54 protein-coding genes, 2 pseudogenes and 1 riboswitch (2 of these 57 only partly in view) are annotated in these 55,803 nt (G+C 69.7%); of the genes and pseudogenes, 38 read left to right on the forward strand and 18 right to left on the reverse strand.

Features of this window, described 5'->3' with window-relative positions:
* Positions 1 to 679, forward strand: the 3' end of a protein-coding gene (locus ACWIDW_RS06055) for an acyl-CoA dehydrogenase (protein WP_454123767.1). Its footprint begins 1,037 nt before the window's first position; the window shows 679 of its 1,716 coding nt (coding positions 1,038-1,716); the start codon falls outside the window, past its left edge; its stop codon occupies positions 677 to 679.
* A gap of 348 nt (positions 680 to 1,027) precedes the next feature.
* Here ACWIDW_RS06055 and ACWIDW_RS06060 read toward each other — a convergent pair whose 3' ends face one another.
* Positions 1,028 to 2,368: an MATE family efflux transporter gene (locus tag ACWIDW_RS06060; RefSeq protein ID WP_454123769.1), complete on the reverse strand. Its 1,341-nt coding sequence runs from the start codon at positions 2,366 to 2,368 to the stop codon at positions 1,028 to 1,030.
* Positions 2,369 to 2,459: 91 nt separating this feature from the next.
* Here ACWIDW_RS06060 and ACWIDW_RS06065 point away from each other — a divergent pair, with 91 nt between their 5' ends.
* The 5 genes from ACWIDW_RS06065 (at position 2,460) to ACWIDW_RS06085 (ending at position 7,591) form a co-directional block, all read left to right on the forward strand.
* Positions 2,460 to 3,065: a hypothetical protein gene (locus ACWIDW_RS06065; RefSeq protein ID WP_454123770.1), complete on the forward strand. Its 606-nt coding sequence runs from the start codon at positions 2,460 to 2,462 to the stop codon at positions 3,063 to 3,065.
* Entirely contained in the window at positions 3,062 to 3,622 is a 561-nt protein-coding gene (locus ACWIDW_RS06070) for an OmpA family protein (protein ID WP_454123772.1), read from the forward strand. The genes ACWIDW_RS06065 and ACWIDW_RS06070 overlap by 4 nt, the downstream gene beginning before the upstream one ends.
* An 82-nt stretch (positions 3,623 to 3,704) precedes the next feature.
* A complete protein-coding gene (locus tag ACWIDW_RS06075; RefSeq protein WP_454123774.1) occupies positions 3,705 to 4,439 on the forward strand; it encodes an NYN domain-containing protein in 735 nt (244 codons plus the stop codon).
* Between the two features lie 147 nt (positions 4,440 to 4,586).
* The gene (locus ACWIDW_RS06080) at positions 4,587 to 6,551 is read left to right on the forward strand and encodes a M13 family metallopeptidase (protein ID WP_454123775.1); all 1,965 of its coding nucleotides are present in this window, start codon (positions 4,587 to 4,589) and stop codon (positions 6,549 to 6,551) included.
* A gap of 113 nt (positions 6,552 to 6,664) precedes the next feature.
* The gene (locus ACWIDW_RS06085) at positions 6,665 to 7,591 is read left to right on the forward strand and encodes a serine hydrolase (protein ID WP_454123777.1); all 927 of its coding nucleotides are present in this window, start codon (positions 6,665 to 6,667) and stop codon (positions 7,589 to 7,591) included.
* Between the two features lie 13 nt (positions 7,592 to 7,604).
* Here ACWIDW_RS06085 and ACWIDW_RS06090 read toward each other — a convergent pair whose 3' ends face one another.
* Together ACWIDW_RS06090 and ACWIDW_RS06095 are read right to left on the reverse strand one after the other, a co-directional pair.
* A complete protein-coding gene (locus ACWIDW_RS06090; RefSeq protein WP_454123778.1) occupies positions 7,605 to 9,047 on the reverse strand; it encodes an MFS transporter in 1,443 nt (480 codons plus the stop codon).
* A 68-nt stretch (positions 9,048 to 9,115) separates the two neighbouring features.
* Entirely contained in the window at positions 9,116 to 9,490 is a 375-nt protein-coding gene (locus tag ACWIDW_RS06095) for a winged helix-turn-helix transcriptional regulator (protein ID WP_454123779.1), read from the reverse strand.
* A gap of 71 nt (positions 9,491 to 9,561) precedes the next feature.
* Here ACWIDW_RS06095 and ACWIDW_RS06100 point away from each other — a divergent pair, with 71 nt between their 5' ends.
* Complete coding sequence (locus ACWIDW_RS06100; RefSeq protein WP_454123781.1) at positions 9,562 to 9,969, forward strand: RidA family protein; 408 nt, start codon at positions 9,562 to 9,564, stop codon at positions 9,967 to 9,969.
* 47 nt (positions 9,970 to 10,016) lie between these two features.
* Here ACWIDW_RS06100 and ACWIDW_RS06105 read toward each other — a convergent pair whose 3' ends face one another.
* Both ACWIDW_RS06105 and ACWIDW_RS06110 read right to left on the reverse strand, forming a co-directional pair.
* A complete protein-coding gene (locus ACWIDW_RS06105) occupies positions 10,017 to 11,483 on the reverse strand; it encodes a peptide MFS transporter (RefSeq protein WP_454123783.1) in 1,467 nt (488 codons plus the stop codon).
* Between the two features lie 40 nt (positions 11,484 to 11,523).
* Positions 11,524 to 12,312 (reverse strand): TspO/MBR family protein, encoded by a 789-nt coding sequence (locus tag ACWIDW_RS06110; RefSeq protein WP_454123784.1) that lies wholly within the window; start codon positions 12,310 to 12,312, stop codon positions 11,524 to 11,526.
* Positions 12,313 to 12,356: 44 nt separating this feature from the next.
* On the opposite strand from ACWIDW_RS06110, the gene ACWIDW_RS06115 reads away from it, so the two are divergent.
* Entirely contained in the window at positions 12,357 to 12,731 is a 375-nt protein-coding gene (locus ACWIDW_RS06115; protein ID WP_454123785.1) for a DUF4870 domain-containing protein, read from the forward strand.
* A gap of 59 nt (positions 12,732 to 12,790) precedes the next feature.
* Entirely contained in the window at positions 12,791 to 13,480 is a 690-nt protein-coding gene (locus ACWIDW_RS06120) for a GNAT family N-acetyltransferase (protein ID WP_454123786.1), read from the forward strand.
* Here ACWIDW_RS06120 and ACWIDW_RS06125 read toward each other — a convergent pair.
* On the reverse strand, positions 13,470 to 13,886 hold the full coding sequence (locus ACWIDW_RS06125; RefSeq protein WP_454123787.1) for a VOC family protein: 417 nt from the start codon (positions 13,884 to 13,886) through the stop codon (positions 13,470 to 13,472). The two genes, ACWIDW_RS06120 and ACWIDW_RS06125, sit on opposite strands and share 11 nt — an antisense overlap.
* Before the next feature lie 110 nt (positions 13,887 to 13,996).
* Here ACWIDW_RS06125 and ACWIDW_RS06130 point away from each other — a divergent pair, with 110 nt between their 5' ends.
* Both ACWIDW_RS06130 and ACWIDW_RS06135 read left to right on the forward strand, forming a co-directional pair.
* Positions 13,997 to 15,382 (forward strand): glycine--tRNA ligase, encoded by a 1,386-nt coding sequence (locus ACWIDW_RS06130; protein WP_454123789.1) that lies wholly within the window; start codon positions 13,997 to 13,999, stop codon positions 15,380 to 15,382.
* Between the two features lie 91 nt (positions 15,383 to 15,473).
* A complete protein-coding gene (locus tag ACWIDW_RS06135; RefSeq protein ID WP_454123791.1) occupies positions 15,474 to 16,145 on the forward strand; it encodes a hypothetical protein in 672 nt (223 codons plus the stop codon).
* 434 nt (positions 16,146 to 16,579) lie between these two features.
* Here the strand turns inward: ACWIDW_RS06135 and ACWIDW_RS06140 are convergent, their stop codons facing one another.
* Positions 16,580 to 19,666 carry an alpha-mannosidase gene (locus tag ACWIDW_RS06140; protein WP_454123793.1) on the reverse strand — a complete coding sequence of 1,029 codons (3,087 nt, stop codon included), beginning with the start codon at positions 19,664 to 19,666 and terminating at the stop codon, positions 16,580 to 16,582.
* Positions 19,667 to 19,700: 34 nt separating this feature from the next.
* On the reverse strand, positions 19,701 to 21,002 hold the full coding sequence (locus ACWIDW_RS06145; RefSeq protein WP_454123794.1) for a glycoside hydrolase 5 family protein: 1,302 nt from the start codon (positions 21,000 to 21,002) through the stop codon (positions 19,701 to 19,703).
* A gap of 167 nt (positions 21,003 to 21,169) precedes the next feature.
* Here ACWIDW_RS06145 and ACWIDW_RS06150 point away from each other — a divergent pair, with 167 nt between their 5' ends.
* Together ACWIDW_RS06150 and ACWIDW_RS06155 are read left to right on the forward strand one after the other, a co-directional pair.
* Positions 21,170 to 21,643, forward strand: coding sequence for an adenylyltransferase/cytidyltransferase family protein (locus ACWIDW_RS06150; RefSeq protein ID WP_313354457.1), 474 nt, complete (start codon positions 21,170 to 21,172; stop codon positions 21,641 to 21,643).
* Between the two features lie 34 nt (positions 21,644 to 21,677).
* Positions 21,678 to 22,328, forward strand: coding sequence for a hypothetical protein (locus ACWIDW_RS06155; protein ID WP_454123797.1), 651 nt, complete (start codon positions 21,678 to 21,680; stop codon positions 22,326 to 22,328).
* Positions 22,329 to 22,359: 31 nt separating this feature from the next.
* Here the strand turns inward: ACWIDW_RS06155 and ACWIDW_RS06160 are convergent, their stop codons facing one another.
* Both ACWIDW_RS06160 and ACWIDW_RS06165 read right to left on the reverse strand, forming a co-directional pair.
* Complete coding sequence (locus tag ACWIDW_RS06160) at positions 22,360 to 22,785, reverse strand: DUF1801 domain-containing protein (RefSeq protein WP_454123798.1); 426 nt, start codon at positions 22,783 to 22,785, stop codon at positions 22,360 to 22,362.
* Positions 22,782 to 23,354, reverse strand: a complete 573-nt coding sequence (locus ACWIDW_RS06165; RefSeq protein WP_454123799.1) for an HhH-GPD-type base excision DNA repair protein — start codon at positions 23,352 to 23,354, stop codon at positions 22,782 to 22,784. Before ACWIDW_RS06165 ends, ACWIDW_RS06160 begins: the two co-directional genes overlap by 4 nt.
* A 175-nt stretch (positions 23,355 to 23,529) precedes the next feature.
* On the opposite strand from ACWIDW_RS06165, the gene ACWIDW_RS06170 reads away from it, so the two are divergent.
* Together ACWIDW_RS06170 and ACWIDW_RS06175 are read left to right on the forward strand one after the other, a co-directional pair.
* Entirely contained in the window at positions 23,530 to 23,778 is a 249-nt protein-coding gene (locus ACWIDW_RS06170) for an ArsR/SmtB family transcription factor (protein ID WP_454123800.1), read from the forward strand.
* Complete coding sequence (locus tag ACWIDW_RS06175) at positions 23,779 to 23,991, forward strand: hypothetical protein (protein WP_454123802.1); 213 nt, start codon at positions 23,779 to 23,781, stop codon at positions 23,989 to 23,991.
* Between the two features lie 142 nt (positions 23,992 to 24,133).
* Here the strand turns inward: ACWIDW_RS06175 and ACWIDW_RS06180 are convergent.
* The 3 genes and pseudogenes from ACWIDW_RS06180 to ACWIDW_RS06190 form a co-directional block, all read right to left on the reverse strand.
* Positions 24,134 to 24,229: pseudogene (locus ACWIDW_RS06180) on the reverse strand (HhH-GPD-type base excision DNA repair protein); the annotation flags it as partial.
* Between the two features lie 51 nt (positions 24,230 to 24,280).
* A complete protein-coding gene (locus tag ACWIDW_RS06185) occupies positions 24,281 to 25,192 on the reverse strand; it encodes an oxygenase MpaB family protein (RefSeq protein ID WP_454123803.1) in 912 nt (303 codons plus the stop codon).
* Between the two features lie 39 nt (positions 25,193 to 25,231).
* The gene (locus tag ACWIDW_RS06190; protein WP_454123805.1) at positions 25,232 to 26,545 is read right to left on the reverse strand and encodes a glutamyl-tRNA reductase; all 1,314 of its coding nucleotides are present in this window, start codon (positions 26,543 to 26,545) and stop codon (positions 25,232 to 25,234) included.
* A 113-nt stretch (positions 26,546 to 26,658) separates the two neighbouring features.
* Here ACWIDW_RS06190 and hemE point away from each other — a divergent pair, with 113 nt between their 5' ends.
* The 12 genes and pseudogenes from hemE to ACWIDW_RS06250 all read left to right on the forward strand — a co-directional run bounded on the left by hemE (position 26,659) and on the right by ACWIDW_RS06250 (position 36,037).
* Positions 26,659 to 27,672, forward strand: a complete 1,014-nt coding sequence (gene hemE / locus ACWIDW_RS06195; RefSeq protein WP_454123806.1) for a uroporphyrinogen decarboxylase — start codon at positions 26,659 to 26,661, stop codon at positions 27,670 to 27,672.
* Positions 27,673 to 27,815: 143 nt separating this feature from the next.
* A pseudogene (locus ACWIDW_RS06200) lies at positions 27,816 to 27,923 on the forward strand (hypothetical protein); the annotation flags it as partial.
* A complete protein-coding gene (locus tag ACWIDW_RS06205; protein ID WP_454124501.1) occupies positions 27,912 to 29,291 on the forward strand; it encodes a protoporphyrinogen/coproporphyrinogen oxidase in 1,380 nt (459 codons plus the stop codon). The pseudogene ACWIDW_RS06200 and the gene ACWIDW_RS06205, both read left to right, overlap by 12 nt.
* Before the next feature lie 138 nt (positions 29,292 to 29,429).
* Positions 29,430 to 29,840: a hypothetical protein gene (locus tag ACWIDW_RS06210; protein ID WP_454123807.1), complete on the forward strand. Its 411-nt coding sequence runs from the start codon at positions 29,430 to 29,432 to the stop codon at positions 29,838 to 29,840.
* Between the two features lie 3 nt (positions 29,841 to 29,843).
* Complete coding sequence (locus tag ACWIDW_RS06215; protein ID WP_454123809.1) at positions 29,844 to 30,254, forward strand: phage holin family protein; 411 nt, start codon at positions 29,844 to 29,846, stop codon at positions 30,252 to 30,254.
* Positions 30,241 to 30,549, forward strand: coding sequence for a hypothetical protein (locus ACWIDW_RS06220; protein ID WP_454123810.1), 309 nt, complete (start codon positions 30,241 to 30,243; stop codon positions 30,547 to 30,549). Before ACWIDW_RS06215 ends, ACWIDW_RS06220 begins: the two co-directional genes overlap by 14 nt.
* Before the next feature lie 84 nt (positions 30,550 to 30,633).
* On the forward strand, positions 30,634 to 31,311 hold the full coding sequence (hemQ, locus tag ACWIDW_RS06225) for a hydrogen peroxide-dependent heme synthase (protein WP_454123812.1): 678 nt from the start codon (positions 30,634 to 30,636) through the stop codon (positions 31,309 to 31,311).
* Entirely contained in the window at positions 31,308 to 32,294 is a 987-nt protein-coding gene (gene hemC / locus ACWIDW_RS06230; protein WP_454123814.1) for a hydroxymethylbilane synthase, read from the forward strand. The genes hemQ and hemC overlap by 4 nt, the downstream gene beginning before the upstream one ends.
* Before the next feature lie 11 nt (positions 32,295 to 32,305).
* The gene (locus ACWIDW_RS06235) at positions 32,306 to 33,103 is read left to right on the forward strand and encodes a uroporphyrinogen-III synthase (protein WP_454123816.1); all 798 of its coding nucleotides are present in this window, start codon (positions 32,306 to 32,308) and stop codon (positions 33,101 to 33,103) included.
* On the forward strand, positions 33,100 to 34,077 hold the full coding sequence (gene hemB / locus ACWIDW_RS06240) for a porphobilinogen synthase (RefSeq protein ID WP_454123818.1): 978 nt from the start codon (positions 33,100 to 33,102) through the stop codon (positions 34,075 to 34,077). The genes ACWIDW_RS06235 and hemB overlap by 4 nt, the downstream gene beginning before the upstream one ends.
* Before the next feature lie 50 nt (positions 34,078 to 34,127).
* The gene (gene hemL / locus ACWIDW_RS06245; RefSeq protein WP_454123819.1) at positions 34,128 to 35,441 is read left to right on the forward strand and encodes a glutamate-1-semialdehyde 2,1-aminomutase; all 1,314 of its coding nucleotides are present in this window, start codon (positions 34,128 to 34,130) and stop codon (positions 35,439 to 35,441) included.
* 143 nt (positions 35,442 to 35,584) lie between these two features.
* Positions 35,585 to 36,037: a hypothetical protein gene (locus tag ACWIDW_RS06250; RefSeq protein WP_454123821.1), complete on the forward strand. Its 453-nt coding sequence runs from the start codon at positions 35,585 to 35,587 to the stop codon at positions 36,035 to 36,037.
* 44 nt (positions 36,038 to 36,081) lie between these two features.
* Here ACWIDW_RS06250 and ACWIDW_RS06255 read toward each other — a convergent pair whose 3' ends face one another.
* On the reverse strand, positions 36,082 to 38,166 hold the full coding sequence (locus ACWIDW_RS06255) for an ATP-binding cassette domain-containing protein (protein WP_454123823.1): 2,085 nt from the start codon (positions 38,164 to 38,166) through the stop codon (positions 36,082 to 36,084).
* Between the two features lie 163 nt (positions 38,167 to 38,329).
* Between ACWIDW_RS06255 and ACWIDW_RS06260 the strand changes: the two genes are divergently transcribed.
* Positions 38,330 to 39,388 (forward strand): enoyl-CoA hydratase/isomerase family protein, encoded by a 1,059-nt coding sequence (locus ACWIDW_RS06260; protein WP_454123825.1) that lies wholly within the window; start codon positions 38,330 to 38,332, stop codon positions 39,386 to 39,388.
* A gap of 162 nt (positions 39,389 to 39,550) precedes the next feature.
* Here the strand turns inward: ACWIDW_RS06260 and ACWIDW_RS06265 are convergent, their stop codons facing one another.
* Entirely contained in the window at positions 39,551 to 40,714 is a 1,164-nt protein-coding gene (locus ACWIDW_RS06265) for a glycosyltransferase family 4 protein (RefSeq protein WP_454123827.1), read from the reverse strand.
* Positions 40,715 to 40,784: 70 nt separating this feature from the next.
* On the opposite strand from ACWIDW_RS06265, the gene ACWIDW_RS06270 reads away from it, so the two are divergent.
* The 3 genes from ACWIDW_RS06270 (at position 40,785) to ACWIDW_RS06280 (ending at position 45,195) form a co-directional block, all read left to right on the forward strand.
* Entirely contained in the window at positions 40,785 to 41,066 is a 282-nt protein-coding gene (locus ACWIDW_RS06270; protein ID WP_363384507.1) for a hypothetical protein, read from the forward strand.
* Positions 41,067 to 41,206: 140 nt separating this feature from the next.
* Positions 41,207 to 42,934 carry an ABC transporter ATP-binding protein gene (locus ACWIDW_RS06275; protein ID WP_452323366.1) on the forward strand — a complete coding sequence of 576 codons (1,728 nt, stop codon included), beginning with the start codon at positions 41,207 to 41,209 and terminating at the stop codon, positions 42,932 to 42,934.
* Between the two features lie 35 nt (positions 42,935 to 42,969).
* The gene (locus tag ACWIDW_RS06280) at positions 42,970 to 45,195 is read left to right on the forward strand and encodes an ABC transporter ATP-binding protein (protein ID WP_454123829.1); all 2,226 of its coding nucleotides are present in this window, start codon (positions 42,970 to 42,972) and stop codon (positions 45,193 to 45,195) included.
* Positions 45,196 to 45,373: 178 nt separating this feature from the next.
* On the opposite strand, the gene ACWIDW_RS06285 is transcribed toward ACWIDW_RS06280, so the two are convergent.
* Positions 45,374 to 46,948 carry a D-alanyl-D-alanine carboxypeptidase family protein gene (locus ACWIDW_RS06285; RefSeq protein ID WP_454123830.1) on the reverse strand — a complete coding sequence of 525 codons (1,575 nt, stop codon included), beginning with the start codon at positions 46,946 to 46,948 and terminating at the stop codon, positions 45,374 to 45,376.
* Positions 46,949 to 47,022: 74 nt separating this feature from the next.
* Positions 47,023 to 47,132: riboswitch (TPP riboswitch) on the forward strand.
* Between ACWIDW_RS06285 and ACWIDW_RS06290 the strand changes: the two genes are divergently transcribed.
* The 3 genes from ACWIDW_RS06290 to ACWIDW_RS06300 all read left to right on the forward strand — a co-directional run bounded on the left by ACWIDW_RS06290 (position 47,125) and on the right by ACWIDW_RS06300 (position 50,107).
* Positions 47,125 to 47,769 carry an ECF transporter S component gene (locus ACWIDW_RS06290; protein WP_454123831.1) on the forward strand — a complete coding sequence of 215 codons (645 nt, stop codon included), beginning with the start codon at positions 47,125 to 47,127 and terminating at the stop codon, positions 47,767 to 47,769. It overlaps the preceding riboswitch by 8 nt.
* The gene (locus tag ACWIDW_RS06295) at positions 47,688 to 49,292 is read left to right on the forward strand and encodes an ABC transporter ATP-binding protein (RefSeq protein WP_454123833.1); all 1,605 of its coding nucleotides are present in this window, start codon (positions 47,688 to 47,690) and stop codon (positions 49,290 to 49,292) included. The genes ACWIDW_RS06290 and ACWIDW_RS06295 overlap by 82 nt, the downstream gene beginning before the upstream one ends.
* A complete protein-coding gene (locus ACWIDW_RS06300; protein WP_454123835.1) occupies positions 49,289 to 50,107 on the forward strand; it encodes an energy-coupling factor transporter transmembrane component T family protein in 819 nt (272 codons plus the stop codon). The genes ACWIDW_RS06295 and ACWIDW_RS06300 overlap by 4 nt, the downstream gene beginning before the upstream one ends.
* Positions 50,108 to 50,118: 11 nt before the next feature.
* Here the strand turns inward: ACWIDW_RS06300 and ACWIDW_RS06305 are convergent, their stop codons facing one another.
* Entirely contained in the window at positions 50,119 to 50,478 is a 360-nt protein-coding gene (locus tag ACWIDW_RS06305) for a DUF488 domain-containing protein (RefSeq protein WP_454123836.1), read from the reverse strand.
* A gap of 117 nt (positions 50,479 to 50,595) precedes the next feature.
* On the opposite strand from ACWIDW_RS06305, the gene ACWIDW_RS06310 reads away from it, so the two are divergent.
* From ACWIDW_RS06310 to rlmN, 3 genes are all read left to right on the forward strand, one after another.
* Positions 50,596 to 51,384 (forward strand): SDR family NAD(P)-dependent oxidoreductase, encoded by a 789-nt coding sequence (locus ACWIDW_RS06310; protein WP_454123838.1) that lies wholly within the window; start codon positions 50,596 to 50,598, stop codon positions 51,382 to 51,384.
* 9 nt (positions 51,385 to 51,393) lie between these two features.
* A complete protein-coding gene (locus ACWIDW_RS06315) occupies positions 51,394 to 52,224 on the forward strand; it encodes an SDR family oxidoreductase (RefSeq protein ID WP_454123839.1) in 831 nt (276 codons plus the stop codon).
* Positions 52,225 to 52,401: 177 nt separating this feature from the next.
* On the forward strand, positions 52,402 to 53,673 hold the full coding sequence (rlmN, locus tag ACWIDW_RS06320; RefSeq protein WP_454123840.1) for a 23S rRNA (adenine(2503)-C(2))-methyltransferase RlmN: 1,272 nt from the start codon (positions 52,402 to 52,404) through the stop codon (positions 53,671 to 53,673).
* 4 nt (positions 53,674 to 53,677) lie between these two features.
* On the opposite strand, the gene ACWIDW_RS06325 is transcribed toward rlmN, so the two are convergent.
* Entirely contained in the window at positions 53,678 to 54,154 is a 477-nt protein-coding gene (locus tag ACWIDW_RS06325) for a SixA phosphatase family protein (RefSeq protein WP_454123842.1), read from the reverse strand.
* A gap of 104 nt (positions 54,155 to 54,258) precedes the next feature.
* Between ACWIDW_RS06325 and ACWIDW_RS06330 the strand changes: the two genes are divergently transcribed.
* Positions 54,259 to 55,803, forward strand: partial view of a DUF4407 domain-containing protein gene (locus ACWIDW_RS06330; RefSeq protein ID WP_454123844.1) — the 5' portion only. It continues 48 nt past the right edge of the window; 1,545 of the gene's 1,593 nt are visible here — the first part of the coding sequence; its start codon is at positions 54,259 to 54,261; the stop codon falls past the right edge of the window.

A 55,803-nucleotide genomic window follows, 5' to 3' on the forward strand; every position in this document is an offset into this window, starting at 1 on the left:
GATGCAGAGCCGTCTGTTCGCGATGCGCGCGCTGGGCGTCTATGTCGGCGACCTGTTCGACCGGGCGGCGACCGACGGCACCGGAGCGCTCGCCGAGTTCTTCGTGCCGATCCTCAAGGGCTGGGCGACGGAGGATGCCGTCGCGCTGACGAGCGATGCAATCCAGGTGCACGGCGGCATGGGCTTCATCGAGGAGACCGGCGTCGCGCAGCACTATCGGGACGCCCGGATCATGCCGATCTACGAGGGCACCACGGCGATCCAGTCGAACGACCTCATCGGACGCAAGGTGATCCGTGACGGCGGCGCGACGGCCGAGGCGCTGTTCTCTCTCATCGTGGAGACCGTCGAGGCGCTGCGCGGGCTCGACCACGAGGTGGCCGCGAGCACGGCCGATCGTCTCGAGCGGGCGGTCGACGCGGCCCGCCGAGCCACGGCGGCGCTGCTCGGCTTCGGCATGACGCGCGACGCCTACGGCGTCAGCGTGCCGTACCTGATGCTGCTCGGAACCCTCGCAGGCGGCTGGATGCACGGCCTGGCGGTCGCCGCGGTGCTGGCGCACGGGACTCCGGATGCCTCTCACGCGGCCCGCCTGGTGTCGGCCGACTTCTACGGCGCGCACCACCTGCCGCGCGTGCACATGCTCGCCGAGACGGTCGCGGCGGGCGAGGTCGCCTGACCTCTTCTCGCGCAGCATCCGATCGACCGCGCGGGGCCCGTGCCCTGCCGTGCCGTGCCGTGGCCGTGGCGGGGAGCCTGTGCGGGCGCGCCGTGCGGGGCAGTGCCGTGCCGGGGAGCCGGATGTCGGTCATTCGGGCCGGAGAACCGGCATTCGGCTCCCCGCGTCCGCGGAGGCACTGACCGAACCGCTCGTGCCGTGCGGTGCAGTGCCGTGCCGTGCCGGGGAGCCGGATGTCGGTCATCCAGGCCCGAGAACCGGCATTGGGCTCCCTACGTCGGGCGCTCTTGCCGCAGCGCTCGCGGCCGTGCCTGCGAACCTCGCCCCTGAACGTCCCCGCCTGGGCGCTCAGGCGCCGACCTTCGTCCACGCGTCGGTGCGCACCCGCCAGCCGAGGGTGCCGAGACGCGCGAGCAGGTACACCCCGAAGAACGCGACGGCGAGCCAGACGAGTCCGGCGGCGCCGGCGACACCGGTGGCGGCGACGATCCACAGCGCAGGCAGGAAGGGCACGAGGTTCAGCAGCCCGGCGATGGCGAGGTAGCGCGCGTCGTTGGCGCCCATCAGCACACCGTCGAGCACGAAGACCACTCCGGCGACCGGCTGCGCGACCGCGAGCACGAGGAACGCGGGCTGCACGAGCGCACCGATCTCGGCATCCCCCGTGAAGACGACGCCCATCACACCCGACAGGGCGGCGATGGCGGCGCCGACGATCACTCCGAACCAGGCTCCCCACGCCACCGTGCGGCGCAGCACGCGGTGCACCTGCGCGAGATCGCCCGAGCCGAGGCTCCTGCCGATCATCGCCTGCGCGGCGATCGCCAGAGCGTCGAGCGCGAAGGCGGCTGTCGAGAAGATCGTGAAGGCGATCTGCCAGCCCGCGAGCTCCTGCGTGCCGATGCCGGTGGCGACGCCGACCGTCGCGAGCAGCGCGACGCGCAGGCTGACGGTGCGCAGGAACAGCCATCCGCCCGAGCGGGCCGTGCCCCGGATGCCGCCGCGCTGCGCCTTCATCGACGCGCCGTGCCTGAGGGCGAGACGGCGGATGACGACCACGTACGCGGCGACCATTCCCCATTGCGCTGTGACCGTGCCGAACGCGGAGCCGGCGATGCCCCATCCGAGTCCGTAGATGAAGAGCCAGTTGAGCAGGGCGTTGGCGCCGAAGCCGAGGCCGGCGATCCACAGCGGGGTCATGGTGTCCTGCATCCCGCGCAGCAGCCCGGTGGCGGCGAACACGATGAGCATGGCGGGCAGGCCCCACATCGAGATGGTGAGGTAGGTCTGCGCCTCGGCGGAGACGGCGTCGGATGCCCGGAACGCGGCGACCAGTGCCGGGCTGGCGAGGGCCCCGGCGACGGCGAGCACGGCGCCCAGGCCCAGGGCGAGCCACATGCCGTCGATGCCGACCGACACGGCATCGCCGGGCTTTCCGGCCCCGAACCGGCGGGCGACGGCGGGGGTGGTCGAGTACGCGAGGAAGATCATCAGGCCGACGATCGTCTGCAGCACGGCGCTGGCGATGCCGAGGCCGGCGAGCGGTGCGGTGCCGAGGTGGCCGACCATCACCGAGTCGAGGATGAGGAAGGCGGGCTCGGCCACGAGGGCGCCGAGGGCGGGCACGGCGAGTCGCAGGATCTCGCGGTTCAGCGACAGCGCGGGGGAGGGGGACGCGGTGGATGCCACCTCACGAGCCTAGGCGGTGGGGCGGACAGGGCTGTCTCGGTGCCGCGTGGTCTCCGACGTCTAGGCTGGTGACTTTGAGGAAGGACACCACATGACGTCTGCATTTGCATTCCGCACACTCGTGCCCGTGGCCGCAGCGATCCTGCTCCTGACGGGATGCAGCGCCGAGCCGACGGACGCCAGAGGCAAGCAGCCCGCCGCCAGCACCGGCGCTCAAGATTCCTCATCCGACGCCGCGGGCGCTGCGTCGGGATCAGACGCCGTGTTGGCGGAGGGCACCACCGACCTCGGTGAGAAGGGTGTGATCACCTCGGTGGTCCGCTCGATCACCGTCGATGAGAAGGTGATGCACCTGAGGTACGCGCTCACGCGCGACGGTGGTGACGAGCCCGAGAGCTTCTTCAGTCTCGGCATCGGCCACGCGCCCACGGTGACGGACCTGGCGAACCTCAAGGCCTATCGGCCGTTCTGCGCGGAGGGGAGCTGGACCGGGGATGACAAGCAGATGTGCACGTACACCGTGCTCGGCTCGGTGCCGCATCACGCGAACACCGACCTCGCGCCGGACGCCACGATGGAGGTCGGCGTGCTGCTGCCTGCGCCCGAGGGCCAGCCCGAGACGGTCGACGTCATCCTCGGCGATGGCCTGCCCGGCTTCTCGGCGATCCCCGTCACCTACGTCGACGACGCGCGATGACGCGCATCGTCGCCATCGCGCTGGCAGCGGTCCTTGGAGCGCTCGTCGCGACGTCGGCTCATGCCGACACGGATGAAGACACCTACATCGACGCCGAGATCACGCAGGCCATGATCGAGGCATCGACGATCGATCTCGATGCGCGCGCCGCGACGGTCGATCTCGACGCGAGCGGAAGCAGGATCGAGCTCGAGCAGACGATCGAGGAGCGCGAGCACCGCACCGTGCGCCTGACGTCTGACCTGCTGTTCGCGTTCGATTCCGCCGATCTCACCGAGGCCGCGCGCGGTGCGGTCGCCGACCTCGCGGCCGGTATCCCCGACGGGGCGGCCGTCACGGTCGACGGACACACCGATTCGATCGGCGACGGCTCCTACAACGACGACCTGTCGCGTCGGCGGGCCGACGCCGTCGCCGCGGTGCTGGCGGAGACGCGACCGGGTCTCGGACTCACCGTCACGGGGCATGGCGAGCGGGAGCTGCTCGTCAAGGAAGGCGAGGGTGACCAGGCGCCGAACCGCCGCGTCGAGGTCGGCTTCGATTCACCCCGAGGCTGATGTCTCGGCGGCGACCGCAGCAGAGGGCGACGGCGCTCGACGGCCCACGGGATCTGCTACTACTCGTACTGTGACAGACCGGATGCCGCAGAACAGAGACCTCCTCGCCGTGCTCATCGACGCCGACAACGTGTCGCCCGCGAAGATCGGCGCCGTGCTCGCTGAGATCGCGAGCATCGGCACGGCATCCGTCAAACGCATCTACGGCGACTGGACCCGCCCGCAGCTCAGCACGTGGAAAGCGGCCGCGAGCGAGCACGTCATCCAGCCGATTCAGCAGTTCGCGAACACCGTCGGCAAGAACGCGACCGACAGTGCACTGATCATCGATGCCATGGACCTGCTCTACACCGGACGTTTTCGCGGGTTCTGCATCGTGTCTTCCGACAGCGACTTCACGCGCCTCGCCGCTCGCATCCGCGAAGAGGGCATCACCGTCTACGGCTTCGGAGAGAAGAAGACGCCCGAGTCGTTCCGCAACGCCTGCGACCGGTTCACATATCTCGAAGTGCTGGATCAGCCGACAGCGGAGCCTCCTGCCCAGGTATCCCCGCAGGTGCCCGGAGCCAAGCTGCGAGGTGACACCAGGCTGATCTCGGGCCTGCGCACCAGCGTGGCCAGCGCATCGGACGACGACGGCTGGGCGAACCTCGGTCCCGTGGGCAACGTCATCCGCAACCAGCAACCCGACTTCGATCCCAGGAACTGGGGCTACGCCAAGCTTTCTGAACTGGTGCGCGCGACGGAGCTCTTCGTCGTCGAACCGCTGCCGACCGGCGGTCTGCGAGTCAGAGACCGCAGGAAGCCAGCAGCTTGATGTCAGCCCGCACGTGACATCGACCCGCCGTGCTGCCGGTCACACGTGCTCAGGGATGCGTTTCGCCGGTTCGGGGGCGTGTGGACCGGCACTTCACATCCCGGCCCCGGCAGCCGGGTCTGTCGGTGGCCGGATTAGGCTGGGCGCATGACTGACGTTCTGCCCTCCGGCCTTGCCATCAGCGAATTCAGCTCCGACATCCGTCCGCAGGACGACCTGTACCGCCACGTCAACGGCGCGTGGCTCGACGCCGCCGAGATCCCCGCCGACAAGGCGCGGTGGGGCTCGTTCCACATGCTCGCCGAGCAGGCCGAGAAGGACGTCCGCGAGATCATCGTCGAATCGCAGGATGCCGCCGAGGGCACCCTCGAGCGCAAGGTCGGCGACCTGTTCCGCAGCTTCATGGACACCGACCGCATCGCCGAGATCGGCCTCGCTCCGCTGCAGTCCGAGCTGGCGAAGGTCGACGCGATCGACAGCATCCCGTCGTTCCTGCAGACCGTCGGCACGCTCGACCGCGACGGCATCGCCGCGCTGATCGGCGTCTTCATCGAACCCGACCCCGGCAACCCCGAGCGCTACGTGCCGTTCGCCGTGCAGGCCGGGCTGTCGCTGCCCGACGAGAGCTACTACCGGCTCGAGAACTTCGAGGGCACCCGCGCCGCGTACCGCGCGCACCTCGAGCGCATCCTCGCCCTCGCCTCGATCGACGACGCTGCCGGCCAGGCCGACCGCGCCTTCGCCCTCGAGCACGACATCGCCGGTCATCACTGGGACAACGTCGCATCGCGCGACGCCGTGAAGACGTACAACCTGAAGACCTGGGACGAGTTCCAGCAGCTCGTCGGCGTCGATCTGACGCCGTGGCGGGATGCCGTGGCGGCCGCAAACCCGAGCGCATTCGACGAGCTCGTCGTCTACCAGCCCAGCTTCTTCGAGGGTCTGGGCGCGCTGCTCGTCGACGAGCGTCTCGACGACTGGAAGGCGTGGCTGCGCGCCAAGGTCGTGCACGGCATGGCCGCCTACCTGACCGATGACTTCGTCGACGAGAACTTCTCGTTCTACGGCACCGAGCTCACCGGCACCCCCTCGATCCGTGAGCGCTGGAAGCGCGGCGTCTCGCTCGTCGAGGGCTCGCTCGGCGACGCCGTCGGCCGCATCTACGTCGAGCGGCACTTCCCGGCCGAATCCAAGGCGGCGATGGATGAGCTGGTCGCCAACCTCATCGAGGCGTACCGGCAGAGCATCCGGCAGCTGGAGTGGATGAGCCCCGAGACGCGCGAGAAGGCGCTCGCCAAGCTCGACACCTTCCGCCCGAAGATCGGCCACCCGGATGTGTGGCGCGACTACGACGGCGTCGACATCGACCCGGCCGACCTGGTCGGCAACGCCCGCCGCGCGACGGTCTTCGAGCACGACCGGCAGATCGCGAAAGTCGGCAAGCCGATCGACCGCGACGAGTGGTTCATGCCGCCGCAGATGGTCAACGCGTACTACAACCCGCTGATGAACGAGATCGTCTTCCCCGCGGCGATCCTGCAGTACCCGTTCTTCGACCCGAAGCGCGACGCGGCCGCGAACTACGGCGGCATCGGCGCGGTGATCGGGCACGAGATCGGCCACGGCTTCGATGACCAGGGCAGCCGCTACGACGGCGACGGCCGGCTGCAGGACTGGTGGACGGATGCCGATCGCGAAGCGTTCGAAGAGCGCACCAAGGCGCTGATCGCCCAGTACGACGCGCTCACACCGCTCGGCCTGAGCGATGAGAACAAGGTGAACGGCGCGCTGACCATCGGCGAGAACATCGGCGACCTCGGCGGTCTCGGCATCGCGCTGAAGGCCTACGAACTCTCCCTCGGCGGTGAGGAGGCGCCCGTGATCGACGGCTACACGGGCATCCAGCGCCTCCTGCTGTCGTGGGCGCAGGTGTGGCAGCAGAAGAGCCGCGAGGCCGAGACGATCCGCCTGCTCACGATCGACCCGCACTCACCCAACGAGTTCCGCTGCAACCAGATCCTCAGCAACATCGACGCCTTCTACGAGGCGTTCGACGTGACCGAGGGTGACCGGCTGCACCTGCCGTCGCCGCAGCGCGTCACCATCTGGTGAGGGCCGGTTCCCCGGCTCTGGGCCGCGGGTTACGATAGCCGGGGCGCCGCCAGGCATGCGAGGTCGCGCTGCGCGCCCGGCCGAACTTCCTTCTCTCGGATAGGACATCGCGCGTGGTCCCGTCACCCGCTCCCGAACCGTCCTCCGGTGTGCCCGCAGCCCGCCGGCGAGCCCAGCGCGGCACTCGGCGCGTTCCGCGTCGGGCGGCCGCCGGACGTCGCTCGTTCGCGTCGAGCCTGCGTCGTCTGGAAGAGCTGGCGCAGACCGGGGCGCAGGTCTCGGTGCACGTCGTCGAGCTCGATTCGGGCCGTGTCGTGCTGAGCGGAGACGACCACGTGCCCCTGCCGATCGCGGGGCTCGGAGTCGTTCCCGTGCTGGTCGAGACCGCCTCGGGCTTCGAGTCGCGCACGCTCGACCCGCTGCGCATCATCGATCGGCCCGACGATCTCGTCGCCGGTTCCGGCCTGTGGCGACACCTGCGCGCACCCGCGCTGCCGCTGGTCGATCTCGCCGTGCTGGCCGCGGCGGCGGGCGACCCCAACGCAGCCAACGCACTGCTCGAGGCCGTCGGGCACGAGCAGGTCCGGGCGCGGATGGTGTCGCTCGGGATGCCGCGCAGCGCCGTGCTGGATCTGTTCCGCGACGTGCGCGGTCCCGATGATGCTCCGCACGTCGCCGTCGGCACGACACGCGAGTTCGCGAGGCTGTTCGCCGCCCTCGTCGACTCGCGCACCGTGGACGCCGCCGTGAGTGCCCAGGTCGCCGAATGGCTCACCCTCAACCAGGATCTCAGCCTCGTGGCATCCGCGACAGGTCTCGACCCGTTCGCACATGATGACGACGCGCACGGTCTGCTGTTCCTCAACAAGACCGGCCGCGATCGCGGGGTGCGCGCCGAGGCCGGGGTGCTCGTGGGGCCGCGCACGGGAGTCGCATACGCCCTGACGGTGTGCTTCGACGACCTCTCGATCAGCCACCGGCTGCGGGCGCACGACGCGTTCCGGGTGCTCGGCACCGACCTCATGGAGTTCACCCACTGATCCCGCGGGCGGGTCAGTCAGGCAGCGCGGGGTGTGCCTCCGCCGCCGGATGCCTGGGGATGAGGAAGGTCAGCGCGAAGCCGATCACCCCGGCGACGATCGACAGCCAGAAGCACACCTCGAAGGCCTCCCGGGTCGGGATCGCGCGGCCGCCGACCTCGATGCTCATCGACGCGAGCACAGCTCCCATCACAGCCGACGCGGTCGAGGTGCCCACTGACCGGAACAGGGCGTTGAGACCGTTCGACGCCCCCGTCTCGTGTGCCGGGACGGCGCGCATGATGATCATCGGCATGGCGGCGAAGGCGAACCCGATGCCGATCCCGATCAGCACATTGGCGACGACGAAATGCCAGACCTCGGTCGACCAGATCAGCACGAAGGCGTAGGCGAGCACGATCGCGGCGGTGCCGACGGTGAACAGCGGGCGCGGTCCGACGGTGCGCTCCAGCCATCCCGACAGGGGCGAGATGAACATCATCATGACGCCCGAGACCGCGACGATCATCGCGGCGGTGAACATGTCGAGGCCGAGCCCCGACCCGGTCTCGCGCGGCAGCTCGAGCATCTGCGGGAACGTCACGTTCGACGAGAACAGGGCGAAGCCCATGCCGATCGCGGCGATGTTCGTGAAGAGCACGGCGGGGCGAGCGGCGACGCGCAGATCGAGCAGCGGCTCCTTCGTCTTCAGCTGGTACCAGCCCCAGACGGCCAGCACCACGAGCCCGCCGATCAGGCACGCCAGCGCGAAGGGGGACGTCCAGCCCCACTCCGCTCCGCGCGAGACGTAGAGCAGCAGGCCGGTGAGTCCTGCGGCGAGACCCAGCGCGCCGATGACATCGAGGCGTCCCGGTGCGAGCAGCACGTCATCCGGCACGATGAGCATGACCAGCACCAGCCCGATCACGCCGAGCCCGGCAGCGAGCCAGAACAGTGCGTGCCAGTCGGCGTTCTCGGCGACGAACGCCGCCACCGGCATCCCCACCGCCCCGCCGACCCCCATCGTCGCGCTCATCAGCGCGACCGCGGTGCCGAGCCGTTCGAGCGGCAGCACATCGCGCATGATCGCGATGCCGAGGGGAACCACCCCGGTCGTCGCGCCCTGCAGAGCGCGGCCGATGATCACACCGACGATCGACGTCGACAGCGCCGCCACGATCGAGCCGATCGCCAGCAGAACGAGCAGCGCGATCACGACACGGCGTTTGCCGTACATGTCGCCCAGGCGACCCGAGATGGGTGTCGCCACCGCGGCGACCAGCAGGGTTATCGTGACCACCCAGCTGGTGTCTTCGCGCGAGGCGTTCAGCAGCCTCGGCAGCTCCGCCTGCAGCGGCACGACGAGGGTGAACATGAAGGCCGAGCACAGGCCGACGAAGGCGAGCACGGCGATGATCGCGCCTCGCGGAGGGGTGCGGGAGAGCCGCCTTCTCGCCCTGTCATCCGCACTGTCCACTGATAGAGGCTATCGGTGCTGGGAGGCGCGGCGGCGCGAAGCGGGTGATCCCAGGATGCTGACGCTCGTCAGTCGTTGCCGTGGTCCCCGTCGAACTCCGCACGGGAGTGTGCGATCATCGGAGCGCTTCGCTCGACCCATTCGATCAGGGCGTCGATCGGTTCCCGGACGGTCTTGCCCAGCGGTGTGATGTCGTACTCGACGGCCACCGGACGCGACGAGATCAGCTGCCGTCTCACGAGTCCGTTGCGCTCGAGTCGTCGGAGTGTGGCGGTGAGTGACTTCTGGGTGACGGCGGGGATCGCGCGGCGCAGCTCGTTGAAGCGACAAGGGCGCTCGCACAGCTCGGTCATCACTGCGAGAGACCATTTGTCGAGGATCTGATCGAGCAGCTCCCGATGGGGCGCGATGCTCGCGCGGGAGTGATCGTCGGTATCGCTCATGAAACCTGGTTCCGTTGAAGTGTCCTGACGCTACTAAGTATAAATAAGGTACTTACGACGAAAGGACCGCTGTGACCGTTCATCTCTTCACGCCCGAAGGGCTCGCCCCCGACACTCCCTATCGCCAGGTGGCCGTGGGCACAGGGTCGCGGCACGTGCACGTCGCAGGCCAGGTCGCGATGCTCCCTGACGGGACGATCAGCGGTGGCGACCTCGCGGCCCAGGTGGGCCGGGCACTGCGCAACACCGCAATCGGTCTCACGGCGGCCGGTGCCGCGCTGACGGACGTCGTGCGGCTGACGTTCTACGTGGTCGACTGGACGCCCGAGAAGATGGCTGACCTGATGCAGGGCATGGCGAGCGTGGCCGATGACATCGGGCTGCCGAGCCCGCTCCCGCCGGCATCGCTGATCGGCGTCAGCCGGCTCTTTCAGCCCGGAGTGCTGGTCGAGATCGAAGCGACGGCGATCGTCGACTGAGCCTGCCGACCGGCATCCGGGTGCCCTGACCGGCAACCGGATGCCGGTCAGCTGACGCCCTTCATGAGCTTCAGCACCGGCTTCACCGATACGAACAGTCCGGCGCCGACCGCGATCGCGATCAGGCCGAGCACGGTGAAGTACGGCGCCTCGTTCTGCGGGTCGTAGAACTGCACGAGCCATCCCGAGATCGCCGTGCCCAGCGAGATCGAGAGGAAGAACAGCGCCACCATCTGCGTCTTGAACCGCCCCGGCGCGAGCTTCGTCGCGGCCGACAGCCCGATCGGCGACAGCAGCAGCTCGGCGACGGTGAACACGAACAGGATGCCGACGATCGCCAGCAGCGGAGTGGAACCCTCACCGCCGTTCGCGAACGGCAGGAACAGCAGGAACGCGCCTCCCATCAAGGCGGTGCCGAGGGCGAACTTCACGGGGGTCGACGGCTGGCGGGTGCCGAGGCGGGTCCACAGCGCGGCGAAGATGCCGGAGAAGACGATGATGAACACCGGGTTGATCGACTGCACCCACGACACGGGCATCTCGAAGCCGAAGATCGAGCGGTCGAGACGCTTGTCGCTGTACACGGTCAGAACGGTGAACTGCTGCTGGTACAGCGACCAGAACGCCACGCTCGTGATGAACAGCGGCACGAACGCCCATACCCGGGAGCGCTCGATCGAGGTGATGTGACGGCTCGAGAGGATCACCGCGAAGTAGGCGATGGTCGCCACGAGTGCGCACAGGATCACGATGCTCGCGAGGTTGTCGGCGCGGATGACGCCGATGAGCACGAGCACGGCGATCACGGCGATCGCCGCGACCCCGATGCCGGCGAACAGCGGGTAGCGGCCGCGCGGCAGCGGGTTCGGCACCTCGCGTGCGGCGGCCGGCAGCTCCTTGCGGCCGAAGCTGTACTGGATGAGGCCAGCCGTCATCCCCACCGCGGCGAGGCCGAAGCCCCAGTGGAAGCCGACCGACTTCTGCAGCAGGCCGGTGAGCAGAGGGCCGAAGAACGAGCCGAGATTGATGCCGAGATAGAACAGCGAGAATCCGGCATCCCGTCGGGTGTCGTCCTCCGAGTACAGGGTGCCGACGACCGCCGTCGCATTCGCCTTCAGCCCGCCCGAGCCGAGCGCGACGAGCACGAGGCCGATCGCCACACCGGCGATGCCGGGGATCAGCGCCAGCGCCAGATGACCCGCGACGATCACGATCGCGCTGCCGAACAGCACGCGCTCCGAGCCGAACAGCCGGTCGGCGAGCCACGCGCCGAGGATGGTCGAGAGGTACACCGACCCGCCGTACGCGCCGACGATGCCGCCCGCGACCGCCTCGTCGAGCCCCAGTCCGCCCTTCGTGGCGCTGAAGTACAGGTAGATCAGCAGGATGCCCTGCATGCCGTAGAAGCTGAACCGCTCCCACATCTCGACGCCGAACAGGTGGGCCAGGGCGCGCGGCTGACCGAGGAACTGCTTCTGTGGCGGAGTGTCGGTCTCAGACTCTGGAGATGGCATCCCTCCAGATTACGCTTCGGCGCTCAGCGCGACGGGGCGGTCAGCGAGCCGTACGCCGCGCTCGCAGCACGCCGACGATCCCGGCGATGAGGATGACCGCCGCGACGATCAGGCCCGTCACGCCGATGGGAGTGCTCTGCGGTTCGCCGCCGATGCGCCCGACCGCGAGCCAGACCAGTCCCCACGAGGTGGCGAGAGCAGGAGCGAGGCGGCGGGTGACGAGTGCGCTCGCCGCGCCGATGACGGCGACCACCACGAGCACGCCGATGCCCCAGGCATCCGCCTGCTCGCCGAGATCGGCGGGCAGCGTCTGCGTCAGCCAGGCGGCGGTGTTCGCGACGGTGGCGATCGTCACCCAGCCGAAGTGCAGTCCCTGCACGCCGTCGAAGAGGGTCAGATCGAGCGGTCCGGATGCCCGGTCGCGGCCGAGCATGACGATGATGCGTGCCAGCACGGCGAGCAGAGCGGCGATGACGATGACGGTGGCCACGAGGCTCAGGTAGCGGGCGGTCACCAGCCACAGGCCGTTGAGCACCATCGAGCCCGCGACCCACCAGCCGATCGCACGCTGTCGGCTGCTGTCGCGCTGTGCGGGCAGGGCCTGCCAGATCGTGTACGCCGCGAGGCCGAGATAGATGAGCGTCCAGATCGCGAACGCCGGGCCGGCCGGGGCGAGATACGAGCCCTCGGCCGACAGCGCGCCGTTCTGCAGTTCCTGCACCGGCTCGCCACCGAACGCGCCGCCGCCGACGGCCGCGCCGATGATCATGAACACCGCGGCGGCGATGATCGTCGACTGTCGCAGGATGTCGCGCCCTGTGCTGTTCATGGCCACGACCCTACTCGCGATCGACGCCCGGGTACGCTGGCGGCATGAGCAACGTTCCCCCGCCGCCCGGAGCCTACGCGGCCGCGCCGCAGCCGATGAGCCCGTCCGACGAGAAGATGTGGTCGACGCTGGTGCACGTCGGGGGCATCCTGTTCCAGTTCCTTCCGGCGCTGATCGGCTTCCTCGTGCTGAAGGACCGCGGGCCGTTCGTGCGAGCGCACACCGCCAACGCCCTGAACTTCCAGCTGACGCTGCTCATCGCCTACTTCGTCGGCAGCCTGCTGACCATCGTGCTCGTCGGATTCCTCATCCTCCTCGCCGCCTGGGTGCTGAACATCGTCTTCAGCATCATCGCCGCGGTGAAGGCCAACGGCGGCTGGCCGTACGAGTACCCGATGACCATCCGCTTCGTGCGCTGACCCGGCGGCCTGTGACCGCAGCGTTTCCGCAATCGCGTCGAGAGGGGCAGACTGGCACCGTGCGCACGATTCGAGACCTCGACACCGTTGAACTGATCATCGACGCTCAGGAGCTGCTGGATTCGATCCGCGGCGAGAACCGCGTCATCGACGCCGGCACGCTGCGCGCGCTGCAGCACTCGGGCAACTACGTCGTCGGGCTCTTCGACGACACCGAGGGCGACGAGCGCATGGTCGGCGCATCGATCGCCTTCTTCGGCGAGCCCGCACGGCGCACGATGCACTCGCACATCACCGCCCTGCTGCCCGAATACCGGGGCCGCGGCTGGGGCCGCGAGCTCAAGGAGCACCAGCGCCAGTGGGCGTTCTCGCGCGAGGTCGGCCGCATCACCTGGACGTACGACCCGCTGGTCGCCCGCAACGCGCACTTCTTCCTCACCGTGCTCGGCGCGCGGGTCAGCGGCTACTCGGTCAACCGCTACGGCATCTTCGGCGGCGGCGACGCCGGCGACGAGAGCGACCGCCTCGACGTCGAGTGGTCACTGGCCGACATCGCCAAGCCGCCGGCATCCGACGCCGTCGTCGCCACGCTCGAGATCCCCTCGGATGTCGAGGCGATGCGCGTCAGCGACCCCGCCGCCGCGCACGAGTGGCGCCTGCGCCTGCGCGGTGAGATGGAGCAGCTGCTCGGCCGCGGCCTGCGCATCGCCGGCTTCGACACCGAGCGCGGATACCTGTTCACCGAGTAGGCGGCAGCACGAACGCCCCGGTCTCGCCGGGGTTGACCGCGACCTCCCAGCGGAATCCGTCGGGATCGGTGAAATAGCCCGAGTACCCGCCCCATTCGCGTCGGGTGGCTTCCGTCACGGCCGCGCCGAGCGCCGCCGCCTCGGCGAGCACGGCGTCGACCTCGGCTTTGGTCGCGAGGTTGTGCGACAGGGTGATCGGCGCGATTCCGGATGCCGGCGCCTGCCCGATCTCGGAGGCGAAGCCGTCGACGCTCCACAGCGACAGGATCACCCGGTCGGCGACCGGCAGCATGATCACCTCCTCGGCCTCGAACATCGGCTGCCAGCCCAGCCCGTCGACGTAGAACGCTCGGGTGCGGGGCACATCGGCCACCGCGAGGGTGATGAAGCTCACACGCTGTTCCATGGCATCAGCATCCCACCGGGCACAGACATGCCGGAAGGTCGTCGCGGGTAGGATTGGGATGCCCGTGTTCACGGGCTTCTCACCCGCAGCATCCGACCATTGGAGCCACCGTGGCCGAACAGTCCCGTCTTGACAAGGTCATCGCCCTCGCCCGCCACCGCGGGTTCGTGTTCCAAGCGGGTGAGATCTACGGCGGTTCGCGTTCGGCCTGGGACTACGGCCCGCTCGGCACCGAGCTGAAGGAGAACATCCGTCGGCAGTGGTGGCAGACGTTCGTGCGCGGTCGCGGCGACATGGTCGGCCTCGACTCGAGCATCATCCTGCCCAAGCGCGTGTGGGAGGCATCCGGCCACGTCGCGACTTTCACCGACCCGCTCGTCGAGTGCCTGCAGTGCCACAAGCGTCACCGCGAAGACCACCTCATCGAGAACTACGAGGCGAAGAAGGGCCGGCTGCCCGAGAACGGCATGGCCGACATCGTCTGCCCCGACTGCGGCACCCGCGGCAAGTGGACCGAGCCGAAGTCGTTCTCAGGCCTCGTGAAGACCTACCTCGGCGTCGTCGACGATGAGTCGGGCCTGCACTTCATGCGCCCCGAGACCGCGCAGGGCATCTTCGTGAACTTCGCGAACGTGCTGACCGCATCGCGCAAGAAGCCGCCGTTCGGCATCGGTCAGGTCGGCAAGGCGTTCCGCAATGAGATCACCCCCGGCAACTTCATCTTCCGCACGCGCGAGTTCGAGCAGATGGAGATCGAGTTCTTCGTGCCGCCGGCCGAGGCGCAGGAGTGGTTCGACCACTGGGTGCAGGCGTGCTGGGACTGGTTCATCGACCTCGGCATCGACCCCGAGAACATGCGCCAGTTCGATGTGCCCGACGACGAGCGCGCGCACTACTCGGCCGCCACGATCGACTTCGAGTACAAGTTCGGCTTCCCCGGCAAGGAGTGGGGCGAGCTGATGGGCGTCGCCAACCGCACCGACTACGACCTGTCGAGCCACACGGCGGCGTCGGGTCAGAGCCTGACGTACTTCGACCAGGCATCGGGCGAGCGCTACACCCCGTACGTGATCGAGCCGTCGTTCGGCCTGACCCGCTCGATGATGGCCTTCCTCGTCGACGCGTACGAGGAGGAAGAGGTACCCAACGCCAAGGGCGGCACTGACACCCGCACCGTGCTCCGGCTCGACCCGCGCCTCGCACCCGTGAAAGTCGCCGTGCTGCCGCTCTCGCGCAACGAGCGCCTCTCGCCTCTCGCGCGCGAGGTGGCCGACACGCTGCGCGGCTCGTGGACCGTGGACTTCGACGACGCGGGCGCCATCGGCCGCCGCTACCGCCGCCAGGACGAGGTCGGCACCCCGTTCTGCGTCACCGTCGACTTCGACTCGCTCGACGACAACGCGGTCACGGTGCGCGATCGCGACACGATGGCTCAGGAGCGCGTGCCGCTCGACGGCCTCGAGGCCTACCTGGCCGAGCGCCTGCGCGGCGCCTGAGGTCTGTTCGGCGCCTGCGGGCGTCGACGTCGACCGGTCGCCTGTGGATAACGCCGGCGGGGTGCGATGCCGACGACGTAGCGTCGCGACCATGGTTCACGAATCGCAGAAGACGACGGATGCCGGGTGGGATGTCGCTCGGACGAGGACGATCGTCGCCGTCGGCCTCATCCTGACCATCAGCGGCGCTGCGACCCTGCTCGTCGAGATCGACCAGCAGGATCTCTGGCTGGGGGGCAGCGCGCTCGCCGCGACGATCGTCGCGGCCGCAGGCTTGGGGCCTCACGCCTCGCTCATCGGCACGCGCTCGCTGCCCCGGGTGTCGCTCATCGTGGTGGGCGCCTCGTTCCTGCTCATGACACCGGTCGTCCTCCTGCTGTCGGGCATCGTGATGGTGATCCCTCTGGCGTCGGATGTGCAAAGCCCGGTGATCTCGGACATCATCCTGTGGGGCGGGGCCGCCCTCGCCGCAGGACCCGTGATCCTCTGCGCCGTCCTGGCCGGGCTGGACCTCGGTGGCGGTGGACGCGTTCCCTCGCCGTGGGGGTGGTTGGCCCTGCCCGCGCTGGTGGGGAGCGTCGTGGGCACAGGGATCAAAGCGGGCATCGCGGCCGGGGCGCTGATGGCCTGGATGAACCCCTGGACCGACCTGTACGGCACCATCACCTCTGTGCAGGCGATCGGGGCGGTCGTGCTCGGCGCCGTGAGCCTTCTCGTCGTCTTGCGGGCGTCGACGTCGTTCGCCGCAGGCGACTCGGTCTGAGGGCCAGCTGACCGCATCTGCCCGAGGCGCGCGTCGGGAATGTCAGACCGGATGCCTGTGATGCGGCGTGTCCGTGCGCGACGCCCGTCGGCGTGCGGGATCGTCTGAGATCTCCGAGATCGGGCGGGGGTGTCGGCAGGCACGCGACGAGACCCCTCCCGGATGCCCGGGAGGGGTCTCGATAGCTCAGCGCGTGATCAGAAGTCTTCGCCCTCTGCCTGCGACGGGTGACGGTCGAACCAGTAGGGGCGGCCGATGTGCAGCAGTGCGTCGGTGTCGATGAGGTCGTTCTCGCGGTCCATTGTGCGGCTCCTTCGCGCGTGACGGATGGATGTGAATCCAGCCTCCGTCACAGATCACCGCTCTTGCGGCGAGATCGTATGGAAAGAATCGCGGAATCTTCTCCTGACGTTAAGGGGAGAAATGTGATCAGGTCAGGCGCGCGTGATGCGCATCGTGCGCACCTCGAACGGCTTCAGAGCGAGCTCGCCGCCGGTGCGGGCGTCGTCGAGGTCGTCTTCGATCAGCGACACCTCGCGGATGCCGGTGTGCTCGAACGCCACCGACAGTGCGCCGGTCGTGCGACGGCCGAGCGACTCGTACACCCGCACGATGACATCGCCCGAGCGGTCGTCGGCGAGCTTCAGCGACGAGACGACGATGCCCGTGCCGGTCACCGACACCAGCGGCTCCACCTCGTTCGCACCGCGGACGCGGGTGGCGGGGGCGTTGAACGTGATGCCCTCGGCTGTGGCGATCTCGGCATCCGCTCCGATCACCAAGCCCACCTCGATCTGATGGTGACCGTGGTCGGTGTCGGGATCGGGGAAGCGCGGAGCACGCAGAAGTGACAGGCGCACGGTCGTGGTGACGTCGTCGCCGTCGACGTCACGTGAGGTGTCGTAGCCGTAGATCGAGTCGTTCACCAGCGCGACGCCGAAGCCGTCATCCTCCTGCGCGAGCACGAAGCGGTGCATCGAGGTCTCGAACTTCGCGGCCTCCCAGCTCGTGTTCACGTGCGTGACACGGCGCTGGAATCCGAACTGGGTCTCGGCGAGCGTCTCGCGCGCGAACACGTCGAGCGGGAACGCGAGCTTGAGCAGCTTCTCGGTCTCGTTCCAGTCGATCTCGTTGCGGAGGTGCACCGTGCGAGAGCCCGCGGGCAGGATGATCGTCTGTTCGATCGTCGACTGCGAGAACTCGCGAGTGACCTTCACGACGGCCGTGCCGTCGACCGTGTGCGCCTCGATCGACGAGACCTGCGTGAGGTCGTCGACGCGGTTCTTGTAGTAGCGGTCGATGTCCCACGCATCCCACATGTTCGGAAAGTCCTGGTGCAGCTGGAACAGATTCGCCTGCTTGCCCGCCGGGATGGCGTCGCGGCCGGTGGCCTTGTCGATCGCCGAGGTGATCAGGCCCTCGGCCGAGACGGTGACGCGCACGAGGTCGTTCTCGAGCTGGAAGGCGTGGTCGGGGCCCTTCGACAGGCTCAGGGACCCAGTGGGGGTGGGACTCAGGGACCCAGTGGGAGTGGAACTCAGGGACCCAGTGGGGGTGGAACTCAGGGACCCATCCTGGGTTGCTGAGCCTGTCGAAGCATCGCCCGCGAACGCCGCGCCGAGCGCCGTCTTGCCGCCGACCGAGGTCGGGGTGAACACGAGCGTGCGCTCGCCCTCGCCCGCGAGCGCGGCGCGTGCCGCGGAAGACAGGTCTTCGGCATCCGACAGCACGTTCGTGAGCACCTCGACGGCCTCACGATGCACCCACGCGATCGACGTGCCGGGCAGGATGTCGTGGAACTCGTGCAGCAGCACGAGCTGCCACAGCCGGTCGAACTCGTCGTAGTCGTACTCCGTTCCCAGCCGCACGGCGGCGGTCGCCGCCCACAGCTCGGCCTCGATGAGCGCCTGCTCGGCCCAGCGGTGCAGCGCCTTGGTGGCGTGCTGGCTGGTGAGCGTGCCGCGGTGCAGCTCGAGGTACAGCTCGCCGACCCAGACGGCCGGGTCGGTCAGCTCGGCCTTGGCGTCGTCGAAGAAGGCATCCGGATGCTTCCATTCGACCCTCGCCGAGCCCTCGAGATCGGTCAGGCGCGACGCCTTGCCGGTCATCTCGCGGGTCGTGCCGCCGCCGCCGTCGCCCCAGCCGACCGGCGCGATCGACATGGTCGCGACGCGGTTCTCCTTGAACTGGCGCGACGCCTTCGCGACCTCCATGCCAGACAGCTGCGAGTTGTAGGTGTCCATCGACGGGAAGTGCGTGAACACGCGCGAGCCGTCGATGCCCTCCCACAGGAAGCTGTGGTGAGGGAAGACGTTGCGCTGGTTCCACGAGATCTTCTGCGTGAAGAACCACTCGAATCCGGCCCGGCGCATCAGCTGCGGCAGGGCGGGGGAGTAGCCGAAGCTGTCGGGCAGCCAGACACCCTTCGACCGGATGCCGAACTCGCGCTCGAAGAAGCGCTGGCCGTGCGAGAACTGGCGCACCAGCGACTCGCCGGTCGGCATCACCGTGTCGGATTCGACCCACATGCCGCCGAGAGGGAGGAAGCGGCCATCGGCGACGGCGGCCTTCACCCGTTCGAAGACCTCGGGGCGGTGCTCCTTGATCCACGCGTACTGCTGGGCGCTCGACATGCCGTAGAGGAAGTCGGGCTGCTCGTCGATCAGCGCGGTCATCGACGACGTGGTGCGGGCGACCTTGCGGATCGTCTCGCGCACCGGCCACAGCCAGGCCGAGTCGATGTGCGCGTGGCCGATCGCGGCGATGCGGTGCGCGCTGGCGTCGGCGGGCGAGGCCAGCACCTCGGTCAGCTGCGCGCGGGCGTCACTCGCCGTCTCGACGATGCGCTGCAGGTCGAGCACGTCGAGGGCGTTGTCGAGCGCCTGGAGGATGCGCATACGGCGCGGGCTCGTCTCGGGCAGCTCGGCCTGCAGCTCGATCAGCACCTCGAGGTCGAGCGAGAGGTCGAACACCTCGGGCTCGAAGACCGCGAGGTCCATGTGACGCACCCGGTACAGCGGCTCGGGGGACGATGTGCGGATGTCGCCCTGCTGCGTGGGCAGGAAGGGGTGGTAGTCGAGCAGCACGGGGTTCGCCGCACCCTCGAGGAAGAGCTCGACGGTGTGCCCGGCGACGGCGTCGATCGGAACCCACTGGTTGCGGGGGTTGATGCTCTTCACCGGCGTGCCGTCAGTGCGGTAGACGAGCGCCTCGCACTGGAAGCCGGGCATGTTGATGTCGAAGCCGAGGTCGATGAGCGCCTCGAGCTTCTTGCCGCCCCATTCGGCGGGCACCTCGCCGCGCAAGCGGAACCAGGTGGTGCCCCAGGCCGGGCCCCACATGCTGCCGGCGGTGAACGGCTGGAAGTCGAGGGCGAGCCCCTCGGCCGGGGCGATGGGCTCGCCGGGCAGCTGGTGCACGGCGATCTCGAGCGGCACCCGGGCCGAATGGATGGCCGGGCGGATGCGCTCGGCGAGCACCCGGTTGACGCGTCCTACGGTGAGGGAGCTGTCATCGTGCACGGAGACTCCTCTGCGGTGCGGAACGCGGCGATGGTCAGACGACGGTGTTGTTCGACGAGTAGGTGGCGACCGGCTGCGAGAGATCCGGATGCACCAGCTCGGTGATCCCGCGGGATGCCAGCGAGCCGGCATCCATCGCCTGCGCCGACGTCACGAATGCGGCATCGATCCCGCTCTCGCATGCACGCAGCCACGCCTCGAAGATCGGCCCACCCGGCGCGAGTGCGCCGCGGCTGATCGGGGTGTCATCGCCATCGACCTCGATGACGATGCCGAGCGGCCGGGTCACACTCGCCCCACGCTCGCGCAGGTCGGGAATGATCTCGGCGAATCGCCGACCGGTGGGCTTGGCCGCGCCGGACTGGTCGATCAGTCCGAGGGAGTATTCCAGCTCGGGGAAGTCGACGAGCGTGCGACTGACGTCGTGTGAGCACCACCAGGTGACGCCCCAGAGGTTCTCGGTTCGCGCGGCGTTTCGCACGGTCGCCTCGAGGAAGCCGGGCATCTCCTCATCGGTCAGGCAGTTCGAGGGGGCGCCGACCTCCTGCAGCCAGGTGCGTCGCCGGGGGTCGGTCGCGAATGCGCGCGTCACCTCGATCATGTACTCGGCGTGGCGCTCGGATGCCGCCGAGCGGCCGCCGTACCGCTGCGCGGTGCCGTTGAAGATCCAGGAGTGCACCGTCGTCATCGCACCGAGACGGGCGGCGAGGGCGAGCGTGAAGCCGTGCCCGTCGAGGTACCAGGCGGCGTCGTATTCGCTGTGCACGTGCTCCTGGTCGGGCGCGGCGGACTCGGCTGCGTCGAGCAGCGCCGTGATCCAGTTCGCCGCCTCCGCGGTTGTGACCGGCCAGGGCGAGGGATGCACCGAGGCCGAGAACTGGTTGGTCTCGTTGCCCGTGGTGAATCCGAGGAAGTTGCTCGCGTCGCCGAGTGCCTCGGACAGACGCTCGATGAGAGCGACCTGGCCGCTGAGCGCGTCGGGGTGCGTGAACATGTTCTTGTCGTGCCACGTGTACAGCCACGACGGGATGAAGTCGAAGCTCGACAGGTGGCCCTGGATGACATCGACGCTCACGTCGAGACCGAACTCGGCTCCGACGTCTACGACGGAGCGCACATCGGCCACGGCCTCGGTGCGGATCAGCGAGCGGTTGGGCTGCAGCACCGTCCACAGCGGGAAGATCCGCACGTGGTCCAGGCCAAGTTCAGCGAGGCCGGCGAAGTCGCGCCGCACGTCGTCGAGATTCAGCGAGAGCCAGGAGTGCATCCAGTTCGTGGAGGGCGTGTAGTTCGCCCCGAAGCGGAGCGGCGCCGAAGCCGCAGCGGTGGCGGACATCGCTGTCCTTCCTTCATGGCGGTTCAGGGGGGTGGGCGCCGTGCCGGCGCTCGCTTGACGAGCGTATCCCACGGTCGCGCGGCGCCCAGGGGCCACGAGGGGCGTGCGTGCGCGTTTACCCGTGTCGCGTCGCAATAGAATCTTCTGAAGCCATACGGAAGGACGCCATGAGCGAGACCGTCAAGAAGCACCAGGACTACAACCCCGGGCCGCGGGTGGGGATCACCTTCTCCACCTTCGATCTGCTGCACGCCGGGCACATCATGATGCTGGCTGAGGCCAAGCGGCAGTGCGACTACCTCATCTGCGGGCTGCAGATGGACCCGACGCTCGACCGCCCCGAGAAGAACGCCCCGACGCAGACGGTCGTCGAGCGGTACATCCAGCTGCGCGGATGCGAGTACGTCGACGAGATCGTCCCCTACTCGACCGAGCAGGACCTCGAAGACATCCTGCGCTCCTTCAAGATCGATGTGCGCATCGTCGGCGACGAGTACGAGGAGCGCGACTTCACCGGCCGCAGCTACTGCGAAGAGGCCGGCATCGAGCTGTACTTCAACAGCCGCGAGCACCGCTTCTCGAGCTCCGGCCTGCGCAAGATCGTCGCCGCGAAGGAAGCCGAGCGCGTCGCCCGCGGCTGAGGCCGTCGGCGGCCGCGGCCGCTAGGGTGACCGCATGATCGACGTGACTGCCGCCGCCGACACGACGCGCTCGCGCCGGCGCACGTGGATGACCGGTGGCGTGCTGTTCGTGGCGTCGGCGCTGCTCGGTCTGGGCATGGTCACCGTGAGCGGGCTGCCGTTCAGCATCTCGCAGCTGCTGTTCCATGCGGGTGCGGTCGTGTTCGCCATCGGGCTCGGGCGCGGCGGCAGCGTGACCGGCAGGCGCCCCCTCGGCACCGGCGCGATCATCGCCCTGGCGGTCTGGTCGCTGGTCGTGGCTCCTGTGGCGTGGATGCTGGTGAACTCGGCGGCCCCGACAGACGTGGGCTACCTGTCCACCGCCGCGATGGTGGGCACGGCCGATGAGGTGGTCAGCCTCGTGCTCGCGATCATCGCGGCCGTGCGGATCGGCCGCATCGCGATGGTGCCGAGGCCGTGGAACTGGGCGCCGCTGTGGGCGCTCGGTGCGATCGTGTTCGCGCAGCTGATCCCGAACCTGATCGCCGCTGCCGGGTCAATCAGTAATCAGACCCTGCTGGATGCGCTCTTCGCGGTGATCAGTCTGATCTCCGCGTCTGCCGTCGCCTTCCTCGGCGTGGTCGCTCTGGTGCTGGCGCTGCGTCCGGCTCCGGGTGGGACCGTGGTCTTCGCCTCGCAGCGCTGACGGCCCCCGGGCGCTTTGCGTGGGCTTGCCGTCAGCTCACGACAGTGAGCTGCATCGCCTCGCTGCCGCCGGCCTCGATCCAGGCGAGCGAGCGGGTCAGGATGCGCCGCAGCACATCCAGGTCGACCTGTTCGAGGTCTGTGATGTACAGGCATCCGGCGCCTGTCGTGTGCGGACCGAGGGCCGCCAGTTCGGCGGCGTGCGCGGCGACCCCGTCGAGCAGGTAGATCGTCGTCGCCGCCTTGCGCGGGGCGAAGGCGAGCAGGCCGGTGTCGCCCTCGGTGCCGGTCGGGTAGCGGTAGTGCACCTGACCGAAGCCGATGATCGTGCCCCACGTCGCGGGGTCGCGACCGGAGATCTCCTGCATCAGGGCGGTCAGCGTCTCGGCATCCCGTCGTCTGATCGCCGGAGCCGAGCGCGCGATCAGTCCCGCGACGTCGTCGCCGGTCGGCTTCACTTCGCCGCCTTGGCGGCCGCCTTCATCGCCTTCTTGTGCTCGCGCACCTTCGTCAGCGATTCGGGCGAGACGATGTCGGCGACGCTGCGGTACGCACCGTCCTCGCCGTAGGGGGCGGATGCCTCGCGCCACCCCTCACCGGTGAACCCGTACTGCTTGCCGAGCAGAGCGAGGAAGATCTTCGCCTTCTGCTCGCCGAATCCGGGCAGCTTCTTCAGGCGTCTGAGCACCTCGGGGCCGTCCGGGTCGCCATCGGTCCAGAGCGCGGCGGCATGCCCGCCCCACTCGTCGACGAGGGTCTGGCAGAGCGTCTGCACACGGGTCGCCATCGAGCCGGGGAAGCGGTGCACGGCCGGGGTCTGCCTGAACGCCTCGAGGAAGGCATCCGGATCCATCCCGGCGATCGCGGCGGCATCCACCGCTCCGGTGCGCTGCTCGATCTTGAGCGGGCCGGCGAAGGCCGTCTCCATGGGCACCTGCTGGTCCAAAAGCATGCCCAGAAGGAGTGCCAGCGGGTTGTTCGTGAGGAGTTCGTCGGCGGCGGCGTTGCCGGTGATGTGCAGTGCCATGCGTCCAGTGTCGCACCTGCTGAGAGTCGATCGCCGCGGTTCGCGCTTCATTGATACTAGGAACCATCATGTGTAAGCTAATTCTTACAGGTAATCCGAGGGGGGAAGCGTGACGGGTGCGGGCCCAGCGATCGCTCTCAGTAGCAAGCTCGCGGCCATCGCGAGTGGCCAGCGGATGCGCATCATCGCCCTGCTCTCCCAGGAGCGGCTCCACGTCAGCGAACTCGCCAGACGGATGGGGATGTCCCGACCGCTGCTGTACATGCATCTGACCAAGCTCGAGGAAGCAGGGTTCGTGACCGGAACCCTCGAACTGGGAGAGGACGGCAAGGCCTTCAAATACTTCGCCCTGACGCCGTTCGAACTCGTTATCAATGCAGAGACCATCGCCGCCGCCGTGGCGGCCGATCATGGAGAAGAGTGAATGGAATACATCCCCTGGTTCGGCTGGATCGTCATCGTCGCCATCGCGGCGGGCGTGATCATCACAGTGACTAACTCGATCGTGGGTCGCAAATCCGAACTGACTGAAGCGCTCAGGCAAAGTGCCGCGGTTAACGAGAAGCTGCTCGCTCGTCTCGACGCCATCGATGACCGTCTCGCGTCCGTCGAGAAGACGCTCAGCGATATTCCTTAGTGAGGGTCGTGCCTAACTGACCCGCGTGATGCTCGGGCCGTATGCTCCCGGAACCCGCGGTATCGGATTCCACGCTTCCGAGCGTTCAGCCCGCGCAAGCGAGTGACGGTGCAGGGCTCGGACGGTCATCACATGGGTAACGAACCTGCTGGTCGAGCAGCATCCCGACCAGCAGAGCCAGCGGGTTGTTCGTGAGCAGGTCGTCGGCGGCGGTGTCTCCGGTGATGTGAAGGGCCATGCCTCCAGTCTGGCAGGCGGGCGGAGCCCGCGCGCGGGCTCCGATCCGCGCTTACGCGGACTCGCCGGCAGGGCGCGCGAGGGACAGGCGAGCCAGCCGTCGGCGCGCGAAGTCCTGCGCGCGCGGCCCGGAACCCAGCAACCGCTCGGCCAGAGCGAGCACGATCCGGGTCGCGGTGACGACCGGAAGCATGCTGCGACGCACGCCCAGCATGCGGCGATAGGAGCGGGGGATGGTGGCCACGGCGGCGGCGAACAGCACGCGGTAGGCGATGCCCATCGCTCCGGTGAACGGCGGGCGCCGCAGGAACGCCACCACGTCGCGGGTGCGCTCGTCTGCGCGCAGCTCGCCGCGCTCGAGGAATCCCTGCAGCCGCTCCCGCAGCTGGGCCGCGCTCGTGGGCGGATCGGGTACGTGCATCAGGCGCCCGGCGCTCGCCCATTCGGTGACATAGGCGTCCGCCCCGCCGGGGATCCGCCCGCCCCACACCTCGTGCGCGGTGAGGAACGCGTCGGCGAAGGCGAGGTGCACCCATTCGACGAGATCGGCGGACGACGCGCTGTACGGCCGCTCGGTTCCGTCCCCGGCGGTGTACTCGCCGCTGACGCGGCGGTGCAGGCGAGCGACCCGCGCCGTTTCCCGCTCCGCCTGCGCGCGCGAGCCGTAGGTGACGCTCAGCACCCACCGCACGGTGCCGTTCAGGCGCGAGATGGGGTCTTCGCGATAGCGCGAGAAGTCGTGGACGCCCGCCATCGCCCCCGGATGCAGGGCTTGGACCAGCAGGGCCCGGATGCCGGCGACGAGCGTGCCCATCCCTTCGTGCACAGTCCAGGCGGCACCTCCGTCGGCGAACCAGCCCTCGTCGTCGCCTTCAGCGAGCTCGCGCACCCACCTCGGCGTCCCGTCCGGGTCGCCGCTGAGTGCGGTGAGCAGTCGCGCTCGCAGGGATGTGCGCTGCGTCATGCTCTCAGCGTCGCACGTCTCAGGCGGTGATGCGCGCGATCAGGCGGTGGCGGATGCCGACGCCGCGTCGGAATCGGCGCTCAGGCCGTACAGCGCCTCGAGCGCGGCGTGGAACTCGTCGGCCCGGCCCTCGGCCGCGAGCTCGTGAGCGCGTGTGGTGGGGGTGTGCAGCAGAACGCCGGCGAGATGGCGCATGGCCTGTTCGACACGGCCGTTCTCGTCGCCGCGACGTCGGGCACGCTCGATCTCCGCCTCGAGCAGACCGAAGATGTGGGTGCGCAGCGCCACGACCGCAGGGGTCACGCTCTGGCGCGAGCCGTCGAGGTGGAAGCTCTCGGCCGCCTCGCGCACCACATCGCGGGCGGCGTCGGTGGCGTGCAGCTCTTCGAGCGGCGCGTGCAGGCGGATCGTCTCGAGATCGAGCAGCGCGACGCCATCGAGGTGCGCCACGTCAGGATCGACGTTGCGCGGCATACCGAGGTCGATGACGAGCTGCGAGTGGGTCCCTGAGCCTGCCGAATGGGTCCCTGAGCCTGCCGAATGGGTCCCTGAGCCTGCCGAAGGGCATCCGGGTGTCGCTCCCACTGCCCGCTCGAACTGCGCCGGACCCAGAACCATCTCGGCGGCGGTGCAGGTGATCAGCAGCGACGAGCGCTGGGTGACCGTCGCGTAGTCGGCGGCTGAGACCGGGCGGATGCCGTGCTTCTGGGCGAACGGCACGGCGCGACTCGACGGGGAGTACACCGAGATGTCGACGGCGCCGCGCTCGCGCAGCGAGGCGAGCGTGACGGCGGCGTACGAGCCGGTGCCGACCAGCAGCACGCGCTCGGCGCTCCAGTCGGCGATGCGGCTGTCGGCGAGTTCGAGCGAGAGCCGCACGAGCGAACGGCCGGCGCGGTGCAGGGCGGTGACGTTCTTGACCTTGCGCTGGGCCTGGCTGGCGCGCTGGAACAGACGCTCGAGCTGTGGCGACGTGGTGCCCTGCTCGCGCGCGCCGCTGAGAGCGCGGCGCACCTGACCGGCGATCTCGCCCTCACCGGATACGACCGACTCCAGACCCGATGCGACGGCGAACAGATGCTCGGCGACGTGCGGGTGCTCGATCACCCGGCATGCGTCGTCGAGGTCGGCGGAGGGGATGCCGGTGGCCTGCGCGACCGTCTCGATGACCGCCGCCGGGACCGTCTCCTCGGCCTCGACATAGGCTTCGAATCGGTTGCAGGTGGCGAGCACGACGGCTCCCTGCGCGCCCGCAGCCATCAGGCTGGGGGCCACGGTCTCGGGCTGGCGGCTGAGGCGTTCGAGCAGTTCGAAAGAGGCGGTCTTGTGGCTCGCCGTCACGCAGATCAGCACCCCGCAAGTGTACGTGCCGTTGCTATGTGAGGCATCCAAGGCGACTCGATCCGACATCCGACCCCGACCGCGACCCCGGCGCACGCATAGGCGCCTGGTGCGATGATGACGGCATGAGTGATCTGCTGCGCGCGCTCGCCGGCGAGACCCCCGAGCGCACCCCCGTCTGGTTCATGCGTCAGGCCGGGCGGTCGCTGCCCGAGTACCGCGAACTGCGGGTCGGCACCCGGATGCTGGATGCCTGTCTCACCCCCGACCTGGCATCCGAGATCACCCTGCAGCCGGTGCGCAGGCACAAGGTCGATGCAGCCGTCTTCTTCAGCGACATCGTGATTCCGCTGCGCCTCGCGGGCGTCGAGGTCGAGATCGAGCCCGGGCGAGGACCGGTGTTCGCGAACCCGGTGCGCACCGCCGACGACGTCGCCCGCATCACGCAGATCGATCCGGCGGACCTCGACGGCACCGCGGTCGCCGAGGCCGTGCGCCTGACCGTCGCCGAGCTGGGCGAGACGCCGCTGATCGGCTTCGCCGGCGCCCCGTTCACCCTCGCCGCCTACCTGATCGAGGGCGGACCGTCGAAGGAGCACCTGCGCGCCCGAGCGATGATGCACGCCGACCCCGAGGCGTGGAACGCCCTGGCCGGATGGCTCTCGCGCATCTCACGGCGATTCCTCGAGATCCAGCGCGACGCGGGCGCCTCGGTCGTTCAGCTCTTCGACTCGTGGGCCGGCTCGCTGAGCACGGCCGACTACCGCGCGCACATCGCCCCGCATTCGAAGGCCGCGCTCGACGGGATCGGACTGCCGAGCATCCACTTCGGCGTCGGCACCGGCCCCTTCCTCGCCGACATGCGTCTCGACGGCATCGCGGACGCGGTGGGCGTCGACTGGCGGATGCCGCTCGACGAGGCGATCCGCGTCGTCGGGCCCGACACAGCGGTGCAGGGCAACATCGACCCCGCGATGCTGCAGGCGCCGTGGCCGGTGCTCGAGGCGCACGTGCGCGACGTGATCGCCCGTGGACGCGGGGCGAACGGCCACATCCTCAACCTCGGACACGGCGTGCCGCCCGAGACCGACCCCGACCAGCTCACCCGCATCGTGCAGCTCGCCCACGGCGAGATCTGACCCGCCCCGTTCGCTACGCTGCCGAGCCCTGGCGGGGAGCCGGATGTCGGTGAAGTCGAGCGCATGCCGAGCGTTCGGCTCCCGGGCAGCGTGGTCGCCGCCCGGAAAGTGACACCCACGGGCATCCGGCGCATAGGCCTCGGTGGAAGAATCGGCGCATGACCTCCGAGCATTCTCCCGAACTCGCCGCGCGAGCGGCGCAGCAGCACGTCGTCGTGGTCGGCGGCGGGATCGGCGGCCTGGTCGCCGCCCGGGAGTGCGCGAAGGTCGGCATGCACGTGACGCTGCTCGAGGCATCTGAGGCGCTGGGCGGCAGCATCCGCACCGCAGAGCTCGACGGCATCGTCGTCGACGCGGGCGCCGAGAGCTTCGCCACCCGCGGCGGGCACGTGAAGGCTCTGATCGACGAGCTGGGCCTCGCCGACGCGGTCGTGTCACCGCAGGGCGGCGGCGCCTGGCTGAGCGGCATCCCGGATGCCCCCGACGCGCCCCTTCCGAAGGGCGGCGTGCTCGGCATCCCGGCCAACCCGTTCCACGACGACGTGCGCCGCATCATCGGCTGGCGAGGAGCCTGGCGCGCGTACCTCGACCGCCTGCGCCCGCCGCTCACGATCGGACACGAACGCAGCCTCGGCAAGCTGGTCGGCTCGCGGATGGGCGCCCGCGTGCGCGACAGGCTGGTCGCCCCGGTGACGGCGGGGGTGTACTCGGCCGACCCAGACGACGTCGACACCGACGTCGCCGCGCCCGGCCTGAATGCCGCGCTCACCCGCATCGGGTCGCTGACCGGAGCGGTCGGTCTGCTCGCGGCCGAGCGCAAGGGCACGACGCCGGGAGCGGCGGTGCTCGGCCTCGCCGGCGGCATGGGCCGGCTGGTCGAGGCGCTGCGCGCCGACCTCGTCGCGTACGGGGCCGACATCCGCACCGGCAGCCGCGTGACCGGCCTCGAGCGAGACGGCGAGAACTGGACGGTCGAGATCGCACCGACGGCGGACGGAGATCCGGATGCCGACGCGCCGCTGCGCGCGACCGGCGTCATCGTGGCGACGGCCGAGCCGTCCGCGCGCCCGCTCATCGACGCGTACGTCACCGGCCTCGGTGACGTCGGGGAAGCTCCCGAGATCGAGATCGTCACGCTGCTGCTCGATTCCTCCGAACTCGACGCCGCACCCCGCGGCAGCGGCGTGCTCACCGTGCCGGGCAGTCACACGGCGAAGGCTCTCACCCACTCCACGGCGAAGTGGGGATGGCTTCGTGACGCCGCCGCCGGCCGCCATCTCGTGCGCGTGTCGTTCGGCAGCCAGGGCGAGCCGGCGGCGACGGCCGACCTCGACGATGACGCGGCTGCCGCGCTCGCGCTGTCGGAGGCATCCGCTCTGCTCGGTGTGACTCTGCGCCCGACGCAGCTGCTGGCCGCGCACCGTGCGCGGTACGTGCAGGCGCAGCCGACGTCGTTGATCGGCGCGACCGAGCGCCGGGCCGCCGTCCGCGCAGCCGTGACCGCTGCCCCGGGGCTCGGCGTCGTGGGTGCGTGGGTGGCCGGCACCGGGCTTGCGCAGGTCGTTCCGGATGCCGTGGCCGAAGCCGATCGGCTGCGCGCGAGCCTGCTCTGGGACTGAGCGGACGCTGCGCGGCGACTGTTCGGGCGGCGCGCCGATACATCGAACCGCCCTTCGACGCAAGGGCAGATGCCGAACGAGGAATATGTGGTTACGCTGGAGCGCGGAAGTGGCCGCAACCAACGTCAGGAGGCCCTCATGAAGGGGAAGATCGGACTCGTCATCGGACTCGGCGCAGGCTACGTCCTCGGCAGTCGAGCAGGACGCGAGCGCTACGAGCAGATCAAGACGCAGTGGCTCAAGGTGTGGAACCTCGATCCCGTGCAGGAGCAGGTCTCCCGCGTGCAGGACTTCGCGAAGTCGCAGGCCGCCGCCGTTCCCGGTGCCGTCTGGACCGGTGCGGTGAAGGTCGTCAAGGCCGTCTCGAAGTCGGGCACTCCCGGTGAGAAGCTCGACGGCGCCATCGATGCGACCAAGGACGCGGCCGAGAAGGTCGCCGAAGCAAAGGATTCGCACGACTCCCACTCGCACGACTCGACCTCGGGCGGAACCATGCCGCCGGCCAAGCCGGTCGGCTCCGAGGCCGTCACGCCCAAGAACAAGGGCTGACGCATGCTCCGCGGATACCGCGATCGCGCCGATGACAGCCTGCTGACCCTGCTCGGGGACCTCCCCGAGCTGGTTCGCAACCTTGTCACCGCCGAGATCAACGCTGCCAAGGCGTGGGTCTCGCGCACGGCGAAGGACGCCGGCATGGGCGGCCTGTGGTTCGTCATCGTGCTGTTCCTGCTGTTCTGGGCCATCCCGGTGCTGCTGGCCTTCGGCATCATCGGGCTGAGCTCGTGGTGGCCCGCGTGGCTCTCGGCCCTCGCGGTGCTCGGCTTCCTGCTCGTCTTCATCGTGATCTTCGCGCTGCTCGGCCTGGCGCGGTTCCGCAAGGTGATGAAGCGCGAGAACCCGGGCCAGGCCGTCGCCACCGATGTGCGCATCATCAAGGGAGACCCCGTCAATGAGCGATCTTGAGAAGACGTCGCTGCCCAGCGCCGCGCTGACGACAACGGACGTTCCGCGAACGGTCGTGCCCGCGGGCATCACCGACCCCGTCGCCTCGGCCCGCGCGGAGCTGCGGGCCGCGCTCGCCGCGATCGAGGTGCGGGGCAACTTCCCCCGTCGCATCGAGAAGGCGACCGCGCGGGGCGTCGTGCGCGCCCGCGCGTTCGCGCACCGCAACCCCGCGGGCGCCGGAGCAGCCGTCGTCGCGGCGGCGGCCGCCGTCGGCGGCCTCGTGTGGGTGATCGCCCGCGCGATCTCGCGCTGACGATCCCGCGCGATCCCGCCGGGTCAGCGCGGGCATTCTGCCGGCGAGTTCGCCGCCTTCAGCCAGAAGGGGCAGACTGGATGCATGTCGGAAACGCGCGATGACAACCCGTCCGGATTCACCCTGTGGGCCGTCTGGGGCCGAAACCCCGACGCGCCGGCGATCGAGACCGACGAGAGCGAGCTCGAAGTGCTCGTCGGCCACATCGAGAGCTCAGGGGTCAGCGTCCGAGGGTTCTACGACGTCAGCGGCCTCAAGGCCGACGCCGACCTCATGGTGTGGCTGCACGGCGACACCGTCGAGGAGCTGCAGCGCGCGCTGCGCCGCCTGCGCCGCACCGACCTGCTGCGCAACCTGCTGCCGGTGTGGAACGTCATGGGCGTGCATCGCGACGCGGAGTTCAACCGCGCGCACGTACCCGGCTTCCTCCGCGGAGTCGAGCCGAAGCAGTGGCTGTGCCTCTACCCGTTCGTGCGCACCCCGGAGTGGTACCTGATCGAGGAGTCCGAGCGTCGCAAGATGCTCGCCGATCACGGACGCAAGGGGGCCGCTTTCACCGGCGTGATCGCGAACACGGTCGCGGCCTTCGCGCTCGGCGACTACGAGTGGCTGCTGCCCCTCGAGTCCGATTCGCCGACCGAGCTCGTCGACCTCATGCGCGACCTGCGCTACACCGAGGCCCGTCGCTACGTGAAGGAGGAGGTGCCCTTCTACACCGGGCGCCGCCTGCGTCTCGACGAGATCGCCGAAGTGCTTCAGTGAGCACGCAGGCACCCATCCGGCTCGGCACCCGGCGCAGCGCGCTCGCCCAGGCGCAGTCCGGTCACGTCGCCGACGCGCTCGCCGCCGTCGCCGGCCGTCCGGTCGAGCTCGTGCCGATCGTCTCGGAGGGCGACACGAACCGCGCATCCCTGTCGGAGATCGGCGGGACCGGCATCTTCGCCAACCGTCTGCGCGAGGCGCTGATCGCGGGGGAGTGCGACATCCTCGTGCACTCCCTGAAGGATCTGCCGACTGCCGTCCCCGCCGAACTGGTCATCGCCGCGACCCCGCGGCGAGCGGATGCCCGAGACGTGGTCATCACGCGCGGTGGCACGCCGCTGCACGAGCTGCGTCGCGGCAGCACCGTCGGCACCGGCTCGCCGCGACGCATCGCCCAGGTGCGCCGCCGTGCCCCGCATGCCGAGGTGGTCGATATCCGCGGCAACGTCGACTCCCGTCTCGAACGGGTGTCGTCGGGAGAGCTGGATGCCGTGATCCTCGCCGCCGCGGGGCTCACCCGCCTCGGATCGGAGACGACCCTGCGCCGAGAGGAGCTGGGCCTCACCGAATGGCCGACCGCTCCCGGGCAGGGGTCGCTGGCCGTGGAGACCACGGCCGACGCGCCGGCGGAGCTGCTCGACGCGCTCGCGCGACTCGACGACCTCGACACCCGCATCGCGGTGACGGTCGAGCGAGCCGTCCTCGCCGGACTCGACGCCGGATGCCAGGCGCCCATGGCAGCCCATGCCGTCGTCACAGGAGACAGCATCCGTCTGCGCGCCGTCGTGTACGAGCCCGGCGGCGGACGCCGAATCGGGCTGGACGTCTCCGAGTCCCTGAACAGGGGGTATATTCGACGCAACGGCAGCGGCAACGGAGCGGATGCTGCCGATGGTGCAGACCCGATGCGCACGGCTCGTGAGCTCGGCGACTCTGCGGCCCATCGGCTGCTCGAACAGGGAGCGGCCGACCTCCTCCCCTGAGAGTGATCGACATGACTGCTTCCGAAACCAAGACCGCCAAGCCGCTCGACGGCTGGCGCGTCCTCGTGCCGCGGGGTGGCCCCTGGGGTGACAGCGTCGCCGCCAGCCTGCGCGCGATGGGTGCGGTGCCCGTGGTGGCGCCTCTCATCAACTTCGCCCCGACCACCGACCAGGACGCCCTGGACGCGGCCCTCGCCCGCCTGCAGGGCGGCGAGTACGACTGGCTGACCATCACCAGCGCCACGACGGTCGACGTGCTGTACGCGCATCGCATCGTGATCCCGGCGACGACCAAGGTCGCCGCCGTCGGCGAGACGACCGCTGCGGCTCTGCAGGCCGTCGGCTACGACGTTGCGCTCATGCCCGAGCTCGACAACTCGGCGGCCGGGATGGCCGAGAAGATCATCTCGATCGAGCCCGACGCGCAGCGCATCCTCTCGCTGCGCAGTGAGATCGCCAAGCCCGTTCTCTCGGTCATGCTCACCGAGGCGGGGCACGACGTCGACAGCGTGGTGGCCTACCGCACCGTCGGGGTGCCGGTCACCGAGCGGATCCGCCGCGACGTCGAGAACGGCCGCATCAACGCGATTCTGATCACCAGCGGTTCGGTGGCCAAGCAGGTGCGCGAGCAGTTCCCCGAGATCCCCGACACGACGATGCTCGCGGCGATCGGCCCCCGCACCGCGAAGGACGCCGAGAAGGCGGGCCTGCCGGTCACTGCCATCGCCGACAAGCAGACGGTGGATGCGCTGATCGACACGGTCTCGCGCTTCACCCTCCCGCACGCGGCAGACGAGTTCGCGCCGTGAGCCGCTTCCCCGACGCGCGGCTGCGCCGCCTTCGCCAGTCCGCTCCCGTTCGTGAGCTCGTGCGCGAGACGTCGCTCGAGCCGCGCCAGCTGGTGCTGCCGATGTTCGTGCGCGAGGGTCTCGCCGACCCCGCGCCGATCGGCTCGATGCCGGGTGTCGTCCAGCACTCGCTGGATTCGCTGAAGGCAGCCGCGGTGGATGCCGCCGAGGCCGGACTCGGCGGAGTGATGCTGTTCGGCGTGCCGGCCGTGCGAGACGCGATCGGATCGGGCGCCGACGACCCCGACGGCATCCTGAATGTCGCCACGACCGCGCTGGCTGCGGAGGTGGGCGACGCGCTCGTCGTGCAGACCGACCTCTGCCTCGACGAGTTCACCGACCACGGTCACTGCGGTGTGCTGACGCCTGCAGGTGGCGTCGACAACGACGCCACTCTCGAGCGCTACGCCTCGATGGCTCTCGCGCAGGCCCGCGCCGGCTCTCAGCTGCTGGGCCTCAGCGGCATGATGGACGGGCAGGTGGCCGTCATCCGCGAGGCGCTCGACGACGAGGGATTCCACGACACGCTGATTCTCGCCTACTCGGCCAAGTACGCGAGCGCCTTCTACGGCCCGTTCCGCGAGGCCGTCGACTCGCAGCTGCAGGGCGACCGTCGCACGTACCAGATGGACCCCGGCAACCGCCGCGAGGGCGTGCGCGAGGCGCTGTTCGATCAGGACGAAGGCGCCGACATCGTCATGGTCAAGCCCGCGATGGCCTTCCTGGATGTGCTGCGCGAGGTGCGCGACGCGGTCGACGTGCCGGTGTGGGCGTACCAGGTCTCGGGCGAGTACGCGATGATCGAGGCCGCCGCCGCGAACGGATGGATCGACCGGCGCGCCGCGGTTCTCGAGTCACTCCTGTCGATCCGCCGTGCCGGTGCCGATGCGGTGCTGACGTACTACGCCGCCGAGGTGGCGCGCTGGCTTCGCTGAGGCGCCTCTGGCTCGGAGCCGCTCATAGCCGGCATCCGTAGGCTGGATGCATGGACCGAAACGACTCCCTGTTCGACGCCGCACGCTCCGTGATCCCGGGAGGCGTGAACTCGCCGGTGCGGGCGTACGGGTCGGTCGGTGGGACGCCGCGGTTCCTGGCATCCGCCTCCGGCGCCCGCGTGACCGACGCCGCCGGACGCGAGTACATCGACCTCGTCGCGTCGTGGGGTCCGGCGCTGCTCGGCCACGCGCACCCCGAGGTGGTGCAGGCGGTTCAGGATGCCGCGACCCGCGGCCTCTCGTTCGGAGCACCCACCGAGGGCGAGGTCGAGCTCGCGCAGCTGATCGCCGAGCGGGTGCGCCACGGCGACATGCGCCCGGTCGAACGTGTGCGCCTGGTCTCGACCGGAACCGAGGCGACGATGACGGCGATCCGCCTCGCGCGCGGCGTCACCGGACGCGACCTGCTGGTGAAGTTCGCCGGCCACTACCACGGCCACTCCGACGGGCTGCTCGCCGCCGCCGGCTCCGGCGTCGCCACGCTCGCGCTGCCCGGCTCGGCCGGCGTCCCCGCGCCGATCGCCGCGCAGACCCTCGTCATCGACTACAACGACCCCGACGCCCTGGCCGCCGTGTTCGCCGAGCACGGCGACCGCATCGCCGCCGTGATCGTCGAGGCGGCGTCGGCGAACATGGGCGTCGTCGCCCCGCTGCCCGGCTTCAACAGGCTCATCGCCGACACCGCGCACGCGCACGGCGCGCTGATGATCCTCGACGAGGTGCTCACCGGGTTCCGCGTGCACCCGGCCGGCTTCTGGGGGCTGCAGCAGGAGGCGGGAGAGCAGTACGTTCCCGACATCATCACGTTCGGCAAGGTCGTCGGCGGCGGGATGCCCCTCGCGGCCCTCGGCGGCAGCGCCGCGGTGATGGACATGCTCGCCCCCGTCGGGCCCGTGTATCAGGCGGGCACGCTGTCGGGGAACCCGCTCTCGGTCGCAGCCGGGATCGCGACCCTGCGTCTCGCGACCCCCGAGGTGTACGCGCGGATCGACGCCGCGGCCGATCGGCTCGCCACGTCGCTGGATGCCGCGCTGACCGACGCCGGCGTGGTGCACTCCGTGCCGCGCGCCGGCAGCCTGTTCGGCGTCGCCTTCCTGCCCGAGGCGCCGCGTGACTACGCGATCGCTCAGACGCAGGAGTCGTTCCGGTACGCCCCGTTCTTCCACTCCATGCGCGAGCAGGGCGTGGCGCTGCCGCCCAGCGTGTTCGAGGCGTGGTTCCTCACCGCCGCGCACGGCGACGACGAGCTCGCCGCCGTCGAGGCCGCTCTGCCCGCGGCGGCTGCGGCCGCGGCATCCGCCTGACCCGACTGTCGGAACTCTCAGACCGGGCGGGAGGTTCGGTCTGAGGATTCCGGCATGGGTTGCCTGTTCGGCACAACAGGATGGTTGTCGTCCTGTCAGCAAGTCGCCTAGGTGTCGCACACCTGCTTTGGCAGACTGGACGCATGGTGACCCTGCTGCTGGATCAGACGCGACTTGAGATCGTTCTCTCGCCGATCGAGCGGGCGTCGGCCTTCCATCGCGAGAACCTGCGGATCCAGCGTGAGCACATCACCAAGGTGCAGCTGACTCAGGATGCCTGGACCTGGCTGCGCGGTGTGCCGGGACCGGGCACGCACATTCCCGGTGTGCTCGCCGCCGGAACGTGGAAGGCCGCAGAGACCACGGATTTCGTGCTCATCCGCCGCCGCAGGCCGAGCGTCGTGATCGACCTCGACGGCGACCCGCAGTTCTCGAGGCTCATCCTGACCACGCGGCACGGGCTCGCCCTGACCCAGGCGCTGCGGCTCGAGGTCAGCGATCAGCCCGAGGATGTCGCCGACATCGCGACCGGCTCGGTGCCGGTGCAGAAGCCGCGCCAGCGTCCGGTGATCCGGCCGCGACCGCGCACCGTCTGACCGGAGCGCGAGCTGCCGGCCGTAGATCGCGGTGCGGCGAGCCGTCAGTGGTGGCTCTGGTCGCCGTGATGCTGCGCGGCGTCGCGGCCCGAGTCGCCGTGGGTGCTCGAGTCGCCGTCGGTGCGACCGGGTGCCTCATCGGCGTGGGGCTCCGCCGACTCCTCGCGTCGCTGAGCACGCGAGCTGTACGGGTAGTCAGGGGCCGGCCCGTCGAAGAAGCGGCTGGCTGCGTCCGACAGCGACGTGCGCATCGCGGCGAGCCGCGGGTCGTCGTCGCCGTCGTCGACCGTGTCATCGTCGTCGTCGCTCGACAGCTCGGGCGTCACGATCGAGATGGCCTCGGTCGCCGGAGCCGGGTGGTCGGACCCCTCTGTGGTGACCGAGGCGGGGAGACCTGTGATCAGCTCCGTGAACGTGGGCTCGACCGTCGTCGACGGCAGCGTGACCGCGTCGGTCGCGAGGGGGAGGATGAGCGGGCGCGTCTCATCTGACGCGGCGTCGGAGTCGCCGTCGGCGTCGTGCTGGTCGTCGTGATCGTCGTCGTGGTGATCGGTGTCGTGGTCGACGACCGCTTCGTCCCCCTCGACGTTCTCGACGGCGGGGGAGTCGGTGGGATCCTCACCGCGTGCCTCGGCGCCGCTTGCGTCAGCCGGGTGCGCGGGAGCGTCGTCGATCAGGTCGTCGTCGCTGTGCTCGGCGGCGCGGGCCTCGTCCGATGAGGGTGTCTCGCCTGCGGCGCCCTGGTCCGCATCGGAACCGGAGCCATCCTCGACCGCAGTCGCACCGGCAGCCTCGTCGGGCTCGGACGACGCATCGGCCTCGGCATCCGTGTCTGCTGCTGCGTCGGCATCCGTCTCTGCTGCTGGCTCAGAGTCTGCGGTCTGTGCGTCGTCGACCTCGGCCTGATCCGACGACGTCGTGTCGGAGGGCGTGTGGCCGTCGTCCGATGCGTCCTCGTCTGCGGCGATGGTGTCGGTGGGCGCTGCGCCGTACCCGGTGCCGGCTGCCGCGACGGCGCCGCCGTCTGCGACGACGGCGGCCGCACCTGCGAGGGGCACACCGCCCGCGACCAGGGCCGCGTCGGCAGCACCGGTGTCAGCGGAGGGGATGTCGGAGTCGACGCTCTCTTCGCGGGTGTCCGCGTCTGCGGCATCCGCGTCGGCGGCTGCGCCGCTCACCGCGTCGGACGCATGGGCGACCCGGTTCGCGGACGTGTCGAGACGCGGGCTGTCGGCGCGGCGCCCGTACACGAGGTCGAGGAAGACCTCCTCGAGGCTGGGGCCGCGCTGCTGCAGCATCGTCAGGGCGACGCCGGCCTTGGCGGCGACGGCGCCGACCTCGGCCGAGTCCGAGTCGCGGACAGTGACGCCCGAGCGCAGCACGTCGAAGTCGAGCTTCGCGGCCGAGAGTGCGGTGATCAGGGGGGCGCGGTTCTCGGCATCCACCACGACCGCACCGCCGGAAGCATCCGCGAGTTCCGAGATCGGGCCCGCGTGCACCGCACGGCCCTTCGAGAGCACCACGACGTCGTCGGCGACCTGCTCGATCTCGCTCAGCACGTGAGACGAGACCAGCACAGTGCGCCCCTCATCGGCGAGGCGTCGCATCATCAGCCGCATCCAGCGGATGCCCTCGGGGTCGAGCCCGTTGGCGGGCTCGTCGAGCACGAGCACGCCGGGGTCGCCGAGCAGCGCCGATGCGACGGCGAGACGCTGACGCATGCCCAGGGAGTAGCTGCCCAGACGGGTCTCGCCGTCGTCCTGCAGACCGACCAGGTGCAGCACCTCATCGACGCGAGCAGCGGGGATGCCGTTCGCCTTGGCGGCGAGCAGAAGCTGACGACTCGCGGTGCGGCGAGGGCGGTACGCCGACTCCTCGAGCACGGCGCCGACGGTGCGCAGCGGGTGGCGCAGGTCGGCGTAGCTCGCGCCGCCGATGGTCGCGCGACCCGAGGTAGGACGGATCTGGCCGAGCAGGATGCGCAGCGACGTGGTCTTCCCCGCGCCGTTCGGGCCGAGGAATCCGGTGACGGCGCCCGGCTCGACGCGGACGGAGAGGTCGGAAACGGCGGTCATCGCGCCGAAGCGCTTCGTGACCTGGGTGAACTCGAGCACCTGTCCTTCGGGCATGGCGACCTCTCCTGTTCGGGACAATCTCTTCCATCTTCGCGGAAATCTGGAAGAATCCGCGCTTCACCTGCCGTAACCGGCGATCCTCGTGCGCAGATCGGTGCAGATCGGTGCAGATCGGTGCAGATCGGTGCAGATCGTGAAGCGGAGTAGCCTGACAGGCGTGACCGACACCGAAGCCGCCACCGTCATCGCCCGCATCGACAGCTCGCTCGGACGGATCACGCTCAACCGTCCGCGGGCGATCAACGCCCTGGATCTCGGCATGATCGAGCAGATCACCGCGGCCCTCACCGCGTGGATCGATGACACCGACGTGCAGACCGTGCTGATCGACGGCGCGGGTGAGCGGGGGCTCTGCGCGGGAGGCGACGTGCGGGCACTCTACGACTCGATCACCTCGGGGCATCCGGATCACATCGCCGACTTCTTCCGCGCCGAGTACGCGATGAACGCGCTGATCGCCGAGTACCCCAAGCCCATTGTCGTGTTCGCCGACGGCATCACCATGGGCGGCGGCATCGGCCTCGCCGGTCACGCCGCCGTGCGCATCGTGACAGAGCGCTCGCGCCTGGCGATGCCCGAGACGCGCATCGGCTTCACTCCCGACGTCGGCGGCACCTGGCTACTCGGCCGGGCACCGGGTCGGCTGGGGGAGTACTTCGGCCTCACGGGTCAGAGCATGAACGCGGCGGATGCCCTGTATCTGGGCTTCGCCGATCATCACGTGCCGTCCGAGAACCTCGACGGGCTGCGCGACGCGCTCGCCACCCGCGCCGACCCGGGCACCCCGAACGAGCTGACCCTGCTGTTCGACGAGACGCCGGAGCCGTCGCAGCTGCCCGCCGCGCGGGTGTGGATCGACGAGGCGTTCTCGGCCGACACGGTGGGGGAGATCATGCAGCGGCTGCGCGAATCGGATGCTCCGGATGCCGCGACTGCGCTGGCGACGCTGGAGGAGCTCTCGCCCACCGCCCTCGCCGTCACGCTCGATGCGGTGCGCGAGGCGCGGACGATGAGCGGCGTGCGGGAGGCGCTCGAGGGCGAGTACCGCCGGGTCATGTGGTTCGGGCACAGTCATCCCGACCTGGTCGAGGGTATCCGTGCTCAGCTGGTCGATAAGGACCGCAATCCGAAGTGGCAGCCCGCGACCGTCGCCGACCTGCCGTCGGATGCCGGTGCGCCGGCGCGCGCCTACGTGCCCGAGCCGGCGCTGTTCTGAGCCGGGCCTGTGCAGGTGCTTCGCCCGCTGGGGCGGCGCTGTCGTTGAGCGCGCCCGCTCGAGGTAGGTCAACAGCCCGACGTAGGCGATTCTGTGCGGTATTCGCCTGTGTTCGCGGGTTCGCCTACCTCCGATGAGTGGTCAGACTGAGGCGATGAGCGGTCAGACCGAGGCGACGAGCTCCAGCAGTCGCGCGACGTGGGCGGCGGCCACCCGCTCGCTCGCATACGCGACGGCGGCCTCGCGCGGGGCCGCGAGCAGCGAGCGGTCGGCCGCGAGCCGGATGATCAGGTCGGCCAGGCCCTCAGCATCCGGACTGGGGGTGCCGAGCGCGGCGTCGCCGAACTCCGTCGCGAGCACGGGGTCGCTGACGATCACCGGGCGTCCGTGCGCGAACGCCTCGAGCGCGACCATCGGCTGGTTGTCGAAGCCGAGCGAGGTGATGAGGGCGGCATCCGCGGCATCCATCAGCTCGCCGACTCGTTCACCCGGAACCGATCCGTGGAAGGTCACGCCCGGCACGGGTCGGTGCGTGCCGCCGGCGACGTCGAGGTGCACCCGGCCCTCACCGAGACGCTCGACAACGAGGCGCATCGCGTCGAGTGCGACGTCGACGCGCTTCTCGGGCGCGAAGCGCGCCACCCACAGCAGGCGCAGCGGTTCGTCCTCCGGCGCGGGGGCCACCCGAAGCGGCTGGGCGACGTTCGAGAACGCCTCGACCCGCCCTGCGCCCGCATCGCGCAGCGCCACAGCTTGGTGCTTCGAGGGCGAGAGAACGATGTCGGCGCGCTCCGCGACGCGCAGCGTCATGGTCCGCAGAGAATTGTTCAGCGGATGGCTGCCAGTGAAACGGCCGCCATTCCGGATGCCGGTGAGCGAGCGGTGCACGCGCGAGACCACCGGCGCGAATGGGGCCAGCGCTGCCGGAGCGCGCCAGAAGAAGGTGTGCACGGTGTGCAGCGAGGGGATCCCCAGCTGGCGCGCCACGTCGATCGCGGCCGCCGCGACTGCGAACTCGGAGTGCAGGACGACCGCACCGACACCGTGCCGACGGATCGTCGCGGCGACCAGCGGCTCGAGATCGCGGGCCCGTCCGAGCAGCGGCAGGTCGAGCACCGGGATCGTGCCGCGCCTCGGCGGGGAGACCGTGGTGATGCCGTCTGACGTCAGAGCGTCCGCATCCGGTGCCAGGACGACAACCCTCACACCTTCGCCGGCGAGAGCCTGCGCCTGACGGATGAAAGCCGTCTGCGCACCGCCGAGGTACTTCAGCGAGTAGTCGCACACCATCAGCACGGCAGGGCGGGCGGCGTTCTCAGAGGGCATGACAGCGAGTCTATTCAGGGTCGTGCGGCCCGACGCTGTGCGCTACCGTGAGCTGTGACGAGGAGGTCTCATGAGCACGTCGATCGAGCGTCGAGATGGGCGCATGGCCGTGGCCGGGGCATTGCTCGCGGGCGCGGGCGTCGTCAGTGCGGCCATCGCCGCTGTGTTGATGTTCGCCGTCGATGATGCGGATGCGGCACGCGGGTTCGCGTTCGTCGGTATGGTCGGCGTCATCGGCGCCGTCACTGCGGCTGTGAATTCGACAACGAGCGAGCGCAAGGCCGTGTTCGCCACCGGAGGAGTGCTGCTGTTCGTCGCGTCATCCACGATGTTCGGGATGAGCTTCTCCTGAAGCGCAATCGGGCCGCCGGCTGATCCTGTTCCGCTGACAGCGAAGGTCAGCCTTCAGGGGGATCCGGATGTCCGCGGTTGGTGGCACCATATGTGATGGCCGCGTTTCGGCCCTCCGAATTCTCACAAGGAAGTCCACCTGTGCTCGGAAAACTCCTCATTCGCTATCTGGCCAGATACTGGCCGCTGCTCATCACGATCGTCGTGCTGCAGTTCGCCAGTGTGATGGCCTCGCTGAACCTGCCCGAGATCAACGCCGACATCATCAACAACGGCGTGGCCAAGGCCGACATCGGCTACATCTGGAACCGCGGCGGCTTCATGCTGCTCGTATCGCTGGCGCAGATCCTCGCCTCGATCCTCGCCACCTTCTTCGCCGCGCGCATGGCGATGAGCGCCGGCCGCGACATCCGCGCAGACGTCTTCGCACGGGTGAGCGGATTCTCCGAGCGTGAGGTGTCGCAGTTCGGCGCCGGCTCGCTGATCACCCGCAACACCAACGACGTGCAGCAGGTGCAGATGCTGGCGATGATGGGCGCGACGATGTTCGTCACCGCCCCGCTGCTCGCGATCGGCGGAATCATCAAGGCCATCCAGACCGACGTCGGGCTCAGCTGGCTGATCGCCGTGTCGGTGCCGCTGCTGCTGGTCATCGCCGTCGTGATCATCGGCCGGATGGTGCCTCTCTTCCGCCGCAATCAGGCCAAGCTCGACGACGTCAACCGCATCATGCGCGAGCAGCTCACCGGGGTGCGCGTCGTGCGCGCGTTCGTGCGCGAGCGCATCGAAGAGCGTCGGTTCCGCACCGTCAACACCGACCTCATGGTGCTCGGCCGCAACATCGGCTCGCTGTTCGTGCTGATGTTCCCGCTGTTCATGCTCGTGCTCAACGTCACCATCGTCGCGGTGGTGTGGTTCGGCGGCGTCGAGATCAACGCAGGCAACGCCGAGATCGGCACGATCTTCGCGTTCATGCAGTACATCGGCCAGATCATGATGGGCGTCATCATGTCGAGCTTCATGGCGATGATGATCCCGCGCGCCGCCGTCTCGGCCGAGCGCGTCACCGAGGTGCTCGACGCCGAATCGTCGATGACCCGGCCCGAGAACGGCGTCACCGACTTCCCCGAGCCGGGTGCGGTGGCCTTCCGGAACGTCGAGTTCACGTATCCGGGCGCCGAGGTGCCGGTTCTCTCCGACATCACCTTCGACGCCCGGCCGGGCGAGACGGTGGCGATCATCGGATCCACCGGATCGGGTAAGACGACTCTGGTCTCGCTGATCCCACGCCTGTTCGACGCCACCGGCGGCGCGGTGCTCGTGGGCGGCGTCGACGTGCGCGAGGCCGACCTCGACACCCTGTGGCAGGGCATCGGGCTCGTGCCGCAGCGCCCCTTCCTGTTCTCCGGCACGGTGGCATCCAACCTCCGCTACGGGCGGAAGGATGCCACCGACGACGAGCTGTGGGCGGCGCTCGAGATCGCCCAGGGGCGCGACTTCGTCGAGGCGATGCCCGACGGACTCGACTCGCGCATCGCCCAGGGCGGCACCAACGTCTCCGGCGGTCAGCGTCAGCGCCTGGCGATCGCCAGGGCCATCGTGCACCGGCCGCGCATCCTCGTGTTCGACGACTCCTTCTCGGCCCTCGATCTGACGACGGATGCCCGATTGCGCCAGGCCCTGTGGCGAGAGCTGCCTGACATCACCAAGATCGTCGTCGCGCAGCGCGTCTCGACGATCACCGACGCCGACCGCATCGTCGTCCTCGACGACGGCGCCGTGGTGGGCGTGGGCACGCACGACGAGCTGCTCACTACCAGCCCGACCTACCGCGAGATCGTCGAGTCGCAGCTGGGGGTGGACGCATGACTCATTCGACAGGCTCAGAGGCCCAGAATCCCGGCATGTCGCGTCGCGAGCGCGCGCTCGCCGCACGGGCATCCGCCACCGCTGTCGCAGAGCCGGAGCTGACCGCCGCCGAGAAGGAGGAGGCCGAGCTCGCCGAGAAGGCCCGCCTCGAGGGCGGCGGCATGTTCGACGGCCCGGCTCCCGGCAAGGCCGACAACTTCGGCCCCAGCTTCACCCGCATGATCGGGCTGCTCAAGCCGTCGGCGTGGTGGTTCGCGCTGGTGTCGTTCTTCGGCGCCGTCGGCGTCGTGCTCGCTGTGGCCGCTCCGAAGGTGCTCGGCGAGGCGACCAACGTCGTGTACGAGGGGTTCATCTCGAGCGTGCTCGGCAAGGGATTCGGCGGAGCGCCGGGCTTCCCGCAGGGCACCAGCCGCGACCAGGTCGTCGAGGCGCTGCGCGGCGCGGGCCAGGACGAGTTCGCCAACATGATCTCGGCCATGGACGACTTCGCGGTCGGCGACGGCGTCGACTTCGAGCGTCTGCGCTGGATCATCGTCGCGGTGCTGGCGATCTACGTCGTCTCTGCGATCCTGAGCTGGCTGCAGGGGTACGTGATCAACGTGATCATGGTGCGCACCATGTGGCGCCTGCGTGAAGACGTCGAGGCCAAGATCAACCGTCTGCCGCTGTCGTACTTCGACAAGGTGCAGCGCGGTGAGCTGATCTCACGTGTCACGAACGACATCGACAACATCACCCAGACCATGCAGCAGTCGCTCTCGGGTGCGCTGACCAGCGTGCTCACGGTGGTCGGCGTGCTGGTCATGATGTTCTCGATCTCGTGGCAGCTCGCGCTGGTCGCGCTCATCTCGCTGCCCCTCATGGGCGTGATCTTCGGCATCATCGGCCCGCGCTCGCAGAAGGCCTTCGGCACGCAGTGGCGCAAGGTGGGCCGTCTGAACGCCCGCGTCGAGGAGGCCTTCTCCGGTCACGCGCTGGTGAAGGTGTTCGGCCGCGAGAAGGACGCTCTCGAGAGCTTCCAGGTCGAGAACGAAGAACTGTTCCAGGCGGCGTTCAAGGCGCAGTTCCTCTCGGGCATCATCATGCCCGCGATGATGTTCGTCGGAAACCTGCAGTACGTCGGCATCGCGGTGCTCGGCGGTCTGCTCGTCGCCGGCGGCAACCTGCGACTCGGCGACGTGCAGGCGTTCATCCAGTACTCCCAGCAGTTCAGCCAGCCGCTCAGCGAGCTGGGCGGCATGGCCGCCGTCGTGCAGTCGGGCACCGCCTCGGCCGAGCGGGTCTTCGACCTGCTCGACGCCGAAGAGCAGGACCCGGATGCCGAAGACGCACCGTCCGCGCCGGAGGGCAAAGGCGTCATCGAGTTCGAGCACGTCGCCTTCTCGTACAGCGCCGACCGCCCGCTGATCCGCGACCTGTCGTTCCGGGTGGAGCCGGGGCAGACCGTGGCGATCGTCGGTCCGACCGGTGCCGGCAAGACGACGCTCGTGAACCTCATCATGCGGTTCTACGAGCTCGACTCGGGTCGCATCCTGCTCGACGGGCAGGACATCTCCGAGATGCGCCGCGACGACCTGCGTGCGCGCACCGGCATGGTGCTGCAGGACCCGTGGCTGTTCGCCGGCAGCATCCGCGAGAACATCCGCTACGGCAACGACGAGGCCACAGACGAGCAGATCATCGCGGCGGCCGAGGCGACCTACGTCGACCGGTTCGTGCACTCCCTGCCCGAGGGCTACGAGACCGTGCTCGACGAAGACGCCTCGAACGTCTCGGCCGGAGAGCGCCAGCTGATCACGATCGCCCGCGCGTTCGTATCGCGACCGTCGATCCTCATCCTCGATGAGGCGACGAGCGCCGTCGACACCCGCACCGAGCTGCTGCTGCAGCAGGCGATGGCAGCCCTCCGCGAGGGGCGCACCTCGTTCGTGATCGCCCACCGTCTGTCCACGATCCGCGACGCGGACCTCATCCTCGTGATGGAGCACGGCGACATCGTCGAGCAGGGCGATCATGACGAACTGATCGCTCGGCAGGGCGCGTACTGGCGGCTGTACCAGTCGCAGTTCGAGCAGGCCGCGACCGACCTCGACGCCGAAGAGGCCCTCACCGGATCGGTGCCGGTGATCGTCACCGGAGACGCCGAAGACGAGCACGAGGCGATCGCCGAGCAGAGGGTCGTCGCCGCGGCCGACACCCACCAGCTGGGCGAGGCAGTGCGAGAGGCCGAGTCCACGGCATCCGACCCGCAGCGCGACTGATCCCGCGCGAGCAGAACGCCCGCCCCGATCACGGGGCGGGCGTTCTGCTTGTGCCGGCCGCGCCCGAGCATCCGCCCGCGCCGAGCCCGCGAGACTTGTCTTCCAGCACGAGACGTACGCCGGTGAGTGCCGTCTCGTGCTGGAACAGAAGTCTCGCGGCGCGGGAGAAGCGGGATGCTCAGTCGAGGCCGAAGAGCGCGAGCGGGTGGGTCAGACGCCACCAGGCGCTCGGCTGGCTGATGTCGTCGGCGAGCGAGACCGACGCGGTCGCGCTGCCGAGCGGGCCCTCGACGGTCATGGTGCCGACCTCGGCGCCGGCCTCGACCTTGTCGCCGAGGGAGAACGAGGTGGTCGCCGCCGCCTGCGAACCGTTCCACAGCAGCACCCGCGCGTCGGCGTCCGTCACGACCTCGACGTGATCGCCCCACTCGGTGCTGACGTGGCCGACGACGGTTCGCGAGGGAACCGACGTCGGCTGCTCGGCGAGCGTCGTCTCCATCTCGGCGAGAAGCTGACGGGTCACGGCCAGCCGCTCGGCGTTGTCGGCCTGCCCGAGAACCGCGGTGTACAGCCGCACCGTGGTGTCGCCGAAGGCGACATCCTTCGCGGTGAGCAGATTCCAGTGGTTCAGGGTTCCGGTCTTCACCCCGACCACGCCGGGGTCGTCGAGCATCTTGTTGGTGTTCGTGACCACGCCTGCGCCGGGGATGTCGGCCGAGCGGGTGGCGACGATCTCGGCGAAGACCGGGTTCGCCATCGCGAGCTCGGCGATCTGGATCAGCGCCGCCGGGGGAGCCACGTTCGCCTCGCTGAACCCCGACGGAGACGCCAGGGTGACGCCCTCGATGCCTCGGTCGCTGAGCCACCTCGCCGACGCCTCGGCGAACGCGCGCTGCGATCCCCAGATCTCGTTCGCGAGTCGGTCGGTGTAGTTGTTCGCCGACCCGAGCAGGATGCCCTGCAGCATCTGGTATTCGGTCAGGCTGCCCCCGACCGGCACATCCAGCGACGACTGATCCGTGCGGCGATAGCTCCAGTAGTCGCGTGAGTCCGCTGCGGTGAATGCGAAGCCCGGCCCCTGCTCGCCGACCTTCAGCGGCATCTCGTCGAGCACCATCATCACGGTGACGACCTTCGAGATGCTCGCGATCTCATCGACCGAGGTGGTGGATGCCACCGGCTCCATGCCCTGGATGCCCACGGCCGCGCTTCCCGTCGTGGGCCACGTCACGGACGCCGGCGGAGCGGGAGCGATCTCGACGGTCGTGGCCTGCACGGTCGGGGCGACCTCGTGCAACGGCCACAGCAGCGTGGTCGAGACGTAGGCGCCGCACAGTGCCGCGACGAAGCCGAGCGGCAGGAGCACGCGGGGGCGTCGCCATTCCGGGGTGAGCCGGGCGCCGGCGAACAGCTCGCGCGGCTGAGTGGTGGTGATGTGCTCGTCGAGCAGGGTGGATGGCTCGAGCCACGTCAGAGCGGTCGGCGGGCGTGCGTCGTCAGCCCACTCCGTCGGCGCCTCCTCGACGGCGGCTTCGGACGCCGAGGGCTCAGCAGGAGAGAGCGCCGGAGCGACGGCGGGGTCGATGCGATCCACAGCGTCAGTATCCCTGGTCGCGGCCAGTTCCGGCCCCAGGCTGTCACCGAACGCCGGCAGCACGGATGTGCCGCGGGACGAGCGCTCGGCACGCGCCCTCGTGCGCTCGCGGATCGCGCGACGCGTCACCGGTCGCGTCGACTCGGGGGAGTGGGTCACCCGACCACGGTACAGGCCGGTGTTTCACGGGGCGAAACGCCGACCCGTGGCAGGCGCCGCCGGCGGTATGATCGAGGCATCACCACGGGAGTCCGGACAGCCGGGCTGAGAGGAAGCGAACCGCGCTTCGACCGTCGAACCTGATCCGGATCATGCCGGCGCAGGGAGGAGTTCAAATGAGCACGTCCACGTCCGCGTCCACCGCGCAGACCACCCTCGCACCCGCCTCGCGCAATCTGCGCTGGCGCGTCGTCGACATCGTCGTCGCCGCCGTGCTCGGCGTCGCGATCGGCCTGCTGTTCTGGGGCTGGAACATCATCGGCGGCGCCTGGTTCGGAGCCGCCGACGCTCTGACCCCCGGGTTCGGTGGCATCGCCGTCGGCATCTGGCTGATCGGCGGCGTCATCGGCGGCCTGGTCATCCGCAAGCCCGGCGCCGCTCTCGTCGTCGAGCTGATCGCCGCGATCATCTCGATGCTCATCGGCAACGTGTGGGGCGTCTCGACCGTGCTCTCCGGGCTGGTGCAGGGCCTCGGCGCCGAGCTGATCTTCGCGCTATTCCTCTACCGTCGTTTCGGCATCGTCGTCGCCGCGCTCTCGGGCGTGGGCGCCGCCGTCGCCGCGTGGATCTTCGAGATGTTCTACGGCTCGTCGCCGAACTTCTTGAAGAGCATCGAGTTCAACGCCATCTACCTCGGCGCGCTCGTCATCTCGGGTGCCGTCCTCGCCGGCGTGGTGGGATGGGTGCTCGTGCGCGCCCTGGCATCGACCGGTGCGCTGAGCCGCTTCGCGGCCGGCCGGGAAGTGCGCCAGGAGGTCTGAGCGTGTCTTCTCCGGCTCGCGTCACCGCGAACGGGTGGGGCTGGCGCTACGCCGGCCGGCGGCTGCCCGCCGTCAGCGACGTCACGTTCACGATCGAGCCCGGTGAGCGGGTGCTGCTGCTGGGCGCCTCGGGCGCGGGCAAGTCGACACTGCTCGCCGGCCTCGCCGGCGTGCTCGGCGATGCCGACGAGGGCGTGCGCAGTGGGGCTCTGCTCGTCGACGGTGCCGCCCCGGAGGCGCAGCGTGGCCGGATCGGCCTGGTGCTGCAGGATCCGGATGCCGGTGTCGTGCTGTCGAAGGTCGGCGATGACGTGGCCTTCGGCTGCGAGAACCTCGGCGTGCCGGCCGACGAGATCCCGAACCGGGTTGTGTCGGCGCTCGACGCGGTCGGCCTGGACGTGCCGCTCGACCGGCCCACGAAGGCCCTCTCGGGCGGGCAGAAGCAGCGACTCGCTCTCGCCGGCGTGCTCGCCATGCGACCCGGTCTGCTGCTGCTCGACGAGCCGACCGCGAATCTCGACCCGGTCGGGGTTCGCGAGGTGCGCGACAGCGTCGGCAGGGCGCTGGATGCCACCGGCGCGACGTTCGTCGTCGTCGAGCACCGCACCGAGGTGTGGCTCGATCTGCTGACCCGCGTCATCGTGCTCGCCGCCGACGGCGGCGTGCTCGCCGACGGTCCGCCGTCGGTCGTGTTCGCACAGCACGGCGACGCGCTCGCCGAGGCGGGTGTCTGGGTGCCGCACCACGAGATCGACGTGCCGGTGCTGCCGCCCGCCGATCCCACGCGCCCCGCGGTGCTCGAGACGAGCGATCTCGCCGTGTCCCGCGACGGGCGCACCGCCGTGCAGAGCCGACTCGAGCTGCGGATCCCGCGCGGATCGGCGACGGTCGTGACCGGGCCCAACGGGGCGGGCAAGTCCACGCTCGCGCTCACCCTCGCCGGTCTCCTGCCCGAACTCGACGGAACGGTGCTCGCCGCGTCCGACCTCGCCGGCCGCTCCGGCCGTCGCCCCTCGCGCTGGAAGTCCCGCGAACTGCTCACCCGCATCGGCACCGTCTTCCAAGAGCCCGAGCATCAGTTCCTCGCCCGTACTCTGCGTGACGAGCTCGCCGTCGGGCCCCGCGCGCTCGGGCTGCCGGACACGCAGGTCGACGCCATCGTCGACGACCTGCTCGAGCGCCTGCAGCTCGCTCCGCTCGCCCTCGCGAATCCGTTCACGCTCAGCGGCGGGCAGAAGCGACGACTCTCGGTGGCGACTGTGCTGGCCGCCGCACCGCAGGTGCTGGTGCTCGACGAGCCCACCTTCGGGCAGGACCGTCGGGGGTGGATCGGCCTCGTCGAGCTGTTGCAGGCCGAGGTCGCGGCCGGCCGCACGGTGATCGCCGTCAGTCACGACGAGGCGGTGGTGCACCACCTCGGCGGACACCGCATCGCGCTGCGCCCGGCATCGACCGCCGACGACCCGGCGACCGCGGGTGGCGACCCGGCGCCGACCGCCGGCATCCAGAGGGGGCGGCGATGACGAGCACGACGAACCGATCGGCGGCGACTCGTTCGTCGCGACCCGACGCGGGCAGCCGTCCGGCGTGGCTCGACGGCGTGAACCCCGTCACGAAGATCGTTCTCGCCCTGCTGCTGTCGGTGCCGCTGTTCGCGTCGATCGACCCGGTGAGCGCTCTCGTGGCGATCGCCCTGCAGCTGCTGTGCCTTCCGCTGACCGGGCTTCCGGTGCGCACGGTGCTGCTGCGCCTGCTGCCCATCGCGGTGTTCTCGCCGATCGCGGGGCTCAGCATGCTGCTGTACGCCGAGCCCGAAGGCCGGGTGTTCTTCAGCTTCGGCTTCGCCGCGATCAGCGAGGGCTCGATCGCCCTCGCGGTGGCGGTGACACTGCGTGTGATCGCTCTCGGGCTGCCGACGATCCTGCTGTTCGGTCGCACCGACCCGACCGAGCTGGCCGATGCGCTGGCGCAGGTCGCGCACCTGCCGAGCCGGTTCGTGCTCGGCGCGCTGGCCGGGGCGAGGATGCTGGGGCTCTTCATCGACGACTGGCGCACCATGTCGCTGGCGCGCCGTGCACGAGGCGTGGGCGACCACGGAGCGCTGCGCCGCTTCTTCTCGATGGCGTTCGTGCTGCTCGTCTTCGCGGTGCGGCGCGGCACGAAACTCGCGATGGCGATGGAGGCCCGCGGTTTTGGCTCGGGAATCGAGCGCACCTGGTCGCGGCCGTCGCGCCTTCACCCGCGCGACGGCGTGGCGCTGCTGGGCGGTGCCGCGATCATGGCGTCGGCCATCGCCGGGGCGGTCGCGGCGGGCGTCTTCCGGTTCGTCTGGAGCTGAGCGGCAGCCGCTCAGGCGACGAGCTTCTGCACCACCTCCGCGAGGACGGCGGCGTGGTTGTGCTCGGTGTCGTTCACGGCATAGACAAGCGTCACGACCGGATGCCCGCGCAGCGCGTCGACGAGGGCCGCGAGCGCCTCCGCCGATTCGCCCTCGAGCTGGGCCCGGTAGTGCGCGGCGTTGGTCTCGAAATGCGACCCCGGCGCGTGCCACTCGTGGCGCAGCTCGGTCGACGGGGCGACGTCCTTCGCCCACAGGTCGATCGCCGCGCGCTGCTTCGAGACGCCGCGTGGCCACAGCCGATCGACGAGAACGCGGTATCCGTCGTCGGGGGAGGCGCTGTCGTAGGCTCGTTTGCGACGAAGGTCCATCCTCTCAGCATCCACCTGCTCGGCGGCACACCGCCAGCCGGACACTCAGAACCACGTATGCTGAGACTCAGTCGCATTCGGCGTCGGTCGGCGCCGAGCCGTTCGAAGGAGAACACGATGCAGATCACCGGACAGGGCGCGCTCATCACGGGCGGCGCCAGCGGCCTCGGCCTCGCCACGGCGCGCCGGCTGTCGGCGGCCGGCGCACGGGTCGCGATCATCGACCTGCCGAACTCCGCCGGCGAGGAGATCGCCGCTGAGCTCGGCGGGCTGTTCCTGCCCGCCGATGTGACCAGCTCAGAGCAGATCGCCGCCGCAGTGGCATCCGCTCACGCCGTCGCACCGTTGCGCGTCGTCGTCAACTGCGCGGGCATCGCGCCGCCGGCGAAGGTGCTCGACCGCGACGGCACCCCCGCCGACCTCGACGCGTTCGAGCGCATCATCCGCATCAACCTCGTCGGCACCTTCAACGTCATCTCGCAGGCCGCCGCCGTCATCGCGCAGACCGACCCTTCGACAGGCGCAGGGCAGGCCGCAGGGGACCAGCCGGGCGACCGCGGCGTCATCGTGAACACCGCCAGCGTCGCCGCGTTCGACGGTCAGATCGGCCAGCCCGCCTACTCGGCGTCGAAGGGCGGAGTGCACGCGATGACCCTGCCGATCGCACGTGAGCTCGCGCGCCACGGCATCCGGGTCTGCACGATCGCTCCGGGCATCATGGAGACCCCGATGCTCGCGGGCCTGCCGCAGGCCGCTCAGGACTCGCTCGGCCAGCAGGTTCCCTACCCGTCGCGGCTCGGCAGGCCGGACGAGTACGCGGCGCTGGTCGAGCACATCATCGCCAACGGCTACCTCAACGGCGAGACCATCCGTCTCGACGGCGCCATCCGCATGGCACCGAAGTAAGGAGAGAACATGACCCTCGCAGGCAAGACCATCCTCATGTCGGGCGGCAGCCGCGGCATCGGCCTCGCCATCGCGCTGCGCGCCGCCGCAGACGGTGCGAACATCGCCATGCTCGCCAAGACCGACACCCCGCATCCCAGGCTCGAGGGCACCGTGCACTCCGCGGCCGAGGCGATCCGCGAGGCCGGCGGCCAGGCGCTGCCCATCGTCGGCGACGTGCGCGATGACAGCCAGGTGACCGAGGCCGTGATGAAGACGCAGGGCGAGTTCGGCGGCATCGACATCGTCATCAACAACGCCAGCGTCATCGACCTGTCGCGTTCGCTCGACCTCGCGGCCAAGAAGTACGACCTCATGCAGGACGTCAACGTGCGTGGCACGTTCATGCTCTCCCGCGCGGCGGTGCCGGTGCTGCGCGAGTCGACGAACCCGCACATCCTCTCGCTCTCCCCGCCGCTGAACCTCTCGCCGAAGTGGCTGGGAGCGCACACCGGGTACACCCTCGCGAAGTACGGCATGACGATGGCGACGCTGGGCATCGCCGCCGAGTTCGCGGAAGCCGGGATCGCGGCCAACACGCTGTGGCCGCGCACGACGATCGCGACCGCCGCCGTGCAGAACCTGCTCGGCGGTGACCGCGTGATGGCGGCCAGCCGCACCGCCGAGATCTACGCCGACGCGGCGTACGCGGTGATCACCAAGCCGGCGCGCGAGTACACCGGACAGACCCTGATCGTCGAGGACGTGCTCGAGGCCGAGGGCGTCACCGACTTCGCGAAGTACGCCGCGGTGCCCGGCACCCCCGACGACCGCCTGTTCCCCGACATCTTCCTCGACTGACCGTCGCTGCTCGCCGGCCGGCGGGACGGATGCCGGCGGATTGAACGAATGTCGGCGCGAACAGCCTGTTCGCGCCGACATTCGTGTTCTGCGCCGCCAGGTGTACGGCGCAGCAGCGCCCACGCCCAGATCTCCATGCCCTCCAGTCTCCCAGCCGGTACGCCGTACCCTGGAGGCATGCCCGCATCCGACAAGACGCCGCCCTCCCGCAGCACGCCCGTGCGCAAGACGAGGCCCGCGCGCGACGCCCAGGTGCGCCCGGCGACAGAGGGCTGGACGCAGAAGAAGGATGCCGAGGGACGCCCGCTGCTGCAGTTCGCCAGCCCGAAGCGCGGTAAGCCGCCGGTGCACCTGGCAGACCTCACTCCCGCCGAGCGGGTCGAGAAGATCAAGGAGATGGGCCTGCCCGGGTTCCGTGCCAAGCAGCTCTCGACCCACTACTTCACGCACTACACCTCCGACCCGGCGCACATGACCGACCTGCCTGCTGCCCAGCGCGATGAGCTGGTCGGCGGCATGCTGCCCCCGCTGATGACCGAGGTGAAGCGCCTCGAGACCGATCGCGGCGACACGATCAAGTTCCTCTGGCGCCTGCACGACGGCGCGCTCGTCGAGTCGGTGCTCATGCGCTACCCGGGCCGCATCACCCTGTGCGTGTCGTCGCAGGCCGGCTGCGGCATGAACTGCCCGTTCTGCGCCACCGGCCAGGCGGGGCTCACCCGCAACATGTCGACCGCCGAGATCATCGAGCAGATCGTGCGGGCGAACCGGGCCATCGCCGACGGCGAGCTCGGCGGCAAGAGGTCGAACGACCACTCCATGGAACGCGTGTCGAACATCGTCTTCATGGGCATGGGCGAGCCGCTCGCCAACTACAAGCGGGTGATGGATGCGGTGCGCATCATGGTCGCCCCGCAGCCCGACGGGCTCGGCATGAGCGCTCGCGGCATCACGGTGTCGACGGTCGGTCTGGTGCCGGCGATCAAGAAGCTCGCCGACGAGGACATCCCCGTCACCTTCGCGCTGTCGCTGCACGCACCCGACGACGAGCTGCGCGACGAGCTCATCCCCGTCAACTCGCGCTGGAAGGTCGGCGAGGCGCTGGATGCCGCCCGCGAGTACTTCGACAAGACCGGCCGTCGCGTGTCGATCGAGTACGCGCTGATCAAGGACATGAACGACCACCCGTGGCGCGCGGATCTGCTGGCCTCGAAGCTGAACTCCCGCGGTCGCGGCTGGGTGCACGTGAACCCCATCCCGCTGAACCCCACGCCGGGGTCGATCTGGACGGCGTCCGAGGTCGATGTGCAGAACGAGTTCGTGCGCCGGCTCAACGACGCGGGCATCCCCACCACGCTGCGCGACACGCGCGGCAAGGAGATCGACGGGGCCTGCGGCCAGCTCGTCGCGACCACCGAAGACGAGGCCGAAGCCGCCGCGATGGCCTGACCTGCTACTGCTTCGGGGTGCGCAGTCTCAGCATCCGGCCACTGCCCTCGATCAGCTCGGCCCACGAGGCGACGTCGATCGCGCATTCCGCGATCGCGCAGGTCGGGAATTCGACGAACTGTCCGGTGAGGTCGGGCACGGCATCCGCCATCCCGGGGTTGTGTCCGACGAGCATCGCGACGTCGGCCTCATCCGGAAGCGAGGCGGCGACCGACAGGATGGTGCGCGCCGACGCGGTGTAGAGCGTCGGCTCGTCGGCCACCTCGAGTCGGAAGGCGGCGGCGTACGCATCGGCGGTGGTGCGGGCCCGCAGCGCCGTGCTCGCCACGATGTGCTGCAGGCGCACGCCCTCGTCGACGAGTCGGGATGCCATGGCGGGGGCGTCGCGCAGACCGCGGGCGTTGAGCGGGCGGTCGTGATCACGCACCGACGGATCTCCCCAGTCGGACTTCGCGTGGCGGGCCAGCAGCAGCGTCTTCATGCGCCCCAGCCTGACATCCGGATCCGCATGACGCACCCTTGTCTGTGAACCGCTTGCAGGGAGCATCCGGGACTCGCACAGCCGCGGTTTCATACCCTCGAGGGATGTCCTATTCCGCACATCGCCCTGGACGGATGGATTCCCAGGGGCGGATCTCGTTCGAATCCGACGGTCCCGACGGCTCGGTCACCGACGACGACCTCGACTTCCTCCGCCAGTACGAGCCCACCGGCGGCGAGGCCGAGACCCTTCGGCAGGCTCAGGGACCCAGTGAGAGAGCGGCTCAGGGACCCAGTGAGAGAGCGGCTCAGGGACCCAGTGAGAGACCGGCTCAGGGACCCAATGATGCGGTGCAGGGACCCAGTGATGCCCGGCGGTCGAAGCGCGAGCGCACCCCCGGATCGCGGCTGCGCACCATGGCCATCCTCGGCGGCGCGGAGGGCGAGATCCTCGACCGCGTGCCCGGCGAGACGCCCCGATTCGTGCAGATGTTCTTCGTGCTGCTCGGAACCGCTCTGGTCTCGGCGATCTCGATGATGTTCGCGCTGACCACCGGCGTGCAGGTCGCGATCTGGGTCGCCATCCCGCTGGCCCTGGTGTGGGCGGCCATCATCTTCAATCTCGACCGATTCCTCACCTCATCCATGACGTCGACCCGCAACGTCGGCAAGATGCTCGCGCTCGCCCTGCCCCGTGTGGCGATGGCCGCGCTGATCGGGTTCCTCGTCGCCGAGCCGCTTGTGCTGCAGGTGTTCCACAACGACATCGCCCGTGAGGTGGCATCCACCAACATCACCCAGTCGCAGTCCGACCAGGATGCCCTCGAGAAGGGGCCCGAGAAGAAGGCGCTGGACGCTGCGACCGAGCGCGTCGCCGCTCTCGAGAACCAGGCCGCGACCGGCGTCGTCGCCGGCACGGAATCCGGCTCGGCGACCACGTCCGCTGCCCAGGCGACGGTCGACGAGCTGACCGGCAAGATCGCCGAGCAGCAGAAGGTCATCGATTCGGCCCGTGCGCTGTACCAGTGCGAGCTGACGGGTGAAGGCGCGGGCACCGTGCCCGGCTGCACGGGGGTGAACGGGCAGGGATCCAGCTCCGACGCGGCCAAGGCGCAGCTCGCCCAGGCCCAGCAGACCTACGACGCGCTCGCCGCACAGCTGCGCTCGGCGAACGACGACCTCGCGGCCGCCGAGACCGGTGCGCAGGCCAACACCGCGGCATCCGAGACGACCAACCGCGAACAGGCGAAGGACCAGCTCCCCGCGGCGAAGAAGACCTACGAGCAGGCGCTCGCCGCGTACAACGCGCGCGCCGATTCGGTCGCGCAGGGCAACGCCGGTGCCGTCGGACTGCTCAGCCAGATCACCGGACTCAACCGCCTCGGCGAGAAGGAGCCCACGATCTTCTGGGCGCACTGGCTGATCGCCGCCCTGTTCTTCATGATCGAGCTGCTGCCCGTGCTCGTGAAGGTGCTCACCAGCTGGGGCGACCCGTCGCTGTACGAGAAGACGAAGACGATCCGCAAGCAGGTCGACCTCGACCGGGTCACGGCCGAGGGCTTCCGCGATCGTGCCGCGATCGTGGCCGCGGCGGATGCCGAGACGGGCCGATCCCCGGCATCCGGAGTCGCCCCCGCCGATCCGGCACCC

The sequence above is a fragment of the Microbacterium sp. NPDC055312 genome (genome assembly GCF_053645675.1).

Bases quoted from the DNA above. Each gene is read 5' to 3' on its own strand.
- ACWIDW_RS06110 (WP_454123784.1), bottom strand. From the start codon at position 12,312: ATGAACAGCACAGGGCGCGACATCCTGCGACAGTCGACGATCATCGCC.
- ACWIDW_RS06095 (WP_454123779.1), bottom strand. From the start codon at position 9,490: ATGAGCGATACCGACGATCACTCCCGCGCGAGCATCGCGCCCCATCGG.
- ACWIDW_RS06315 (WP_454123839.1), top strand. From the start codon at position 51,394: ATGACCCTCGCAGGCAAGACCATCCTCATGTCGGGCGGCAGCCGCGGC.
- ACWIDW_RS06150 (WP_313354457.1), top strand. From the start codon at position 21,170: ATGAGCGAGACCGTCAAGAAGCACCAGGACTACAACCCCGGGCCGCGG.
- ACWIDW_RS06170 (WP_454123800.1), top strand. From the start codon at position 23,530: ATGCGCATCATCGCCCTGCTCTCCCAGGAGCGGCTCCACGTCAGCGAA.
- ACWIDW_RS06265 (WP_454123827.1), bottom strand. From the start codon at position 40,714: ATGCCCTCTGAGAACGCCGCCCGCCCTGCCGTGCTGATGGTGTGCGAC.
- ACWIDW_RS06105 (WP_454123783.1), bottom strand. From the start codon at position 11,483: ATGCCATCTCCAGAGTCTGAGACCGACACTCCGCCACAGAAGCAGTTC.
- ACWIDW_RS06220 (WP_454123810.1), top strand. From the start codon at position 30,241: ATGAGCGATCTTGAGAAGACGTCGCTGCCCAGCGCCGCGCTGACGACA.
- ACWIDW_RS06250 (WP_454123821.1), top strand. From the start codon at position 35,585: ATGGTGACCCTGCTGCTGGATCAGACGCGACTTGAGATCGTTCTCTCG.
- ACWIDW_RS06070 (WP_454123772.1), top strand. From the start codon at position 3,062: ATGACGCGCATCGTCGCCATCGCGCTGGCAGCGGTCCTTGGAGCGCTC.
- ACWIDW_RS06075 (WP_454123774.1), top strand. From the start codon at position 3,705: ATGCCGCAGAACAGAGACCTCCTCGCCGTGCTCATCGACGCCGACAAC.
- ACWIDW_RS06155 (WP_454123797.1), top strand. From the start codon at position 21,678: ATGATCGACGTGACTGCCGCCGCCGACACGACGCGCTCGCGCCGGCGC.
- ACWIDW_RS06305 (WP_454123836.1), bottom strand. From the start codon at position 50,478: ATGGACCTTCGTCGCAAACGAGCCTACGACAGCGCCTCCCCCGACGAC.
- hemQ (WP_454123812.1), top strand. From the start codon at position 30,634: ATGTCGGAAACGCGCGATGACAACCCGTCCGGATTCACCCTGTGGGCC.
- ACWIDW_RS06295 (WP_454123833.1), top strand. From the start codon at position 47,688: ATGGGTGCTCGTGCGCGCCCTGGCATCGACCGGTGCGCTGAGCCGCTT.
- rlmN (WP_454123840.1), top strand. From the start codon at position 52,402: ATGCCCGCATCCGACAAGACGCCGCCCTCCCGCAGCACGCCCGTGCGC.
- ACWIDW_RS06235 (WP_454123816.1), top strand. From the start codon at position 32,306: ATGACTGCTTCCGAAACCAAGACCGCCAAGCCGCTCGACGGCTGGCGC.
- ACWIDW_RS06125 (WP_454123787.1), bottom strand. From the start codon at position 13,886: ATGGAACAGCGTGTGAGCTTCATCACCCTCGCGGTGGCCGATGTGCCC.
- ACWIDW_RS06185 (WP_454123803.1), bottom strand. From the start codon at position 25,192: ATGACGCAGCGCACATCCCTGCGAGCGCGACTGCTCACCGCACTCAGC.
- ACWIDW_RS06280 (WP_454123829.1), top strand. From the start codon at position 42,970: ATGTCGCGTCGCGAGCGCGCGCTCGCCGCACGGGCATCCGCCACCGCT.
- ACWIDW_RS06255 (WP_454123823.1), bottom strand. From the start codon at position 38,166: ATGCCCGAAGGACAGGTGCTCGAGTTCACCCAGGTCACGAAGCGCTTC.
- ACWIDW_RS06065 (WP_454123770.1), top strand. From the start codon at position 2,460: ATGACGTCTGCATTTGCATTCCGCACACTCGTGCCCGTGGCCGCAGCG.
- ACWIDW_RS06325 (WP_454123842.1), bottom strand. From the start codon at position 54,154: ATGAAGACGCTGCTGCTGGCCCGCCACGCGAAGTCCGACTGGGGAGAT.
- ACWIDW_RS06210 (WP_454123807.1), top strand. From the start codon at position 29,430: ATGAAGGGGAAGATCGGACTCGTCATCGGACTCGGCGCAGGCTACGTC.
- ACWIDW_RS06135 (WP_454123791.1), top strand. From the start codon at position 15,474: ATGGTTCACGAATCGCAGAAGACGACGGATGCCGGGTGGGATGTCGCT.
- ACWIDW_RS06290 (WP_454123831.1), top strand. From the start codon at position 47,125: ATGAGCACGTCCACGTCCGCGTCCACCGCGCAGACCACCCTCGCACCC.
- hemE (WP_454123806.1), top strand. From the start codon at position 26,659: ATGAGTGATCTGCTGCGCGCGCTCGCCGGCGAGACCCCCGAGCGCACC.
- ACWIDW_RS06300 (WP_454123835.1), top strand. From the start codon at position 49,289: ATGACGAGCACGACGAACCGATCGGCGGCGACTCGTTCGTCGCGACCC.
- ACWIDW_RS06215 (WP_454123809.1), top strand. From the start codon at position 29,844: ATGCTCCGCGGATACCGCGATCGCGCCGATGACAGCCTGCTGACCCTG.
- ACWIDW_RS06145 (WP_454123794.1), bottom strand. From the start codon at position 21,002: ATGTCCGCCACCGCTGCGGCTTCGGCGCCGCTCCGCTTCGGGGCGAAC.
- ACWIDW_RS06310 (WP_454123838.1), top strand. From the start codon at position 50,596: ATGCAGATCACCGGACAGGGCGCGCTCATCACGGGCGGCGCCAGCGGC.
- ACWIDW_RS06165 (WP_454123799.1), bottom strand. From the start codon at position 23,354: ATGGCACTGCACATCACCGGCAACGCCGCCGCCGACGAACTCCTCACG.
- ACWIDW_RS06080 (WP_454123775.1), top strand. From the start codon at position 4,587: ATGACTGACGTTCTGCCCTCCGGCCTTGCCATCAGCGAATTCAGCTCC.
- ACWIDW_RS06115 (WP_454123785.1), top strand. From the start codon at position 12,357: ATGAGCAACGTTCCCCCGCCGCCCGGAGCCTACGCGGCCGCGCCGCAG.
- ACWIDW_RS06175 (WP_454123802.1), top strand. From the start codon at position 23,779: ATGGAATACATCCCCTGGTTCGGCTGGATCGTCATCGTCGCCATCGCG.
- hemL (WP_454123819.1), top strand. From the start codon at position 34,128: ATGGACCGAAACGACTCCCTGTTCGACGCCGCACGCTCCGTGATCCCG.
- ACWIDW_RS06270 (WP_363384507.1), top strand. From the start codon at position 40,785: ATGAGCACGTCGATCGAGCGTCGAGATGGGCGCATGGCCGTGGCCGGG.